Genomic DNA, 57,671 nt, shown 5'->3' on the forward strand with positions numbered 1-57,671 from the left:
GCGGTCTGTGTATGTTCGCCATCATGCTGAGTAGTGAAATGTTGTTCAACCTGGTAAAGCTGCTCATAGTTGGGTAAAAACCTGTCGTACGAATATTCATTGGCTACCCAAAGCCCAATCATCAGCGCAACCGCCATGCCTGCGGCAAGCCCCAATATATTAATTGCGCTATAAACCTTGTTGTTAAGGATATTGCGCCATGCGATTTTTAAATAATTCTTTATCATGATCAAAATCATTAAGTCATTGGATCATTAAGCCATTGCTTCCCGCGTTTAAATGATTTAATGATGCGAAGCAAATGACCTAATGGAATTTATTCCGAACGAAGGCTTTTAACCGGGTTACTCAGTGCCGCTTTAACAGCCTGGAAACTTACAGTTGCCAGTGCTATAACTATGGCAGCAATGCCGGCAGCAGCAAATACCCACCATTGTACTGTTACCCGATACTGATAATTTTGCAGCCAGTTATTAGTAGCATACCACGCTACCGGAAAGGCTATCAGGCATGACACTGCAACCAGCTTTAAAAAATCGCGGGATAACAATCCGGTTAACCCTGCTACAGATGCACCCAGCACTTTGCGGATGCCTATTTCCTTGATCCTTCTCTCAGCGGTATAGGCAGCTAATCCAAATAAGCCAAGGCATGATATCACAATAGCCAGCGATGCAAACACTCCGGCCAGCTTGCCTGTTAGCGTTTCAGTTTTAAACAGCTCATCAAAATCGGCATCAATAAACTTGTACTCGAAAGGATAGCCCGGGTTAGCCCGTTTATAAACTTCACCTGTTTTAGCCAGCGCTTCTATTAAATTAACGCCTCGTTTAAAGCGGATAGTTAAAATGTTGTTGTTTTGCGGATGGCTGAATAACATGAGCGGCGCACCGGCAACATACATATCATTATAAAGGAAATCTTTGATAATTCCGGCAATTTGGTAAGGTTTAGTGCCGCCATCCCTGACAATGCCACCAACATGCCCTGCTTTACCCATTTGTTTGGCAAAAGCTTCGTTAATGATCACATTACTACTGTCGAGCTTAGCATTGGCGTAAAAATCACGACCGGCAACCAGTTTCATGTTCATGGTTGATACAAACTGCGGGCTCACGTTTTCAATGGTGATGAGCGGATTTTTTGAAGCATCCTTGCCATCCCATGAAAAATTATCGGTATTGCTCCATATCTGTAAAACAGGGTATTCGCTCAATGAGGCATCGGCCACTACGCCCGTTTGTTTCAGATCATTATTTACGGCCGCGAAATGATCGGTTAGCTTGCCTTTGGTATCGATGTAAACAAGGTTGTCTTTTTCATAGCCCAACTCCCTGTTCTTAACGTGCTGAATTTGCTGGTATATAATTACCGTACCAATAATCAATATAATTGATACCGAAAACTGGATCACTACCAAACTTTGCCTGATAAAACCGGCGCCCGCTGCTGTAGGCAGTTTGAGATTCTTTAATACAGCTATCGGGTTAAATGACGACAGGTAGAAGGCCGGATAGCTCCCGGCCAGCAAACCTGTAATAAATCCTATCGACAGTAAATAAATTAAATGTGATGGCTGCAATATGTTAATAGCCAATTCCTTTTGAACCAGGTTATTAAACGTTGGTAAAGCCACGTAAACTAATAGCACGGCTATAATTACCGCGATGAATGCCATGATCACAGCCTCACCTATGAACTGGCCAATAAGCTTGCCTTTACCTGCCCCCATTACCTTGCGTACCCCAACTTCCTTAGCACGTTTTTCAGACCGGGCAGTTGACAGGTTCATGAAATTGATACAGGCTATGATGAGGATGATAACAGCAATAGCGGCAAACAAACGAACGTATTCAATCCTCCCTCCATCCATTTTCCCATCGGTAAATTTATCGCGCAGGTTCCAATCATTCATGCCGAAAAGGAATGATACTGTTTTATTACCATTTTTCTTGGTGCCGATGTAGTTAGCCAACTTTTTATCAACAGCTTTAACATCTGCAGTTGGCTCAAGCTCCACATATGTGCGGGCCCAGTTGGCGCTCCAATCCTGCATCCAGAGTTGCATATGATCGATATTTTTTAAGGGAGCGAACCATTGCATCTGAAAGGTTGAGTTTTTGGGCAGATCGGTAAATACGCCGGTAACCGTAAAATCCTGTTCGTTATTCATCTTTAAGGTTTTGCCCATCGGATTGGCATCGCCAAAAAACTTTTTAGCCATGGTAGTGCTAATCACCACCGAATGCAATTCATGAAAAACATTAGCTTCATCACCTTGTACAAAAGGCAGTTTCAACATCGGGAAGATCTCCGCATCTGTATAGGAACCATCTTCGTTAATTACCTTATCGCCCAGCGCAAATACGATATTATCGGAGCCTGCCATGCGCGCAGCATTTTTAACACCTGGAATATCGGCCTTCAAAGCTGCTGCCATAGGCCCCGGAGTAGCGCGGAACGTAGAGGTTTTGCCATCATAGGTTTGATTTTCGCGAACCGTGTACAGGTTGTCCCGCTTTACAAAATTGTTATTAAACGTAAGCTCATCCTGCACCCACAAAAATATCATAGATGCGCAAGCCACGCCAATAGCAAGACCGGCAATGTTCAAAAAACTGTAAGCCCGGTTGTTCATCAGGCCGCGTACGGTGGTTTTAATGTAATTTCCTATCATGGTTAGGTGTTCATTGGTTCACTTGTTCATTCGTTCATTGATACTTGTATAGTCCGTTAACTGCAAACTGCCACTGCCAACTACTACTCACTCCTCAGGCTTTTTACCGGGTTGGCAAGCGCTGCTTTAACAGCCTTGTACCCTACTGTTACCCACGCTATTATCAGCGATGATACGATCGCCAGTAAAAAGATCCAGACACCCATCGATATACGGTATACAAAGTTTTGCAGCCATCCGTTCATGATATACCATGCAGCCGGCATAGCTATCAGGAATGAGATACCTATAAGTACCATAAATTCTTTCGAAAACAGGAATACTATGCTGCTTACCGATGCGCCTAATACTTTGCGGATGCCTACTTCTTTAGTGCGCTGAACTGCCATAAACGATACCAGGCCATATAAACCAAGGCATGAGATAAAAATGGCTATCCCGGCAAACACCTTGTAAACCAATGCCATTTTATTTTCCTGTTCATAAAATTTAGCTATATTTTCATCAAGGAAATAACCGTTGTAGGCATACTCAGGATAGGTGTCTTCCCAGATCTTTTGCAGTTGAGACACGGTTTTGTTCAGATCGGATGCCTGGATTTTGATGCCTATCTGTCCTTCAAATTTCTTTGCCGGTGATATTACTATTGGCTTTATAGCTTCACGAAGCGAATTGGTTTTAAAATCTTTAACAACACCAACTATTTGCAGCCATTTGCCGCCGCCTAAACGTATAGTTTTCCCTATTGCTTCATCGGCTTTTTGAATCCCCAGTTTATGTATAAAGGTTTCGTTAACCACATACTGTTTTGCAGTATCGCTTACGTCATAGGCTTTGCCCGCGGCAAATGTTAGCCCATATGTTTTAAAATAATCAGCATCTCCAAATTTGAGGTAGGTATTAAAACCAACGTCTTTGGTTGAGTTGTTGAAATCAAAATTAGTACCCCAGTTATTTTCTGACGATGGAACATCTGAAGAAAAGCTAACTGACGTTACCCTCGGATTTTGTAACACCCGTTGCTTAAACGATTCCATTTTTCGGAGGCTTAAACTATCGGTATAGCCGGGAATGATAAGCAAAGCGTTTTTGTTAAAACCAAGGTCCGCTTTGTTTACAAAGTCCATTTGATTTACCGCTACGATGGTACCAATAATGAGCAATTGTGATATGGCAAACTGGGCAATCACCAATCCGCGACGGAGTGGAATCCCACCGATAGAAGCCGCCGTTATTTTATTTTTAAGTGCAAGTACCGGTTTAAAACCAGACACCACCAACGCCGGATAAATGCCCGACAATAACACTATAGTTACCGTACTTGCGGCCAAAAACAATAAACTGCCCGTAGTGAACAAGCTGATACTATCAGGCACATTAGCTATATTTTTCAATTGGGGCATAGCCAGCCTGGCAACGGCCAACGCAATTAAGGCCGAAGCAATAACGATGATAGTAGTTTCGCCAATTACCTGGACGATCAATTGCGGGCGTGTACTACCCAATACCTTACGGATCCCTACTTCTTTTGACCGGCCAACAGATTGCGCCGTCGACAAGTTGATGAAGTTGATAGAGGCCATGACAATGATTAGTAGCGCAATGAACGACAAGGTACGCAAGGTAGCCTTGCTGGTGCTATGATCGCCAAGCGGGTTGCCTATCCGGGTATCAAAATGCATATCAGCAAGCGGCTGAGGCAATAACGTAGTTTGTGTCGATCCTTTTTTAAAGTGTTTGGCCGAAAATGCTTTTAACTGGGCATCGATGGTGCTTTTTGACATGCTGGCCGGGAACAACATAAACACCTCGTGACTGCTACTGGTTGAGCCCCATTCGGCACTGTAATTGTAATCTTTCGGGTGCTGTTTCCAGGTATCAAAGGATACCATTATTTTAAACGGAAAATCACTATTTACCGGAGCATCTTCAACAATGCCCGATACTTTTAGCGTTAACACATTATCCATTTTAAGGGTTTTGCCTACAGCATCTTTCCAATCGCCAAAATATTTAACGGCCGAGCTTTTATCCAAAACAACCATATCGGGATTGGCTAATACCGAGGGGTTGCCCGCCAACCATTTATGGCTAAAAATATCAAAGAACTGGGGCTGAATAAATAACACGCCAATATTTTCAGTAAATTTCTTATCACTGCTACTACTTCCGGTGGCTTGCGGCACTGTGATCTGGCTACCATAGCTGCTGTTCAAAGCTGCCACTTTAGCCTGAGGTATATCCAAACGAAGGGCATCTGTAGCAGGAACTGCAACACCAGGGTTGGTTGTAGTTTCCGACTCATGTTTCTCCTGTGTAACTACGCGATAGATATTTTTATAATTAGGATTAAAAGTATCAAAACTGAGTTCAAACTGGATGATAACGAAAATGAGTAAGCAGGCTGCCAAGCCAACTGTTAAACCTGCAACATTTATAGTAGAATAACCTTTATGACGAACGATATTTCGCCAGGCTATTTTGAAGTAATTTTTTAGCATATCGTACAGTAATTTTTGATTACAATGTAAAACATATACCAAAACGAAAACAAACTGAATATCAATTACTTATATTAACCACCAATAATATACTGTTCGTAAGTGTAACACCTTGTGTACGGTATTGATACAGTGTTTTGATTTCGGATTTGGGATGTTCGATTTCGGATTTAGAAGTTTATTTTCCTGGCATCGTTACCTCTTTGCCGGCGCAAGGTACTGTACGGGCTATTGTCAGGCTCACTTGTGCTGTCTACGTCATCGATGATTCGACCAAAAAAAGGAAAGGTCAGCATGTTTTAAAGCCAACCTCTATAGTTTATTACTAAAAATTAAAAGTTTCAGGTCATTCTCCCGATCTCAAACTCTCAACCGGATTTGCCATAGCTGCTTTGATGGATTGAAAACTTACTGTGATAAACGCGATCAGCAGAGCTACAAAAGCAGCCAGCACAAATACCCACCATTGAATATCTATCCGGTAAGCAAAGTTTTGAAGGTATTTGCTCATTATGAGCCAGGCTATGGGTGATGCCACAATAACCGCGATCAGCACCAATTTCAGAAAATCAACAGAAAGCAAACCAGTTATATTCGTTACAGAAGCGCCGAGCACTTTGCGGATACCGATCTCTTTGGTACGCTGAAGCGTTAACAGCGATATCAGGCCGAGTAAACCCAGGCAGCTGATAAAAATAGCGATTATCGCACTTGAGGTAATCAACTTGTTTAGCAGATCTTCCTTTTGATAAAAATCGGCTATCTGTTGGTCAAGAAAGCGATATTCAAATACGTTATCCGGGTAAACCGCCTGCCATTCTTTTTTTATATGGTCAATAACTGCTGAAGGGTTACCTGAACGTATCTTTATACCTACATACTGGTAGCCTTTTCTAAACGTGGAAATGTATTCGGGGGCAATAGCTGTATACAGTGATTTGGCATGAAAGTCTTTTACCACCCCTACTATAATACCCGGATTATTCGACAAATCACCTGCTGTAAAATGCCTGCCAATAGCTTGTTGCGGGTCTTTAAGGCCTAACTTCTGTACCAGCAGTTCGTTAACCAGGTATTCGCGGGCGGTATCAGCTTCTACAATATTGCGACCTGCAATTAACTGCATCCCGAAAGTTTTAACATAATCGGCGTCGCCTATCTGTGTGTAGCCAACAAATTTCTCCCAGTCGCGGGTGTCAAATTTAATTGAGCCCCCTTTATCAGCGGTAGAAGACGGCGCACGATAACAAAAAGAAACACTTTTTATTGCAGGATCGGCCAGCAACTGATTGCGTAAATAATCGGTTTTACTTTTGTTGTTATCAGGCACAGGAAGCATTAAAACTGCATTTTTATTGAAACCGAGGTCGGTAGTTTTAAGATATTTAACCTGCATCGTTATCAATATCGTGCTGATGATAAGTACCTGGGCTATTATATTTTGAGCCACAATTAAACCTTTACGGGTAAAACCGGCAGTCTGTGTTTTACCGCCAACCTGGTTTTTCAAAGCATTTACAGGCTTGAACCTGCTTAATATAAGCGCAGGATATGAACCGGCAGCTAATATGATAATGACTAAAACAACAATAATAAGACCAGCAAATCTGTAATTGTTAAAAAGGTTAAAACTTAACTGCGTTTGCAGCCAGTTATTCAAAATAGGCGTAGCTACTATCATCATTAAAAACGATAGCAATGCCGCAAAAACAACGATGTATGATGTTTCGGAAATAAACTGAATGAATATTGCTCCCGGTGAGCTGCCTAAAACCTTGCGGGTACCTATCTCCCTGGCCCGTTTAAAGCTTTGGGCCGTAGCCATATTGATAAAATTAACACAAGCTATAATAATGAGCAGCAAGCCAATTATACCAAGGGTTACCAACAAAGAGCGCTGGATCACACCCGCAAAGCGACCATCAAAATGCACCTCGCTTAACGGAAGCATCATAAAATGGTATGGCTTTGCTGCTTCTGCGCCATGTAGTTTCACATTTAACCGATTGATATCTTTTTCTATCAAATGCGGATTTGCTCCATCTTTGAGTTCTAAATAAATGGAGTTAGTTGAATTAATGAAACCCCAATCGTTTTGTAAGCTATTGGCTACATCTGGATAGAGACTTTTTAATGTAGATAGCGAGAGGAATAGTTCAGCCTTAATATCTGTATTAGCTGGGTGGTCTTTAACAACACCCGTTATCCTGAAAGTATTTTTATTATTAACCCTGATAGTTTTCCCAATAACATCCTGACTGCCGAAATATTTTTGAGCCAGACCATGAGTTAAAACTACGGTATTAGGCTCGGTAAGAGCGGTATTTTGGTTGCCTTGCTCCCACTCGTAATCAAATAAATTAAAAAAATGGCCATCAGTTATGCCGATATTTTCATGCTCGGCAAACATTTTTTTTCCGATACCGTCGTTTTGTGGGATGCTGACAATGATATCATGCATTCGCAATAACACGCCTACATCTTTCACCCGCGAATCACTCGCTTTCACGTCTCTCGCCAGGGCCAGGGGCGCTCCCTGATCATATATTGGAGCACCCTCAAAAGCCGTTAACCGATGAACGACCCTGTATACCTGTTTTGCATCATGGTGGTAGGTGTCAAAACTTAAATGGTATATAATAAACTGAAATAGTATAATATTGCAACCAATGCTCAGCGCCAGGCCGAACATATTAATAAAGGTGTAAAATTTATGCTTCCAAAGGTTGCGCCAGGCTATTTTAAAGTAGCTTTTAATCATACCTAATCACTTTATACGATAATACGCAAAACCCTTTAAATGAGTAGTTAAAAAGTGTTAAAGTCAAGCGGAAAGCCGAAGGCTGAAAGCAAAAAGCTTATAAAAAGTCCCACCCGATATTTACACTTTAGTCAGTTGCTTTTTGCTTTCAGCCTTCGGCTTTTAGCTCCTTATTCGCTCCTTAAGCTATTTACCGGGTTGGCCAGTGCAGCTTTAATAGATTGGATGCTTACGGTTATCAACGCTATTAAAAGTGCAACGCACGCTGCAACAGCAAATATCCACCAGGCAATATTTGTGCGGTATGCAAAATCTTGTAACCATTTGTTCATCATATACCAAGCTACGGGGAAAGCAACGACATTGGCTATCACAACCGTTTTCAAAAACTCTGCAGATAATAGCCCGATGATATTTTGAACGCTGGCGCCAAGCACTTTACGGATGCCTATTTCTTTTACCCGCTGTTCGGCGGCAAAGGCTGCCAGACCAAGTAAGCCCATGGCTGATATTGCAATAGCTATAATTGCAAAAGCCGCTATCAATGTTGACGAACGCTGTTCGGCGTGGTAAAGTTTATTATAGCCATTATCAATAAAACTGTAATCAAACGGTTGGTCGGGAACAAATTCATTCCACACATTTTGGGCAATCTTTATAGCTGCAACTGTATTACCGGGAGTTGTTTTGATATAAAAGCTACGCGCCCAATCAGTATGGTTGTTTATAACCATAGGGCCTATTTTTTCATGAAGGCTCCTGAAGTTAAAATCTTTCACCACACCTGCAACTATCCCCGAATCGCCGTTAATCTTAAACCGTTGCCCAATTACCGGTTTATGGATCCCAAGCTGTTTTACCGCTGTTTCATTTAAAATTACGTTATGCTGATCGGAGCCATTTTTATCAAACCAATGTCCGTCGGCCATTTTAAGCCTTAGTATGTGTTGAAACTTTTCATCGGCCGATATGGTGGAAACCGAGGGGTTGTAATCCTGTGGCCGGCCTTCCCAATCCATCGATCCCGAAACTTTGTTGCTATTGTTAAAGAAGGCATCGTTAGCCGAGCGGGAAACCTCACCGATCACGCTTTGCTGTTTTAATTCGTTAGCTATACTTATTAATTTCGATTCCCTTATCTTATCGTCTAACCCAAGCACCTGCCATGGTATGGTCATTACAAAAACATGCTCACGCTTATACCCCAGATCGGCTTTTTGCATAAAATTAAGCTGACGATAAATGATCATTGTGCTGATGATAAGCATCACCGAGATGCCAAATTGCAAAACAACCAGGGCTTTACGAATGCCGCCGTCCTTAAAACTCAATAACGTCCTGCCCTTAAACACAGTTAATGGCTTAAATGATGATAATAATACCGCAGGATATATGCCATTAAAAACAAAACAAACAACCAGTGTGCCCAACAATATCAGCCATGTTGTGCCGGATGTTAGTGGCTGTACAAAGTGCTTTTCGGTAATCTGGTTAAACCACGGCAGACAGATCTGGATAAATAAAATGGCAAATAATAATGACAGGAAACTAACAACCAATGATTCGGACATAAACTGGGCAAAAAGCTGCCTCCTACCCGCTCCCACAATTTTACGCACGCTCACCTCTTTTGAACGTACGCTTGCCCTGGCGGTAGTTAGGTTTACGTAATTTATGCACGCCGTAGTCAAAAGTAAAAAAGCCAGGATCAGGAAGACATTGACCAGTTTCAGGTTGCCGTTTTCAAACGATGTGCTTAACAAACCGCTTTCAAAATGGATACCCTTAAGCCCAATCACACTCATGGTTGTATTTTCACTACCCTTGTTATTTTTCCTTAGAATTTGGGTCAACTTATTGCCTACATCTTTAATATTTACGCCAGGTTGCAATTTCAAAAATGTAAGTCCGCTGAAATTGCCCCAGTTGTTTGCCTGTTCTTTTTCATGTGCATTGCTTAGTTTAGCTTCCACCGGCATCAGCATATCGTACTGAAAGCTTGAGTTTGCAGGGTTATCCTTCACTACTGCCTGTACCTGGTAGTTCATGGAGTCAACCTTCAGCATTTTGCCAACAGCTTCATCGTTACCAAAATATTTTTTTGCTGTTGATTGCGTCAGGATTAAACTGAATGGATTTTTTGAAAAGCTGTCGGCGCTTCCGTCAATAAAATCGTAATGGAATACTTTAAACCAATTAGCATCTATATACGCATACTTTTTTTCCGATATCAGCTGGTTATTATGATGCACCGTTATCATATAACCCGGCCACAAAAAAGTATAATTTTTTAAACCGGGTATTTCCTGCTTAGCAACGGGGCCTAACATATAAGGAGACGACTCCCAGTCCCAGACTTCGTTTTTAGTAAGACTTAGTTTCGTTTTTACCCGGTAGATATTATCAACGTCCGGGTGGTAATTATCAAAACTGAACTCGTTTTGTACCCAAAGCATGATAAATACCGCCGCAGTAATGCCGATGGTGAGCCCCGCGATATTAATCATACTAATAGTGCGGTGTTTAGCTAAATTACGGAATGCTACTTTAAAATAATTTTTAAACATATATCCTGGTCATTTTATCATTGGGTCATTAAGTCATTTATCGCTTCCTGCCGTTGTCAAAAAAATGACTTAATGAGCGAAGCCAATGACTAAATGACCTATTATTCAGAACGTAAACTTTTGGTTGGATTAGCCAACGCTGCCTTGATGGTTTGAAAACTTGAGGTGATCAATGCCGTCAATAACATTCCGCCGCCGCTTACTACAAATATCCACCAGCTTATTGTTGTACGGTCGGCAAAGCTTTCCATCCATTTGTTCATGGCATACCAGGCCAGCGGAGTTACCAGTACAAAGGCCAGTACAATGAGCAGCACCAGCTCGGTTGAAAGCAGGGTTACTATTTGTGTTACGGTTGCCCCGAGTACTTTGCGCACACCTATCTCCTTCGTCCTCTGGTTGGTATTATAAATAGCCAAACCTAACAAACCAAGGCAGCTTATAAATATCGATAAACCTGTTGCCCAGGTTAACAAGGTTGATGTATGCTGTTCGGCATCGTAAAATTTGGCGATACTCTCGTCAAAAAAATTATATTCAAAATCGTCTTCAGGATAGATCTCTTTCCATATTTTTTCCATCGAAGCGATGGCTTTTTTCCATTCATTACCACCGGTCGTTTGCGGCTTAAGTGCTATATGAAAAGTACCGTTGTTATAAAAACTATTACTAATATGAATGCAGGTAGGTTTAATAGGCGAATGCAATGATTCAGAATAAAAATCACCTACTACACCTATGATCTGCATTCTTTTATCTCCATTAAACTTATCAATATACTTCCCCACTGCATCAGCCGGGTTTTTAAACCCAATAAGTTTTGCATAAGTATTATTGATCAAAAATGCACTGGTACTGTCGCCGTACTGTATATTACGCCCAGCCAAAAGTTTAAGCTTGTATACATTGATATAATTTGGGTCGCCATACTTTTCATACAATTCAATTTTTATTTCCTTTTTACCGTCTATGTAGGTAGCCTCGGTTGAATTGGTACTGTTTGACGATGGAGCGGCTTTACCTGCGCTCACCATCTCAACCTGGGGTATCGCCTTCAGCTTGTTCATAAATACCTGGTTCTTGCTAAGCGTACGGTTTTTCCATGGTGAGTTAATGATCAGGATGGCGTCCTTTTTAAAACCCAGGTCTTTAGTAAGTGCGTAATGAATCTGTTTACTTACCAGCACCGTTGCCATTATAAAAAACTGGGCAATAATAAATTGGGTTACCGTTAACGACTTACGCAGCCAGGCATTACGTGTTTTGCTGCTATTTGATGATGCCTGGTTTTTAAGCACCAATACGGGTTTATAGCCCGATAATAACGCGGCCGGGTAAAAACCTGATAACAGGGCCACCACTATTGTCAACAAAAACAGGAATACAAAAAGATTGGGTTGATGAAGCAGGTCAAGCTTGATACCCTCTGCAATAAAATCTTTAAATAGTTTTAATATAGCTGGTGCCAACGCCACCGAAATGATAACAGCCAAAAGGGTTATAATGAACGTTTCACTCAGAAACTGGGTAATAAGCTGGGCGCGGCTGCTCCCCATTGTTTTACGCACACCAATTTCTTTGGCCCTTTGTGTGGCCTGGGCAGTAGTTAAGTTGACAAAATTAATACAACCTAATAATAACAGGAATGCAGCAATAACCAGTAAACCGTAAAGTGTTGTTTTATTAGCCGGATTGCCTGAATCAAACGTACCGTATGTACTATTAAAATGCAGATCACTCAAAGGTTGTAAGGTAAAATTACGTGTATTGCCTTTGTTTTCAGGCTTTGGAGGATCGCTTTTTTTGAGAATAGCGTTTAGTTGCCTTTCAAAATTGGCTACAGTGGTATTTGGCGCCAACTTTACAAAAAGAATAGATGACGAAGTGGTACCCCCCCAATTAGTAAGGTTCAGTTCATTGGCGAGTGTTTTGTTATTTTTTGCCGTTGAATAAGAAAGGAAATCGTGAAAAGTAAAATCGTTGTTGCCCTTCAGTGGTTCAACAATGCCTGTAATTGCTGCGCTAAGCGTGTCATAAGTGATCACCCGGCCTATCATCTGGCTGTATGAAAGCTTAGGAAAATACTTTTTTGCCTGATCAGCAGTAAGTACCGTTTGATTAGGGGCATTCAAAGCTGTCTTCGCCGAACCGGCAAGCCAGTTATATTTAAACATGCTGAAATAGCGTCCATCGGCAAGGATCACGTTATCCTGTAACTTAAACTTAACAGGAATACCGCCTTTTCCCGGAACAAGTACGTTGGGCTGACTTAAAGTGAAGAATGGAGCAGCAAGCTCAACGCCGCTTACATTGTTCTGTACAACTTCGGGCACAGGGCCTGATACGCCGCGGTTATGCGCTTCTTCGCCGGAAAAGGTATAGTTTGATACCACCCGGTAAATGCGGTCGCCGTTATCAAAGTTTTGATTAAAAGTAAAATCAAAATGAACTATCAGGTAAATAACCAGCGCCGAACTGATCCCTATAGATAAACCGATTACATTGATGAATGTAAAAAATTTATGCCGCCAAAAATTACGCAGCGCGATTTTGAAATAGTTTTTAAACATGATATTGTTCATTAGTTCAATTGTTCATTAGTTCATTGGTGTTGTCTACGCCGTATAAGCTATCCTTAAACTTGTCCGCGTTCACCAATGAACTAATGAACAAGTAAACCAATGATTATTCAGAACGCAAACTCTTCACCGGGTTAGCCATTGCAGCCTTTATCGATTGATAGCTTATGGTTGCAAAAGCGATGATCAGCGCTATTACGCCGGCCATTACAAAAACCCACCATTGTATGTTAATTCTGAAAGCAAAATCAAGCAGCCATTTACTCATCGCGTACCACGCGATTGGCAAAGCAATCACCGCGGCAATGATCACCAGCTTCAAAAAGTCTTTTGAAAGTTCGGTAACAATTTGCGGGATGCTTGCGCCAAGTACTTTACGTACGCCAATTTCTTTTACTCTTTGTGATATGGTAAAGGCTGAAAGTCCAAACAGACCAAGGCAAGCTATGAATATGGCAAGGCACGAAAATATAGTAAACAGGTTGCCCTGCTCCTGCTCACTATTATATAGCTTTTGAAACCGCTCATCTAAAAAGCTGTATTCAAAAGGCGTTTCGGGTTGATATTTTTTCCAGGTTTGCCCAAGGGTTGCCAATGCCGAATTGATACGATTACCATCGATCTTAACCGTTATTCTTCTATAACTATTGTTGGCGAATGAGGGCATCTCCATTAAAAGCGGGATGATATTTTGATGTAATGACTCGAAATGAAAGTCATTAACCACTCCTATCACTTTTCCTTTAACGCCTCCATAGCTCATATCCTTGCCTATGGCGCTTTCAGGCGATTTCCATCCTAATGCACTTACTGCCGATGCATTGATCACAAAATTATTACTGTCGGTGGCGAACTCGCGACTGAAGTTTCTGCCGGCGGCAATCTTTATGCCGTAAGTTGGGATAAAGCCGTAATCGGCATTAATGCATTTAATATCAGCTTTAACGGGCAGTGGTTTATCGCCATCAAAAACAGAAACACCCTGATCATCCAACAGCCGTCCTGATGGAATGCGCGATGAACGTCCAATATCTTTTACCGCTGGATCTCGCAATAAATCGGCCCTGAAAGCTTCAAACTGGTTAGCCGGGATACCGCCCAACGTTACTAAATGATCTTTATTAAAGCCAAGTGATTTGGTTTGGATATACTTTAACTGCTGGAAAACTATGGTTGTAGCTACAATCAGAATTATCGAGATGGAGAACTGCACAACCACCAATACCTTGCGGAACGAGATATTTCCTGATCCAACTTTAAGGATCCCCTTTAAAACTTTTATCGGCTTAAATGAAGACATAAAAATGGCGGGATAAATACCGCTGATAAGCCCTATAACCAGGGGCAGCAATAATACCGATACTAAAATTGATGGTTTAAATAAGCTTATGATTGATAAGCCAAGTTCAGAAAATCCGTTGATAAGCGGCAATAAAAGCCAGGTTAAGATCAGGGCCAATACGAGCGAGAAATAAGTGATCAGCACAGATTCGCTTAAAAATTGGGTGATGATCTCTTTTTGCTGTGCACCGATTACCTTGCGAATGCCGATCTCTTTAGCCCTAAGCGTTGAGCGGGCAGTAGATAGGTTCATATAATTGATACATGCTATCAGCAAAATAAACAATGCGATGGCAGAGAATATGTAAACTCTTTTGATATCACCGTTTTGTTCAACCTCATCATCCAGGTGTGAATGCAGGTGGATATCCAGGAACCTTTGAATATGCAGCTGGGTAAATTTTGACTGCCGGGGTTGCCCGGGAGAATTCATGTATTTATCTATAAAAGCCGGAAACTGCGAGCTGATACGATCAATATTATAATGATCAGGCAATAACAGGTAGGTAAAAAATGAGTTGTTCCCCCAATTGGTTGCCAATTGATTACGTCCATAAACCTTGTCATCGTTCAGTGTATTGAATGACAGCAACATTTGAGGGTGCATCTGCGAGTTAGCCGGAAATGGCTTAAAAATACCGGTAACTTTAAAATTGGCCGTATTATCAAGCCTGATTTCTTTGTTTATGGGGTCTTCGTTACCGAAGTATTTGCGCGCCATATCCTCGGTCATCATCACTGTATACGGCTCACTAAGGGCAGTTTTAGGATCACCTGCTACTGTTTTAAGATCAAAGAAACTAAGGAAATTTTCATCAGCAAAATAAGAGCCCTTTTCAACGAGCAATTTTTCCTTATAGCGCAAAACCACATCACCGTTAGGAAACAACCGGGTCACTTTTTTGATATCCGGAAATTCGTTTTTTAGCAGCGGACCAAAAGGCGGTGCCACGGCCCCCAAATGCAGGTTGACGATACCATCGGCCGTATTAAAACTCCGGCTCACCCTGTAAATATTGGGCGCATTATGGTTAAACTTATCATAACTGAGTTCTTTAACTATGTAAGTTAAGATAAGCAGGCAACAGGTTAACCCTATGGTTAAGCCAAAAATATTGATGAACGAAATAAATTTGTGCCGGGCAATATTGCGCAGGGCACTCCGTAAATAATTCTTTATCATGATTTAGTTCATTAGTTCACTTGTTCATTAGTTATTAGTCCCTGGCGATGGTCTGCCACTGTCGACTGCTACTCACTTCTAAGGCTTTTCACCGGATTAGCCAAAGCCGCTTTAACCGATTGAAAGCTTATCGTGATGCCCGCCACCAGCAAGGCTATGCCGCCCGCCAAGATGAATACCCACCATTGGATACTGATACGGTATGCAAAATCCTGCAGCCATTTGTTCATGGCAAACCATGTTACCGGAAACGATATAATGGATGCAATGACGATCAACCTCAAAAATTCTTTTGATAACATCACCGTAATGCTGCCTGTTGATGCGCCTAATACCTTGCGGATGCCAATTTCTTTAACCCTTAGCCTGATCATAAACGCGGCTAAACCGAACAAGCCCAGACTTGCTATAATGAGGGCGATGCACGAAAACACGGTGAATATTTTACCTGTTTGCTGTTCGGATGCATAAAGCGACGCATATTGTTCATCGAGGAATGAGTAGCTGAAAGGTGTTTCCGGCCTGAAATTATCCCATTCTGTTTTAATGTTGGCTATCAACGATTTTACATCACCGGTTTTTATCTTTAAAATAACAGAACCGGTATTGTGACCAGATAACAGCATTAATGGAGCAATCTTTTGCCTGGCCGAAGCGTAATGAAAATCTTTTACCACTCCAACAACAGTATATTGCGTACGTGCCGAGCGCACAATGGTTTTACCGATCGGGTTAGCGTTGCCCCATCCCAAGCCTTTTACCAGGGCCTCATTTACCACAACCGACATTGAATCGCCGGGGAAAGACTGATAAAAGTTACGCCCCTTGATAACCTGCAGCCCCAAAGTGGGCACATAACTTTCATCAACATGATAAATATTGGTATGGATTTCGGCATGCCCCCCTTTATCGTCAAATTCTTTAGCATCAATCTGCGTACCGTCAACACCGGTTAACTTGCCTGGTACGCTGCTCGATATAGTAGCATTTAACACCTGCGGATTGCGTAAAAGCTGATTTTTAAAAGCGTCTACATTACGGCCAAGGGTATAAGCGTCATTTATTACAAGCACCTGATCTTTATTATACCCAAGCTTTTTGTTTTGCATATAATGCAATTGCTGATATACTACAAATGTTGATATGATGAGCGCCGTTGACACCGCGAACTGGAAAATGATCAACCCGCTGCGTAAAACACGTTTCCCTTCGGCTTTAGTAGCGCCGTTGCCTTTCAATACGGCTATGATCTTGAACGATGAAAGGAAGAAAGCGGGATAAATGCCCGCTAAAATACCAACCGCAAAAGCGGTGAATAATTCGATAAGCAAAGCCTTAGGGCTAAGGAAAAATCCGAGATCGATGTGTTTGCCGGCTAAGTTGTTAAACAAAGGCAACAACAGGTACACCATACCTAAAGCCAGTAGCAAAGCCCAAAATGTGAGCATAACCGATTCGGTAAGAAATTGCGAAACCAGTCCGCCTTTTTCAGAGCCAAGCACTTTACGGATACCCACTTCTTTCGACCGCCGCGCTGAACTTGCTGTTGAAAGATTAGTAAAATTGATGCAGGCCAAAATCAATATAAAAGCAGCTAAAGCGCCGAATATATACACATAGTGGATGTCGCCATTGGGTTCAAGTTCATATTTGGTTGCCGAGCGCAGGTGGATGTCGCTTAACGGTTGCAAGAAAAACAGGAAGGAGTTAACAGATTTGCTTGCTTCGGCCGTGCTTGTACCCATATCATGTGCAATTTCGGGCACTACAAATTTCCTTACCATTTCGGGAAAAGAAGCTTCCAGTTTTTTAGGACTGGCATTTCTATCCAATACAACATAGGTAAAAAAGCCGATGTTGCTCCAGGTTTGCTTTGCATTTTTAACAAAGGGTGCCAGGTTCAAAAAGGCATCACCATGAAAATGTGAATCATCAGGTACTTTGTCAATTACACCAGTTACCTTGTACGGTTTGCCATCGATGGTAACCGATTTGCCAACGGCTTCCTGATCGCCAAAATATTTATTAGCCATGGCCCTGGTAACCACCATACTGTTAGGCTCGGTAAAACAGGCTTTATCATCACCGTCAATCAGAGGTATCGAAAACAGGCGCAGGAAATTGGCATCTATCATTTGTACATGCTCTTCTTTAAATTGCCTGTCGTTATATTTTATAAATACGGGTCCGCGGCCGGTAAGCCTTGTGGTTTCAAGCACCTCGGGAAACATATTTTTAATACCCTGCCCCACCGCTATGTCCACCATCGGATATTCACTAACGCCATTATTTTCAACGGAGCGCAAACCAACACGGTACATCTGTTTTGCCTGTGCCGGATATTGGTCATAGTTTAACTCGCTATACACATAAGCACAGATCAGCATACAACAAGCCAACCCTACAGAAAGGCCAAACACATTAATAAAGGAAAATATCTTGTTACGTTTTAAGCTTCGCCAGGCGGTTTTGATGTAATTTTTGAACATGAGTGTACGATTAACCACAATACAGGTTTAAAAGCCATACCAATAAAACAAACACCTAAATATCAATTGGTTATAATTTATTTTTAATCAAAACTGTACGAAGACGTAACACCATGTGTTCGGTTATGATACACTCCGTTCAACAAAAAAAGACCTGTCACTATTTGAGTAACAGGCCTTCGTAATATCCCTTATTATTGTTATTAGTTTACAGTAAGGTTTATCCTGTTGCTGCCTCTAACTTCAACAAGCGAGCCACCTCCGTTAAGTTTACCTTCTACCCTTTCTTTATCCTTGCTACCTGAAAAATTGTCGGCAAGGTTTGTTTCTATCTTATCAGCCCGCAAATCAAGATTAAGACCTTGTTTTGATGGCAACTGCAGATCAACACGACCCGAGCTTACATCAATTTTAATAAATTTACCTACGCTGACAAATTGTGCGTGAAAACTGCCGGCACTTGTTGAAGCATCGAGGCTACACGACAAATCAGTGAGGTTAATGCTGCCACCTGATGTGCCTGTAATGAAATCGCCATCAATTTTACTGCCGCTGATACTGCCGCCGCTGGTCGTAGCTTTGATATCTCCCTTTAAACCATCGAGATGCAAAGAACCGCCAGATGTTTCAAGTTTGATACGCCCCATGCAATTACGGGCCTCAATACTGCCGCCCGATGTTTGAAGATCAATATTTTCTTTTGAATCGCTCACGTGGATACTGCCGCCTGAAGTACGACCTTTGATAGTGCCGGTAATTTTATCCAGGTGTAAGCTGCCACCACTGGTTTCAAACTGTTGTGCACCTGTTAGATTATCCAAATGGATACTGCCTCCGCTGGTATTCAGATTGGTTGCCACATTGCCGGGTACATACACACGGAACGAGATACTTAATGATTTTTTCCAGTCCCAGTTGCCATCGTGCTTGCTTTTGGCTTTGGCGTGCAGCTCTCCGCCGTTAACATCAACACTCAGATCATAATTTTCATCAAGGCGCTTTTTGATCTCTTCTTTAGAAAGATCGCCATTGCCATTATTACCTTGTATAAAAACCTCAACTCTTGGTTCCTGGCCCGATGCGCCGCTAACAGTAATACTGCCGCCCGATGTATTAACAAATACATTTTTCACAGCCTGTCCTGATAATGATTTGGTGAGATATGGTGTTTTCTGATTATTTTGTGCAAAAACGCTGCTGCCTGCACAGGCAACAAATAACACAAGTAAATACTTTTTCATAATAATGATCTTTGGTTTATATATACAAGACCAGGCGTTTAGCAAATACGTTGCATGGTGCTGAAAATAAATTCAGACTACCTAATAATGACAGCACATCATAAAAAAGCCCGTGGGGACACGGGCTCGGGGTATATTCTATTTCTTCAACTGCTACTGCAAACTGCCACTGCTATCTGCAAACTGATCTCATTCGCTTCTCAAACTCCTGATAGGATTTGCAAGCGCTGCCTTTAACGATTGAAAACTAATGGTAACCACGGCAATAACAAATGTAAGCAAAGCCGCCAAAGCAAAGATCCACCAATGCAAAGGTGTTTTGTAAGCGAAACTTTGCAGCCATTTATCCATGCTGTAATAACCTAAGGGGATAGCTATCACAGTAGCTAATAACACCGGTTTCAGCAGATCTTTTGATATCAGGATAAGGATATTTTGTACCGATGAACCCAATACTTTACGGACTCCGATTTCCTTGGTACGTTTCGCTGCGGTAAACGAGGCTAAACCAAATAAACCCAAACAGGCAATAAAGATGGCCAAGCCAGAAAATATGCTTAACATGGTTTGCTGCCTGATATCGTTGCGATAGGTGGTATCAAATTGCTGGTCAAGAAAGCTGTACTCAAACGGATAAACAGGAGCGACTTCGGCATAAATGTTTTTGATAGCAGCCAAACCGGCCTGGACATTTCCGGGTTTTAGTTTGATCACGGCTACGCGCCTGTCGTCGCTTGGCGATATCACCAGGGCATCCATGTTTTCTTTAAGTGAAAGGAAGTTAAAATCTTCCACTACACCGATGATGGTGCGGCGACTACTATCACGCACTGTATTTTTAATCCATTTACCGATAGCCTGCTGCGGCGTAAAGCCCAGTTCTTTAGCCGCTGTACGGTTGATCAATACCGAATTCGTAGTATCGGTAGCAAACTGCGGTGAAAAATCCCTGCCGGCGATAATTTTCAGGCCAAAGGTTTTAACATATTCAAAGTCGGCAAATTCCGACCTCGATTTGAATGTTTCATGCTGACCTTCAACCTCAAAGCCCTGCATATCAAAAAAGCCGCCCGGTTCGCCCGACATCAGGGATACCGACTTCACATAGTCCGAATTTTGCAGCTGGTGTTTAAATGTTTGCATGTGATCATAGATATCGTTATTATCAATCTTCACAATAACGGTTTGCTCCTTGTCATAACCCAATGATTTGTTTTTCACATATCGCATCTGGTTAACGATCACGATAGTGCCAATAATAAGCAACACCGAAATACTGAACTGGAACACCACCAGCGATTGCCTGAAAAATGAGCCGCCTTTACCTAATTTAAGCTTACCTTTTAAAGCCTCAATGGGCGAAAATGCCGACATGAATATAGCCGGATAGCTTCCGGCAAGGAAACCCACAAATAAAATAACGCCTAAAAGAAACAGGTAAATCGGCGCACTGTTCCAAGATACAGTGAGCGCATACCCAAGCAAGCTATTGTATGATGGCATCAGCAAGAGTAACAAACCAATAGAAAGGGCGCATGAAATTAGCGCCAGCAAAATAGATTCGCCGATGAACTGCCACACCAGATGATTTCTTAATGCGCCTAAAACCTTGCGCATCCCTACTTCTTTTGAACGTTCGACAGCGCGGATAGTGGCCAGGTTCATAAAATTGATACAGGCAATGATCATGATGAGCACCGCTATCGAAATAAAGATGAATACCACAGTTTTATCCCCATGTTTTACATTATCAAACGACGAGGCATTTTCAAAATAGATATCCTTAAACGGTCTTAAGCTCAGGTTAAATTTAGTACCAAAACGCTGCATATCCTTGCCCATGTACTTATCCATAAACTGCGGAAAGCGGCTTTCCAAGGCAGCCGGGCTGCTATGCTCATTCAATAACAGGTAAACAAAAAGGCTATTGTTAATCCATACATTAAAACCCTGATCGCGGGTGTAATTGGATATTGGCATCACCAGGTCAAAATCAAGGTGCGAGTTGGAAGGCACATCTTTGGCAATACCTGTTACCTTTAATTGCAGTTGTTTATCCATCTGTACCACCTTGCCCATGGCATTATCAATATTGCCGAAATATTTTTTGGCTGTGGTTTCAGTTAGCACCACGCTACCCGGGTGGTTTAATGCTGAAGTAGCATCTCCCCTCAGCAACGGGAAAGTAAAGAGGCTAAAAAAGTTGGAATCAACCGCGTAAACCTTTTTTTCGTTGAACGATTTTTCGCCAAAAGAAACCAGGTTATTTCGTGGAGAAACGCGCACTGCCATCTTGATATCCTGCGGATAATCATTCAGCATGGCGGGGGCGTAAGGTCCCGAGAGGTAAGATGTGGGGGCTTTCGACTTATCAAAGCCGCGCATCACTCTGTAAATATTTTTGCCCTGCTTATGAAAATTATCCACGCTAAACTCATTCATAATATACAGGAATATCATGAGGCAAACGGTTATACCCATAGTTAATCCCAAAATGTGGATCAGCGAAAATGCCTTATTCCTATAAAGGTTTCGCCATGCTGTTTTTATGTAGTTACGTATCATTAGTTCACTTGTTCATTAGTTCATTGGTACTTATCGCTTACTTTTATCTGCCTGCTGGCCTGTATCTGCTACTTCAAACTGCTGCTGCTATCTGTCAACTAATTTTATTCATTTTTCAAACTCCTCACCGGGTTGGCCAGTGCCGCCTTGATGGATTGAAAGCTGATGGTTACAAAAGCGATCAACACGGCCAAAACCGCAGCCAATACTACCACCCACCATTGTATGTTTTGCCTGTACGCAAAGCCCTGCAACCATTGCTGCATGGCGACCCAGGCAACCGGAATGGCTATTACTATTGCTATCATTACCAGTTTGATAAAATCTTTTGACAGCATACCTACTATAGCGCCTACATTAGCGCCAAGTACTTTACGGATGCCTATCTCCTTAGTGCGCTGTTCGGCCGCATATGCAGCAAGGCCAAACAAACCTAAACAGGCTATCACAATTGTTAAACTTGTAAATATGATGAATATGGTACCCATCCGCTGTTCCGCACGGTACGATGAATCAAAATCGTCATCCATAAACGAATATTCAAACTCCTTACCCGGTTTTATAGATTTCCATTTGTCGCTGATCATGGCCATAAGTGCGGTGATATTAGCGGTATTTACTTTTACACTTAAGGCGCCGGTATCCTGCCCGTACATTAATATCACCGGGCTTACATTATTACGCAGCGAAGCGAAATTAAAATCCTTAATAACACCTACTATATGATATTCTTTAAACGTTTTGGCCATATTGTCCATAGGCAAAAACATGGATTTGTTAAGCGGGTCACGTACGCCCATCAGTTTCGCCGCTGTTTCATTAATGATCATGGCCGCCGAATCGGTAGGCATCTGGTTTGAGAAATTACGGCCTTTGGTTAGTTTTATGCCGAGGGTTGGCAGATAGTTATCGTCAACTACCCAGGTTTGTGCAAGCACTGCTTTTTTAGGGTCGAGCCCGCGTTCCTGGAAAACGCTGCTGCTGTTCCTGTAATCAGAAGTTGGCAAAAAGCCTGTCATGGTTACGCCCATTACGCCTGGCAATTGCTTTACTTCATCTCTTAACACCTTGCTCTTGTCGCCGAGGTCATACACACCATGAATCACCAATACCTGGCTGCGGTTATAACCAAGATCTTTATTCTGAATATATTTAAGCTGATTATAGATCACCAGTGTACCAATGATGAGCACTATCGATATAAAAAACTGGAACACCACCAATGAGCTCCTTAACATTCCGCCCTTAAAGCCAGAGGAAAGCTTGCCTTTTAAAACATCAATTGGCTGAAATGCCGAAAGAAAAAACGCGGGATATGAGCCAGCCAGGAAGCCAATCACCAAAACTATTACCAGCAAAGCAGGAATCAGCCAAACCAATGAGCCCATATTAAGCTCCATGGTTTTACCCGCTATATTATTGAATACCGGCAGCAGAAAATAAGCCATCAGCATGGCTATTACTGTAGCAATAAACGTTACCATGATAGACTCAGACAGGAACTGGGCAATAAGCGACTGACGCCTTGAACCAAGTACCTTACGAACCCCTACCTCCCGGGCCCGGTTTGCAGAACGGGCGGTTGAAAGGTTCATGAAGTTTACACAGGCTATCAGTAAGATAAAAATAGCAACCGCTCCAAAAATGTACACGTACTGAATGTTCCCGTTATGATCAAGCTCCGACACAAGATTTGATTTGAGGTGGATATCCTTCAATGGCATAAGACTCAGCTGGTATTTGTTGCCGGCTCCTTCAAACGAATCAAAAGTAAGATGTAAGATACTCTGCAATTGCGGACCCGCATATTTGTGCATTAATGCAGGAAACTTGGCTTCAAACTTTTTGGCATCCACACCAGGTTTTAGTAATACATAGGTATTGAAATTATTGCTGAACCATGCCCCATCTTTGCTTTCCGCGTTTGACGCCATCGACAGGAAAAAATCGTAATGAAAATGCGATTGCCTGGGCAGGTCTTTAATTACACCGGTAACCTTATAAAGCAGCTTTTCATCAAACGTAAAAGTTTTACCTACAACCTGCGTAGTATTAAAATAACGTTTAGCTGTACTTTCAGTAATGACAACGGTATTAGGTTCAACAAGCGCCTTCTTAGGATCGCCTGCTACCATTGGCAGGGTGAATACATCAAACAAGGTGGAATCGGCCAGCACCATTCGGTTTTCATGAATAGTTTGATTGCCTTTTTTTACATTATAACCTCCGCGCATCAAAAAACGGCAGGCACGCTCAACCTCAGGGTAGTCATTTTGAAAGGCGGCACTTAACGGAGCAGGCGCACAGGCATAACTTTGATCGATACCGCCAAATTTAATCTGCATATTGGCGCGATAGATCCTGTCGGCCTTAACATTGAACTTGTCATAGCTCAGCTCATCTACCACATAAAATACGATGAGCAAACACGTAGCCAGCCCAAGGGCCAAACCAAACACATTAATTGTGGTGAAACCCCCATTTTTTTTCAATGTGCGAAAAGCAGTTTTAAGATAATTTCTGATCATTATATTAAGTTCATTGGTTCAATTGTTCATTAGTTCATTGGTATCAAGCTGTATAGCTGCTTACTGCCACTGCAAACTGCCTACTCGTTTTTAAGGCTATTAACCGGGTTTGCCAATGCTGCTTTTATAGATTGGAAACTTACTGTAGCCACAGCTATTATTATAGCTACTACGCCTGCCAGCGCCAGCACCCACCATTGTATACTGATGCGGTAAGCGAAATCCTGCAGCCATTTGTTCATTAAATACCAGGCTAAAGGGGTTGTAATGGCTATGGAGATCAATACCAGCTTTATAAAATCTTTGGATAAGGTATTCACTATGGCAGATACACTTGCACCGAGTACTTTACGGATCCCGATTTCTTTGGTGCGTTGTTCTGCAGCATAAGCGGCTAAGCCAAACAAGCCAAGGCAGGCAATGGAAATAGCCAGCACCGTAAATATGATGGATATGGTGCCGGTACGCTGCTCAGCACGATAATTAGCATCAAAATCCTGATCCATAAAAGAATAGCTAAACTGGCTTTGGGTCATGCCCTGCCATTTGCTTTTTATCTGATCGACGAGAGCAGGTAAATTAGTTGTATTTACCCTGATACTCAGGTTTCCACTGTCTTCGTCCATTAAAAAAATCATTGGGCTGATATTTTCCCTCAGCGAGTTGAAATTAAAATCTTTAACCACACCTATGATGTGATAAGCTTTTACATGATCACGGTTGCCATCCATATTACGGTACAGGATTTTATTGACCGGATTGGTAAAGCCTAAAAATTTAGCTGCTGTTTCATTGATCACTAATCCGGTGGAATCCGTTGACATACTTGCCGAAAAATCGCGCCCGGCAGAGATCTTCATACCCAGGGTGCTGATATAGTCCGCGTCTACCCGCCAGCTTTGCGGAAACAAAGCAGTTTTTTGATCGGCTGCCGCTTCTTTATAAAAAATGGACGTTCCCCTGTTTTTACCGGTTGGCAAATAACCCGTCAAAGTAGCATTAACTACACCTTGGATTTGCTTTACCTCATTTTTAAAGGTTTTGGCATGGCTGCCCAATTCAAATGCATTATTGATAACAAGTACCTGATTGCGGTTATAACCCAGGTTTTTGGTTTGAATATAATTGAGCTGGTTATAAATAACGATGGTACCAATAATGAGGAATATTGAAATAGAAAACTGGAATACAACCAGTACACTCCTAAGCCAGCTGCCTTTGAAACCGCCGGCAAGTTTACCGCTAAGCACATTAATTGGCTGAAATGCCGAAAGAAAAAAAGCAGGATATGATCCGGCAGCAAAACCTACCACCAGTACAATCAATAGTAAAGCAGGCAGCAACCAGGTTAAGGTTTGCGCGCCAACAACCAACTCCTTGCCCGATACCTGATTAAACAGCGGCAATAAAAGTAATACAGTAAAAAACGCTATAACTGCCGCTGCCAAAGTCACCAATACCGATTCGGTTAAAAACTGGGCTATTAAATATTTACGCGGGGAACCTAAAACCTTGCGTACACCAACCTCCCTGGCCCTGCTGGCCGAACGAGCTGTTGAAAGGTTCATAAAGTTGATGCCTGCTATAAGTAATATGAATATGGCAATGGCCGAAAATATATAAACATACTGCGCTGAGCTATTGCTGCCCAACTCACCGGTACGGTTTGAGTGCAAATGGATATCGGTTAAAGGAGTGAGGTTAAGCCTGAAATAACTGCCGCTTTTTTCAAAATCGGCAATATTGACGTGCAAGGCCGTTTGCATTTGCCCTTCGCTGTATTTTTTCAGCAAAGCAGCCAGTTTTTTCTCAAATAACTTATAATCTGTACCTGGTTTCAAAACCACATAGGTATTGTAGTCGCTTCTTAACCATTCGGGAGATTTGCTATCAGGCCAGCTTATCATCGACATAAAAAAATCGAAATGAAAGTGCGATTGCTTCGGTAAATCCTTTATCACTCCTGTAATCTTTAACAATTGATTGTTATCGATGGAGAGTGTTTTGCCTACAACGTTGGTACTGTTAAAGTACTTTTGGGCTGTAGTTTCGGTAATCACCACGGTGTTAGGCTCTTTCAAAGCCGTAGCCGGATTACCATTAATCATGGGTAGGGTAAACACGTTAAAAACCGATGGGTCGGCAAAAACGGTACCGTACTCAAGAATACTTTCGTTACCTTTTTTTACGTGGAAACCTCCTGCTGCCTTAAGCCGGGTTACTTCCTCCACCTCAGGGAGATCCGTTTTTAATGCCTGAGCCAACGGCGGCATCGCAACGGCATAAAGTACATTATTGTTGCCAAATTTAAGATCTTCATTAACCCGGTACGTGCGATCAGCTTTCTCATTAAACCGATCATAACTCAACTCATCGGCTACGTATAGCACAATCATAAGGCAGGTGGCCAAGCCAAGGGCCAGTCCCAATATATTTATAACCGTAAACCCCACGTTTTTGCGCAGGGTACGGAAAGCTGTTTTTAAGTAATTTTTAAACATGGTTCATTGGTTCAATTGTTCATTAGTTCATTGGTTTTATCAAGCTGTATAACCGCTTACAGCCACTGCAAACTGCCTACTCGTTTTTAAGGCTTTTAGCCGGATTAGCATTTGCTGCCCTTACTGATTGCACACTTACTGTTACAAAAGCGATAATCACGGAGAGGATACCTGCTACCGCGAAGATCCACCAGTTAATATCAACCCGGTAAGCAAAACTTTGTAACCATTTGCTCATGCCATACCAGGCCAGCGGCGAGGCAATTAATGTGGATATCACCACCAGTTTCATCAAATCTTTTGACAACAGGGTAACTATGGAGGTTACACTTGCACCCAAAACTTTCCTGATGCCGATTTCTTTTACCCTTTGTTCGGCAGTAAAGGTTACCAGGCCGAAAAGCCCAAGACAAGCAATACTAATTGCCAACACGGTGAATATGAACAGGATGCTGCCTTGCTTTTGCTCTGACCGATATTGTTTGGCAAAATTCTGATCAAGAAAATGAAACTCTGCCTTGTTTTCAATATCAAACCTGCCGTAAACATTACTGATATAATTGAGCGTGGACGGGATATTATTTTTGCCTATGCGCACGTACATATTATCCTCATCATTAACAGTAGCAGGCAGGTGTAGTACCATAGATGATACTTTATGCTGCAGCGAATAGGTATTGAAGTCCTTAACTACGCCGATGATCTTTTGTGTAATTACATTTCCATTTTCATCCACCCCGGTACGTACCGATTTCCCGACAGCATCTTTCCATCCCATTTCATTCACAAGCGTTTGATTAACGATGATGGATTCTTTCTGATCAGTCGCCATCGAGGTTGAAAAATTCCGTCCTTTAGCCAGCCTGATTTGTAAGGTTGGTATAAAATCTTCATCAACAACCAGGCTCTCCACCACCTTTGAATCAGCGTTGCTTTTACCATCAGCACCGATATTGAATTTCACGGTGCCAATATCGTTATTGCCTATCGGGTTACCCGCTATACCCACAGCCTCAACGGCAGGGTTTTGCAACAGCTGACTTTTAATAGCTGCTATTTTAGTACGGGCTGATTTATCATGAATATGAAAAGTAAGGGTTTGCGCCTTGTTAAAGCCGAGGTCTTTGTTCATTACATAATGTAGCTGCCGGTAAATAATGCACGAACCGGCTATCATCACAATGGTAATCACAAACTGAAACACCACTAATACCTTTCTGAAAATTAAAGTAGCAGCCTGGCTGCCCATTTGCCCTTTCATAGCAGTAATGGTTTGAAAACCCGAAAGGAACAAGGCCGGGTATAAGCCACTCAAAATACCCGTAAGCAAAGCAAACAGCGTAAATACGATAACCGTTTTACCAATACCGAATTGAAACAGAATCAAATTCTTGCCTGATAGCTGGTTAAAATAAGGTAGTAAAAACTGTACCATCACCGCTGCCACCAGGGTAGCAACGCCGGTAAGCAATACCGATTCGGCAAAGAACATGGTTATTAGCTGTTTTTTGCTTGATCCGATCACCTTGCGTACGCCAATCTCTTTGATTCTTACCGATGAACGTGCGGTAGTTAGATTTACGTAATTGATAACCGCGATTGCCAGGATTAGCAGGGCTACTACACCAAACACATAGATATAGGTAATGTTACCAACACTCCCAAGCTCATAATCAAGGTTTGAATGCAGGTGGATGGAAGTAAGCGGCTGCAGTTCCATTGTAAATTGCATTGGGCCAAGCGTACCTTTTATATATTTATTGAAGAAAGCATCCGAGCTTGCCTCTATCTTTTTATAATCGTCCGGATTTTTGAGCAGTAAATAGGTGTAAATACCCGCATTGCCCCATTTATCAATATAACCATCAGGAAAAGAGCGCAGAGCTTCAAAACTGAACTGGGAATTTATCGGTACATCATTTATTATGGCGGTGACTGTATTAGGATTATTTTCGATAAGTACCGTTTTATCCAAAGCGTCGGCGGTGTTGCCAAACAATTTTTCGGCCAGTGTTTTGGTAAGTACAATGCTGTTAGGTTTACTTAAGGCAGAGGCAGCATCGCCGGATAAAAAGTGATGAGTAAAGATATTAAAAAAGCCCTTATCGGTAAAAAGCATGGCGCCTTCATTAATTTGCTTTTCACCATAGCTTATTTTACCACCGCCTTCAGCATCAATGCGGATAGCATCTTCCACTTCGGGATAGTCGTTTTTTAAAGCGGGGGCGTATGGGGCCGATGTAACTGCAAGGTTAAACCTGCCGCCGTTCCATGCCCCATGTTGTACAACCCGGAAAACCCTGTCGGCCTTTTCATTGTATCGGTCATAGCTCCATTCGTCGATAATATACAAGGCGATGAGCCAAAAGGCAGCAACGCCAATAGCCAACCCTAAAATATTGATAAATGAAAATACTTTATGTTTGAGGAGGTTTCTCCAGGCTATTTTAATATAGTTGCGCAACATCGGTAAATGGTTTATACCACTAAAATATTAAAACCCGTACCAAATATTCAATTAATTAAAAATCAGATATTTATATAAAAAACACCAATTAAAACCGTACGATAATGAAACACATGTAGTACGGATGTGAACGATTGTTAAGGTTAAAGGCAAAAGGGAAAGGCTTTGAAATTGGGATTTTAATCAATTTTGTTCTTCATTTCGCCTTTAACCTTTCGCCTCTTAAATCATACTTTTCTGGCGCAAGTATTGAGCGGTTGCCGGAGCGTAGACCAATCTATTCGTTTTTCAAACTCTTAACCGGATTACTCAACGCCGCTTTGATAGCCTGCCAGCTTACCGTAAGCAGGCAAACTACCATACTAATCCCTATAGTGACAATAAATACCCAGGCACTTATATCTGTACGGTAGGTATAATGCTGCAACCATTTGCTCATGTTGTACCAGCTCAGGGCCGAGCCAATAATAAATGAAATAACCACGAGTATTAAAAACTCTCTCGACAGGTTGAACCACAAACTACTGATGCTTGCGCCTAATACTTTACGGATACTGATCTCCTTTTTACGCTGTTCGGCCGAGAACGAAGCTAAACCAAACAAGCCGAGACAGGATATAATAATGGCCAGCACAGTAAACGAACTCGACAACGTACCCAACAGCTTTTCATTTTCAAATTTGCCGCTGAAGTTTTCGTCAACAAACTTGTATTCAAATGGATATTCGGGGTTATATTTTTTATAAATGTCGCCAATTGTAGCAAGGCTCTTTGATATCGGAGCATTCGGATTTAAACGAATACCAAGCTGACCTGCCCAACCTTTATCAAAACCAATAATAGCAGGCTTCACGGGTTCATATGGCGATCCCCAAACAAAATCTTTAACAATACCAACCACGGTACAATTACGGCCCTGCCATTTCACTATCTGCCCAAGCGGATCTTTTAAGCGCATTAGTTTAACAGCCGATTCGTTCATAATGAGCGACAGTGAGTCAGCCATCCGACCTGGTATATAATCACGCCCTTTTATCAATTCAAGCTTATAAGTTGAAATAAAATGAAATGAAGTAACAATCTGGTCAATAGGTATTTTGTCCTCGCCAGGTAGCTGCCCGGGCCAGTTAATGCCCCAACTGCTGCTGCCGTTACTGGCTATACTGCCCGATGTTTCTGCAGCATCAACAGCGGCTCCCGCGTTAATTATATCCGTTCTGAAGTTTTCATATTCTTTATATAAATTGCCATCTAATGAGATCTCTATAAGTCCATTTTGTGAATAACCTACCGGGCGGTCTTTAATGTAGTTGATCTGTTTATAAATCAGGATACTTGAAAGTATAAGACATGTAGCAAATACAAATTGTACAATAACCAATACCTGTCTTGAGTGCAGCGTTTTTCTACCCGTTTTGTTAGCGCCCTTTAAAACTTTTACCGGTTTAAACGACGACAAGAATAAAGCCGGGTAACTACCTGCCAATAAACCTGTTATCAGGGTTACTAATATAGCGGCTCCCCATGTCCACGCATTGCTATAAGGAATTGTTAGTTGCTTGTGTATGATTTCGTTAAAATAGCCAAGCGTTGATGCTATTATTACCAGTGCAACAACAAGCGAAATTATAGCGGTTAGGATTGATTCGCCTAAAAACTGCTGGACAATGGCTATTCTCCGCGCACCCACAACTTTACGGATCCCAACCTCGCGGGAACGACGTTCAGACCGCGCAGTAGAAAGGTTCATAAAGTTGATACAGGCAATAAGCAAAATGCCTATTGCAAGAAACAGGAATAAACGCACATATTCAATTGCGCCGCCTGTATTTACTCCATTTTTGAACTCGCTGTGCAGGTGCCATTTGGCAAATGGAAACAAAAACAGTTGATTTTCTTTATTATGGTCGTCATAACGACCAATTAACTTTTTGATTTCCAGATTAAGCTTATCTATATTAACACCAGGCTTAAGCATAACATAAGTTTTGAACGAATAATTACCCCAGCCCGATGTTTTCACCCAGCCATTGTCAGCTTCATAAAGTTTCCATGAAATGAGCGCGTTAAACCTGAACGTAGAATTCCGGGGCAGATCTTTGTAAACAGCACTCACTTTTACCAGCCGCGAACCATTTAACTTAACAGTCTTACCTATAGGATCAACATCGCCAAAAACGGCCTTTACTGCCGATTCGGACATGATAACTGACGACATATCCCTGAAAGCATCTTTTTTGTTACCCTTTACAAAATCAAGTGTAAACATATTCAGAAATGACTCGTCGGCCGCAATGGTATTTACTTTTAACGGTTTATTGTTGTAATTAAACAGTTGATCGTATGACCAGTTTGCACGGGCAGCATACTCAACCTCCGGATAGTCTTTTTGCAGCGCGGCAGCAATCTGCACGGGTGTGGCATCTCCCGTGTTTATTTCGCCATTTGAAGGCTGATTGCGCATTACCTTATACAGCCTGTCTTTATTTTCATGAAACCCATCATAAGTAAATTCATTATAAACATATAACAGCAACATAAAGCTCACGGCCATGCCAACACCCAAACCTCCAATGTTGATGGCCGAATAAAGTTTGTTTTTAATCAAACTCCGCCACGCGATTTTTAAATAGTTCTTAAACATATGTTTTATTTCATTAGTCATTGGTCATTAAGTCATTACCTGTCGCCTGCGCAATTAGTCATTCAAAATGACTTAATGGAGAGCAACCGATGACTTATATGATAATTATTCAGATCGTAAACTCTTCACCGGGTTAGTCAACGCCGCTTTAATAGCCTGGAAACTTACCGTAGCGAAGGCTATAATAACGGTAAGGCCGATGATATTTAAGGCGCTAAAACTTGGTGTTAACTAAGTTTCGCTATGCGGTTTTCGGGTAGTTTTTAAACATAGGAATAGCTCTTAAATAACAAAAACGCTCTAACACGCCCTTCTCCACAAATGCGGAGAAGGGCGCAGAGGCACTTATTAACTTATCTATAAACTGATTTCGGGGGGCGCGCTGGTCTAAGTCAAAAGTAGTTAGTTTTAAGTCGGAAGTTATTTTCTTACCATGAACTATAAACCATTAACCATGAACTCAATAAAACTAAACCATGATATTTTCCATCACGGTTTGTCCGTCAAGCAGGCGTATAATGCGGTGACTGTAACGGGCATCATGCTCAGAGTGCGTAACCATGATAATGGTAGTTCCCTGTTCGTTCAAATCGGTAAGCAGCTCCATTACATCGTTACCGTTACTGCTATCCAGGTTACCGGTAGGCTCATCCGCAAGGATCAGCTTTGGCTTATTAACAACTGCACGGGCAATAGCCACACGCTGTTGCTGACCACCTGATAACTGCTGCGGATAGTGGTTGCGACGGTGCATGATCTGCATTTTGTCTAACACCTCTTCCACCCTTTTAACACGCTCTGACGCAGCTACCCCTGTGTAAATCAATGGCAATTCAACGTTTTCAAATACGGTAAGCTCATCAATAAGGTTAAAGCTCTGGAACACGAAACCGATGTTGTGTTTACGCAAATCGGCGCGTTTGCGCTCATTAAAATGCGCTACTTCAATTTCATTAAAAACATAGCTGCCGGCATCCGGATCATCAAGCATTCCTAAAATATTAAGCAGGGTTGATTTACCGCAGCCCGACGGGCCCATAATGGCTACAAACTCGCCTGTAGCCACTTCCATCGACAGCTTGTTTAACGCGATGGTCTCTACCTCTTCGGTACGGTAGAATTTCTCAAGATTAGAAATTTTTATCATTGGTGCCTCCGTTGTTCATCCCGCCTTTATGGCGATATGATTTGATTTTTTGTTTATTTAAATTTATTAATTATCTCTGTTATATATTATAATGACGCTTAAACAGCGCCGGGCGTTGCAGCCGGGTTACGTTATTTTTTCAGCACAAGCTCCTGAATATCACCATAGGTTTCATAACTTGAGGTAATAACCTTATCGCCCGGATTTAAGCCTTCTGTTACCACAAAATAATCGGGGCTCTGGCGTCCAAGCTGGATGTTTACTCTGTATGCTTTTGAACCATCTTCACTTACCTTAAAGATCCAGTTGCCGCCTGTTTGTTGGAAGAAACCGCCTTTAGGCACCAATACCGCCTGCATCTGATCGCTCAATGCCAGCCTTACCTGCAGCGTTTGGCCTTTACGGATGCCGGTTGGCACCTTGCCTACGAACTGCATATCAACCTGGAAACTACCTGTTGTTTTAACCTGGGTATATACCTTTTTTATAACCAGGTTATAGGTTTGATCGGCAAACTGAAAATCGCCTTTCAGGCCTGTGTAAATACGCGACAGATAGTGCTCATCAATATCAACCCTAACTTTAAAGCCCGATTGTACGTCTATCTGCCCCAAATGCTCGCCCTTATTTTTGCTCTGACCTACTTCGGCATCCATTGAGGTTAACTGACCATCGGTAGGCGCCACCAATACTAAACCGGCCACTTTTTTTCGCATCAGTTCAAGCGTAGTTTTCATGTGGGCATATTGTTCCTGTGATTGCGAAGCCTGTTGCTTAACCAGTGCTGTATCCTGCCTAAGAATCTGTTTAGCCAATTTGTAGCGATTTACCTGGTAATCGTAGGTGTTTTTGGCTGATTGATATTCCTGCAGGCCGATGGCTTTCTGATCATATAAATGTTTGTCCAACTTGTAAATCCTTTCAGCCTCTTTATATGCATTCTCCACATCGGCCATAGTATTTAGCTTGCTGATGGTATTTTGCTGTGCATTGTTATGGGAGATCTGCATTTGGGTTTGCTCGGCATAAACCGCGGTTTCCTGGTTAGCTAAAGTAAGCTCAAGATCGGTATTAGACATTCTCAGGATCCGGTCACCTTTTTTAAGGTTAGCTCCGTCTTCAACGTATTTTTCTTCAACAACACCGCCTTCAGATGCATCAAGAAATATGGTAGTTAGCGGCATAACCACGCCGTTAACCGGTATAAATTCCTGGAAAGGACCTTTGGTAATAGTACTTATAGTTAAGCGTTCGGTATCAACATCAAGCTTGCTTTTACCCGATGTAAGATAAATACTGCCGCCTATTAGTAAAATAATGCCTGTAATACCTGCAATGGTAAGTATCTTTTTGCTGTTCCAGGTCTTTTTCTCAATTTTTCTGTCCACTGTATTTCTATAATATTTTGAAAGTTATAACAAAAAGATATGCCACAAATTAAAATACTGTTTTTCAATCATTTAAACACAAAACACAGTATTTAAGCGTACGCTTCTGTTACATCAGGTGTACGGTATTGATACAGTGTTTTTTCACCTATTAATAGCCTGTTATATGCAAATACAGATTAGCACTTCACTGTGAAGCATTTATATCATATACTGCATAAAATGCGGGTATTTAGCACAAAAATTGTAACAGATAGTGTCATTAGCGAGTCTTTAATTTATTGTTCATAGTTAAATGGTTTTAGCGTATAGTTCATATAGTTGATGGCAACAATGCTAAAAGTTTATTTAGGTAGCTTCGATAAAGAGATACAATTTAATATAAAATTTATAACTTTTATTAAATTGACGTCCTCAATAAATAAGATGCTATTTTTATTTTGAACTAAATAATCATGTGCCCTCGTTTTGAAGACCATGAACAATTATCTATGAACTATTAACTAAAAATAAATGATACTTAAAAAAGCCACCGTTTTAATTGTTGATGACGATCCGGACGTACTTACCGCGGTTAAACTTTTGCTAAAACCAGAAGCCCGGGAAATCATCACCGAAAAGAACCCTGAAAACCTGAACTGGCTGCTGCAACGTAACGAGGTTGATCTGATTTTGCTTGACATGAACTTTAACAGCGCCATAAATACCGGCAACGAAGGATTGTACTGGCTGCGTAAAGTAAAAGAATGGAAACCTGACGTTTGCGTGATCATGATAACCGCTTATGGTGATATTGACCTTGCCGTCCGTTCGCTTAAAGAAGGCGCCAATGATTTTGTAGTAAAGCCATGGCATAACGAAAAGCTGATAAACACTATAAAAGATCTTTTGGATAAAAAAGAAGGTGGAACAAAAATCACCAAAACCCCTGTAAAAAGCACTGCGGGAGACACTTCTATCCTTGGTGAATCGGACGTGATGCAGGATATTTTTTATAAGGTGAACAAGATAGCCCCTACCGATGCCAATATCCTGATTCTTGGGGAGAACGGTACTGGTAAAGATCTTATGGCAAAAGCAATTCATGAACGTTCGCTCCGTGCCGATAAACCATTTGTTAAGGTAGATGTGGGCGCTTTGACTGATACCCTATTTGAAAGCGAATTATTCGGTCATAAGAAAGGTGCTTTTACAGATGCACGGGAAGACCGCATGGGCCGTTTTGAAGAAGCCCAGGGCGGTACGTTGTTTTTAGATGAGATTGGCAATATCAGTTTGCAGCAGCAGGCCAAATTGCTAACCATTTTACAAAACCGCCAGGTAACCCGATTGGGCACCAACAAACCTGTTGACGTGGATATCAGGCTCATTTGCGCTACAAACGTACCTTTGAGTGAACTGGCGAATGAAAACAAGTTCCGTAAGGATTTGATCTATCGTATCAATACTGTCGAGATCAATATGCCGCCGCTGCGCCGCCGTAATGAGGATATTGTAATATTGGCCCGCCATTTTGCGAAATTATACGCAAGTAAATACCTTAAGCCATCAATGGACTTTGATACGGCAGCTATTAACAAGCTTAAATCGTACAATTTTCCGGGGAATGTGCGTGAATTACAATATACTATTGAGCGTGCCGTAATCATGGCCGATGATAGCACATTGAGGCCCGACGATCTGATTTTTTCGATACTGGAAACCTCAACAGAAAGCGTAGTTGATGCCGATAATATTCCGTTGAGTGCCCTTGAGAAGAACGCGATATTACGGGTTATTGAAAAACACAACGGCAACATTACCCGTGCAGCCAAAGAGCTTGGCCTTACCCGCACCGCTTTATACCGAAGATTAAGCAAATATGATATTTAACCGTTATGAGTGGCGGCTTTTGCTGCGTGTATTTTTATTGCTGATTGTACTTATCGTTACGGCTTTTGTTATAGTAAGCCTTAATCAGCTGTTGTACCTCGTGATCCTGTTGCCCCTGGTTGCTTACTCGGTGGTGGATATGATCCGTTTTCAGAAAAAGGCACAGGACGAAGTAAATCAGTTTGTAGAGTCGATCCATTACCGTGATTTTTCCCGCCATTTTGATGTACGCAAGGCACCCAATGAGCTTAAGCCCCTGCGTAAAGGTTTTAACGATATCAATACCACATTCAAACTAATAAGCCGCGAACGCGAAACACAATATCATTACTTGCAAAAGATCCTTGAACTGGTAGATACCGGTATTTTATCCTACGAAGAAGAAACCGGCGAAACCGGCTGGATCAATGAAGCTTTTAAAACCATAATCGGGGTGCCCTATCTAAAAACGGTGCATTCGCTCGAAAAACGCGAACCATCATTGTATGCCGAACTGATTAAACTTAAGCCGGGCGATAGTAAGATCATCACGGTAACCCGTAACCAACAACAGGTTAAAATACTGGTGAACGCCAGCCTGATGCGCAGCGATGATAAACTATACAAACTCATCGCTTTTCAAAACGTAAACGAAGCTTTGGATGAAACGGAGTCGAAAGCGTGGTCGAAATTGCTTAATGTAATGACGCATGAGATCATGAACTCCGTAGCTCCTATTTCTTCCCTCGCGGATACGCTCAAGAACCGCCTGCAAAGCCCTGATATTGCCGAAAGTCTGCCTCACAGCGATTTGGAAGATATTGAGCTTGGTATCGATACCATCAAGCGCCGCAGCGAAGGCCTGCTTAAGTTTACCGAAAGCTACCGCAGCCTCAATAAGATCACCAAACTTGATCTGAACAAGATCATGGTGCGCAATATATTCGAGAACCTCAACAGCTTGATGACGCCTACCCTTGAGAAAAAGAAGATAGAACTTGAGATTATCCTGCGCGATCCGACACTTGCCATTGAAGCCGATATTAACCTCATTGAACAGGTGATGATCAATTTGCTGGTTAACGCTATTGAAGCTGTAAAAGACCGCGAAACACCGCGCATCACGCTTACGGCTGAGATTCAGGGTGGAAAAACCTTTGTAAAAGTTATCGATAATGGATTAGGCATGCCACCCGAACTGCTCGACAAAATCTTTATCCCTTTCTTCAGTACCCGTAAAACAGGCAGCGGTATTGGCTTAAGCCTGTGTAAACAGATCATGCTGTTACACAAGGGAAATATTCAAGTTCAATCAACCGAGGGGAAAGGTTCGGCGTTTATATTATCTTTCGTATAACCCCCAGCCCCCTGAAGGGGGAGCTTTTGATTAGCATCCTTTATATGACATTAGGAAAACTTACGAAGTTTTGGAAACTTCGTAAGTTTGGTTCTACAACGTCTGCTTTCATGAATTATAAAGGCAATATTTTCGCTATTTCCGGTAGCTTAAGAACCGGTTCATCCAATCATAATATTTTGAAGTTTTTAGGTAGATTAATTCCGGCTGATATCAACTATTCTATATATGATAGACTGGCAGATATACCTCCGTTTGATCCAGGGCTTGACCACGAATATCCACCAGAATCAGCTTCAGAGTTGCGAAGCTTGATGAAAGATACATCAGGCATTATTATCTGCACCCCGGAGTATGCATTTGGAGTTCCCGGTCAGCTTAAAAACATGTTGGATTGGATGGTCTCGAGCGGTTCGTTGGTTGATAAACCTGTAGCTTTAGTTACCGCGTCATCAGTTGGCAGTCATGCGCATGAGGCACTGCTCCTGACACTTCGGGCGCTTTCGGCAAAAGTAACAGCAGGAGCAACTTTGCTTATTCCTTTTATCAGGAGTAAAATAGATGTGAATGGGAATATTACAGATGAGCAAACTGAGGGGGCTTTGCGGGATGTAATGGAAGTATTTTTAAAAGAAATATAGCCATGAAAAGCCTGCACGTCATGCTGAATTTATTTCAGCACCCCACAGGACAGGTAGACGCCCAGATTAGCAGGCGGCTTAGCAAATGAGGTGTTGAAACAAGTTCAACATGACCATAATTTTTACTCCACTCCCAATTCCCTCAGCAACCTGCCCACAATTTCTTTCAACTCAGCAATTTCCTGTTCTGCTTTAGCCAAACGGGCTTCCATTGCTGATGAAGACGGACGACCGCTTGGTTCATCGGCAAAGTCATCGTCATTAAATTCAGGCACTCCGGCTAATAAATGCGCATACCGCACTTCCTTTTGGCCCGGGCGTTTTGGCAACTGTACTATATAAGGCATTTCTCCCCCGGCCAATTTATCCAGGATTTCCTGTACCTCCTCTATCGATTCAAATTCGTACATGCGGCCGCTGTTAGTATTCAATTCACCGGGCGTTTGAGGACCGCGAAGAATCAGCAGGCAAATCAGCGCTACTTCTGATGGTATCACCGGAAACACAATAGCAAAATTGTGTTTGTATTTAATATTACGGATAGAACCGCCGGTAGCGGTGGATGTCAACCCGCGTCGTTTTAATGAGTTTAGCGCATTGATAACAGTATCATCATCATAATTGGTAACGGGCCTACGGGATGTTTTCTGGTTGCAGGCGGCCACCAGTCCGTTAAGGGTCATGGGATAATAATCGGGCGTGGTTTTGGCTTTTTCCATTAAAGTACCAAGTACGCGTAGTTCTTCGGCATCAAGTACGGGTAAAGTTTGCGGTGAATCCATGGGGCTAAATATAAGCAGGTTTTTATAGCGTCAAAAAAAATTGCTAATTTTCTGAATGCTAAAATCATTAGGATTAAAATAATAACATCAAAATAGTTTACTTTGCATTTCAATGTCTTTATTCATTACATCATTAAATTCGGGAAGTAACGGCAATTGCTATTACGTGGGGAACGATCAGGAGGCTATATTGGTTGATGTAGGCATTTCATGCCGCGAAACTGAAAAACGCATGACCCGGCTCGGGCTATCTATGCAAAAGGTAAAAGCCATTTTTGTATCGCATGAACATTCTGATCATATTCGCGGTATTCCGGTATTAGCAAAAAAATACCAACTGCCGGTTTACATTACCCCCGGAACATTGATGCACCTTAGCGGTGTAGATCATTTTAAAGTTCACCATCTGAGCGCATTCCAAACCGTACCTATAGGCGACCTGGAGGTAACTTCCTTCCCTAAAATACATGATGCATCTGAGCCGCACAGTTTTATGGTGACCTGCCGCGATGTTAAGGTTGGCGTATTTACCGACCTGGGAATAGTGTGCGACCAACTGATCCGCTATTTTAGCCAATGCCACGCTGCTTTTTTGGAAGCCAATTACGATGATAATATGCTGGATAAAGGCGGTTACCCTTATTACTTAAAACAACGCATCCGCGGCGGTAAGGGACATTTATCAAACAAACAGGCACTGAGTTTATTCATGACGCATCGTCCCCCGCACATGACCCACCTGCTGCTTTCGCATCTTTCCAAAAATAACAACGACCCTAAACTGGTAGAGGATTTGTTTACCAATTGTGCCGATGGTATTAATATCATCGTGGCTTCAAGGCACGAGGAAACACCGGTTTATTATATTAGCAGCACGGTTGTTCAGCATGAACCTTTGGGGCAGCTTGGTCTTGGCTTTTAGTCATACAATATCGCTATCAGCCAAATCCTGCGAGAACATCGAACTCAGCATATCGTAAAGCTCCGGGTGTTTATGTTTCAACTCGTTTGGCTTTTGAAAAAAGTATTCGGAAACAACGGCTAAAAATTCGGCTTCGTTAGTGATAGCATAAGGATTGATATCAGAACGCCCGGCTTCAATCTTGTGAATCTCCTCGTGGATCATCTTTAGCCATGGTAATATATATTCGTGTGCCAGCAGATTTTCAGGTACACCATCTGTAGCGCCGTCTGATTTATCAAGCAGGTGCACAAACTCATGAATAGCGGTATTCTCTTTCCCTGCCGAATTGCTGAAGCCTTTGGTTAAAGCCGCTCTTGAAAGGATCATCTGCCCGTTCATGTAACCTGAACCTACCATTCCTAAAATGCTCCTGTTTTCTCCTTCAAACTGAAACTCGCTGTCGAAAGTATCCGGGTAAAGGATCACATTGGTGAGGTTACGGTATCTCCAGTCGCCGAAGCCAAATATCGGGATTACAGCACTTGCGGCAATCATGATCTTATCCTCATCATTCACAGTAGTGCCAACGCCCTCGATAGTTATACCAGCTAAAAATCCGGCAACCTTTTGTTCAAAAAGAAGTTTTTGAGCAACGTTGAGATGCTGATAATAAGGGATGTACCGATCTAAAAGCGATTTATAATTCAATGTGGCAGCAGGCGTTTCATTTACCACTTTCTTTTTATTGAGTAAAAAGAATACGGCAAGTGCAATTACGATCAGAATGAGGATAGGAACCATTTATTAGAAATAAAATTACAAAACAAAGTACAACAACATAAACAAAGCGGCTATCAGGGTATTTAAAAAATTTACGGTATTGTTGTTGATTAGATTTTTTCTTTCCAACACAGCTCCTAAAACGGAATCTGTTAGATTACCGAGTGTACCTGCAACAATAATCCAGATGAGATTTGTTGTCCAACCCATTCCTATGGCATAAACAACAGCAATGATAACCGAGCCAATTACGCCAATTAAAGTACCCTCTAAGCTGATCACCCCATCAAGCCCGCGTAAATCCGGCTTTAGGGTTATAATATTGAAGAAACGTTTTCCGTAAACCGTCCCTAACTCTGATGACAGTGTATCGGCTGTTGCCGAAGCGAAGCTCGCGGCAATCATCAATTGTAAAACTTGAGTTTGGGCCGGAAAAACGAGGATCAAAATTCCGCATAAGGCAGCCGTACCGGCATTCGCTAAAACCTGCCCGGCTGTTCTCCCTCCTTTTTGATCTGCGTTTAAATCCTTCTTTGTTTTGCTTTGTACCGAAGTAGCTGCCGAACCTAAAATAAAAAAGATGGTCATCATGGCTAAACCTGTAAAGCCGGCACCGGCAAATACCAGGATGGCAACTGCAGCACCGGTTAATGCTGCTATAATAGTTAGCTTACGGGCCGATATACTGTATGTTACACCAGCTACTAAAATAAGTGCCAGCAAACCATAACTTAACCACATAGTCGATCAAAGGGATTAATGTAGCGCTAAATTAAACTTTCAATTCATACTTTTGGGCACATGAAAGATATACTGGGCCAGGCCATACATGATCATTATCATAAATCAGCTAACCATAAGCTCTGGATCAATAATCAATATGGCCCAAAAGAAGAAATGCCAATTGACGTTTATTTCAGGGATGAGGATGATATGCCAGATATTGAATGGCTGGCAATGAATGAATGCCGCGGAACAATATTAGACATCGGTGCCGGTGCGGGCAGCCACGCATTAGTACTGCAGGAACGCGGCTTTGACTGCGTTGCGCTGGATATATCACCTTTGGCATGTGAAGTAATGAAAGAGCGCGGCGTAAACAACGTGGTTAAAGGAGATATTTTTGCTTACGATGAGCAAAAATACGATACCCTGCTCCTGCTCATGAACGGGATTGGCCTTACCGGAACGCTTGCAAACCTGAAGGTATTTTTGCAACACATTAAACTGTTGCTTAATCCCGGCGGGCAGATCCTGTTTGACTCATCGGATATTGCTTATTTATATGAAGATGGCCTGCCGGAAAAAGGTTATTACGGTGAGCTACTTTATCAATATGAATACAATCGCCAAAAAACTGACTGGTTCCATTGGCTATATGTTGATGAAAAAACACTTGAGCCCATCGTTGCAGAAGCAGAATTTGATATGGAAGTGTTATTGGAGGATGAATTTAAACAGTATCTGGTGCGATTAACATTGAGCAAATAAAACCATAGTAATTTCTTGCCGGACAGGCTATATTAGTACGGAATAAGCTATTTTTATTCTTACAACATCATCCCATGAAAAAAGCTATCATCCATATTCTTGCCGGTCGCGAAAAGAAAATTACCGCCGAAGAAACCGTTCGCCAGCCTTTGCCGCACAAGGATTTTCGCTTTGCAAATCCCTTTATTGTATTGCACCACATGGGTCCCGAAGTAATAGAAGCCGGCCAAACCTTACGGATCCATCCGCATCCGCATCGTGGTTTTAGCCCATATACCATTATGCTGCAGGGCGAAGGTTATCATAAAGATAATGCAGGTAACGATGAGATTATTAAAGCCGGCGATGTACAATGGATGTTTGCCGGCAAAGGCATTATGCACAGCGAAGGCCCAACCGCCGAATTACTGCAAAAAGGCGGCGTTCAGGAACTTATTCAACTTTGGATCAATGCGCCCAAAACTAAAAAGTGGGATGAGCCTTTTTACCAGTCGGCCAGTGCCAACCAGTTACCCAAAGTACTCATTGGCGAAGGCCTCGATTTTAACCTTGCCAGCGGAGATTATGAAGGCAAAACCGGACCTATTAAAAACTTCACCCCGGTTATTTCTATCGTTGGTAAAATAGCTGAAGGCAAAGAGGTAAATTTCAAAGTCATACCCGGTTACTGGACATTACTTTATATTATAAAAGGCAGCGTTAATATAAATGAACAAGACATCCGTCAATACAGTCTAATTGTATTTGAAAAAGATAACGAAGAGATTTCAGTGATGGCTACCGAAGATTCGCAGGTACTATTCCTCTCGGCCGAACCTATTGACGAACCCGTATCAGCTAAGGATAATTTTGTAATGAATACGCCCGAAGAAATTGAGCAGGCATTATCCGATTATCAAAACGGTGTGTTCGGCACATTAAACTATTAAGAGTTCACAATAACTTTTGGTTATCACAGATTGCGTTTTATGATGAAAAACCGGCGGTAATTCGCCACACCTTTGTATCAATAGAACAAAGGAAAATGAATACCCCACATCAATTAAACAACACTGGCGGCCTTTTATTAAACATCAATGAAAACGCCCGCAAGGTTATATTCGCAGTTTGTATAGTGCTATGTTTAATGCCCTTTATAAGCCCGGCAGTTGCCTTATTATTAGGCTTAATAGTAGCGCAATGTTCCGGTCATCCCTATCTGCACCTTAATCATAGGGCAACCCATATTTTATTACAGGTATCAGTGGTAGGCTTAGGCTTTGGCATGAATGTGCACAGCGCATTGCAAGCTGGCAAAGAAGGTGCCCTGTTTACGATTGCTTCCATCACCGGAACACTACTATTTGGCACGCTGATGGGCAGATGGTTGAGCATCGAAAAAAAGACTTCTTTTTTGATCTCATCAGGAACTGCTATTTGTGGAGGAAGCGCAATTGCAGCCATATCACCGGTTATTAAAGCCGAAGAAAAGCAGATCTCCGTAGCGTTAGGTTGCGTATTCATTCTCAATTCAATAGCCCTATTCGTTTTCCCAGTGATTGGTCGTTATTTTAATTTATCGCAAACGCAGTTTGGTTTATGGTGCGCGATTGCCATACATGATACCAGCTCAGTAATGGGTGCAGCAAGTAAATATGGTGCTCATGCGTTGGAAGTAGCAACTACTGTCAAGCTGGCCCGGGCCCTGTGGATAATCCCGGTAGCATTTCTATCTACCATTCTGTTCAGGAACCGGTCGAAAAAAGTAAGCATCCCTTATTTTATCGGTTTGTTTATATTGGCAATGATTGCTAATACTTACGTGCCTGTTATAAAGTTGGTAAGCCCGTTTATAATCAACATAGCAAAGGCTGGTTTAACACTTACCTTATTTTTAATAGGTGCGGGCCTTTCACACAGGGTATTAACGTCGGTTGGATTGAAGCCGCTTCTGCAGGGAGCAGCGCTTTGGGTTGCGATATCAGGCGCAGCATTGTATGCGGTTATGCATTTAGCTTAGGTCATGCAATTCAACGCCCCTACAGATGTTTGATAGCTACACAATGGTGCATTGCTATTTTGGTTTTATAGATAGTCTCTGCCCCTACAATACCACTACGCAATCTATTGCAGGTTTACCACATGTGCGTTTTTTTCGCGTAGCAATATTAGCGAACTACATACTATATGTAAAATGTTGATTAATTTACGGCTCTTAATTAGGCCCGCATTTGCAGGGTTAATACTAATTATCAATGGGTTTAAACCCTTGCCAGGAAACCGTTAATGAAAAAAAGCATTCTATTTATTATTGTTCTGCGCATATTGATCTGCACATCTTCTGCTCAAACTACCCTTGGGACACCCGCTATCAAAAGCTACACGCATAATGAATATAATGCAGGGAGCGAGATTTGGAATATTAAACAAGACAAGAATGGGATTCTTTATTTTGCCAATGATGAAGGCCTGCTGACATTCGACGGGAGTTATTGGAAAACATATCCGCTTCCTAACAAAAGCGCCATAAAGTCTGTAGCTATTGATGCCTGGGGACGTATTTATGTTGGCGGTCAGGATGAAGTAGGCTATTTTTTTCCTGACAATGCAGGCATTCTCAAATTTCATTCGCTTAAACAACTCCTGCCCAAAAAAGCAAGGCAGTTTGCCGATATCTGGGATATTGTTATCCATAATAATGAGGTATTCTTCAGGACCATAGAGTGTATCTTTGAGCTGAAGAACAATACCATGCACACCTTTGATGCACCGGGGGGCTGGACGCTGCTAAGCCGGGCCGGAGGTAAGCTGCTTGCTTATGACAAAGCCATTGGACTGGTTATTTTTAAAGATTCGCGCTGGCAAGCCTCCGTTCAACAACCAACAAAAGCGTTGAGCATTACCGGTATCACCGAGTTTAATAAAGACACCTTGCTGGTAAGCACCCGCAAAAATGGCCTCTTTATCATTACAGGGTCGTCACTGGTTAAAAAAAACACGGTTATTGATGGAATCCTGCTTACTGATCTTATAAACTTCATTCAAAAAATTGGCGCCGACAGGTACGCCGTTGGCACATCAGCAAAAGGGCTGATTATTATTGATGGCAAAGGCAAGTCAATAGACCAGTTCTCCAATAACCAGGGGTTACAAAACAATAATGTTCATGGTATACTGTTAGACAAAGATCATAATTTATGGCTTGGACTGGAAAATGGGCTCGATTTTATCAATTATAACACCTCCGTTAAAAATATTTATCCTAATCGCGAAAACCGGGTAAAAAGTAATTCGGTAAGCATTTTTAACAACAAGTTGTATATCGGAACATCAAACGGCTTGTATACAGTATCGATAGGCGCGCAGCAAAAAGATATCAGCACGGCCACAGGTGCTTTTACAGAAGTGCCAAACACTAAAGGACAGGTTTTAAGCCTTACGCAAATTAACGGGCATTTATTGGCCGGTCACCAGGATGGTGTTTTACAGGTAGATGATAACCAGGCTAATCTGATAACCCCTGGTCCGGGTGCCTGGATGATGAAAGCTTTCCCTGCTTCGCAGGATGTGATAGCGGGGACTTACACCGGCTTTCAGCTCTTAAAATACAATGGTGCCGGATTTAGCTTTGAAGGAAAAATAAATGGTATTTATGAATCATTAGGAAACCTCGCGGTAGATAAGAGCAATTTTGTGTGGGCAACGCACCCCTACAGGGGTATTTTTAAAGTGCAACTATCCACTGATAGAAAAAAGATAGTTAGTTATACGCAATATGCCGAAAAAAGTGGTTTGCCATCGGCGCTAAATAATCATATATATTTTATTAAAAACAAAGTAATAGCTGCAACCGAAAAAGGTGTTTATGAGTATAATGCCACCGAAGGCGACTTTGCCCGGTCTGTTTTTTACCAACCTATATTTGGCAAAGCAAAAATCGAGTTCCTTACAGAAGACGGCGAAGGCAATATCTGGTTTATCAGCAACCAGCGGGTTGGCGTAATTGATTTTGGGAAAAGATCATCTAACGCATCTTATAAGGTGATCTATTTCCCTGAACTGGCCGGGCAAACAGTAAAGGGGGCAGAGTATATTTATCCACACGATATGGAGAACATCTTTATCGGCTCAAACAATGGCGTATTTCATTTAAATTACCGACGATATGTATCTTCCAATAACAAACTCAAGGTATTGCTTACTGCAGTAAAAGCTATGGCTGAAAAAGACAGCCTTATTTTTGGAGGATATTTTGTTAAAAACAACCGGATCGCATCAGCACAAAACACGCAACTTATTGCCTCGCTGTCCAACCACTGGAATTCTTTTCATTTTGAATACACCTCTACCCTGTTTGCACAAAAAAGCAACGAGGAGTTTAGCTATAAATTAATAGGTTTTGATAAAGATTGGTCGCAATGGTCGGTTAAAACAGAGAAGGATTACACCAACCTTCCCTATGGCCAATACACGTTTTCGGTAAAGGCCCGTAATAATTTGGGTACAGCATCTTCTCCTGTCAATTATAGTTTTATTGTTGAGCCGGCGTGGTATCAAACTGTTTGGGCCTACCTGGCTTATTTCCTTATCATAGCTTACGCTGTTTATATCGGCATAAAGGCACAGCAAAAACGTTTCAAGCTGTATCAGCAGCGCCATGCAGATGAGCAAAAAAGACTAAGCTACCTCCATAGCCTTGAACTTGACAGAAATGATAAAGAGATCATTGCCTTAAAAAACGAAAAGCTTGAAGCAGAGCTAAATTACAAGAACAAAGAACTGGCCACGCTAACAATGCAAATGGTTAACCGCGGTAAACTATTGCTCAATATTAAGGACGAACTGATGGTATTAATCAAAAAACTTAACATTCCTGATGCATCATACCAATTCAGGAGTGTGTTTAAATTATTGAGCGATACCGGGAAAAGTGATGATGACTGGGATAACTTTTCCATGTATTTTGACCAGGTGCATAATAACTTTTTAACCACCATGAAAGCCAAGTTCCCCGGTTTAAGCTCAACCGATTTGAAGCTGTGTGCTTACCTGCGGTTAAACCTTTCATCAAAGGAGATAGCGCAGTTACTTAATATTTCGCTGAAAGGCGTTGAGATCAGTCGTTACCGGGTACGCAAAAAACTGCAATTAGCTACCGAAACCAATCTATATGATTTTTTGATGGATGTTACTAAACAATCCGCGTAAAACTGCTTCCAAATTTTACTACTTTCCAGCTACTATCAAACAAAGCGCTGCTTTCCATAGGTATGTCTTGTTTTAAAAATGCTTTTACTCAATCCCGGTTAACTACGTATTTATTTTCCGGCGGCCCAGAATATCGCATTGCTGAAAAGCCTGGTATAATCCTTACTATCAAAAAGCACAGGCGAGTGTCCCATAAAGATGTAAACGTTACGGGCTTTTTTTTCGGGGTTAATCCATACTACAGGATGGTCACCCATGGTAATGCCGTCTTTAGGTTCATAGGTTGATTCATCTACCGAGGCCAGCACATGTACATTAGGCCTTGGATCTTTGTCATAAGTGTACCATTCTTCCTTCTGAACCAGGAAAGCTGGTGATACACCTTTCATTACCGGATGGCTTTGATCTTCAATATTGACAGTGCCTTTGGCAAAGGTGGATATGTAGTTTTTATAACGGATCTCCCCCATAAAATTCCAGAACCAGTTCCACATCGGGTAGCCATCAAACTCGCCCAGCAGGGTTGCATGGTGAAAACCTATCCAGCCTCCCTTACCCTCATCAATATATTTTTCAAAGGCTTTTACGGCTTTTTCCTTCCAGGCATACGGCGGGTAGTCCAACTGGATAAACAATTGATAATTAGATAAAAAATCGTCATCAATTCTATCAGTACTTTGAATATAATCGACAGAAAAATTACTGTCAGCAGCCAGCTTGTCCAGCCATACCTTTGCCACTTTTGAATATTCAATGTGATGGCCCCCGTTTTCATACAGGGCTATTACTTTAAAACGCGGGGCCTTTTGTTGTGCCGATGCACTGATAACGATTAACAGGCAAAAATTGAAGACCAGGGCTGTTTTTTTCATATCGATGATTCTGGGTTGATGCTTTATTTATAGATTCTGCCCATCATCGGGTTATTCCAGATCACTTTCTTAACTTCCACCAGGTCAATTGTGCCCTGGTGGCTGTATACAACCTTCCCGTCCGGGTCAATCAGTATGGTATAAGGTAAAGCTCCATCCCATTTAGGGTCTACCGCCTCTATCATTTTATATTTATCATCACCTGTGTAGATATAGTTAGTACCTGATGACTGCTTGCGCTGTAAAAACTTCAGGGCTTTATTTTTATTAGCCGGATCATCAGCGCTGATGCTTACAAATTCCAGGCCCCTGTCGCGGTAAAGCCTGTTCAGGGTGACCAAATCATCAAACTCCGCAACGCAGGGGCCGCACCAGGTAGCCCACAGGTTGATAAGCCTTAACCTGTCCGAATGATTTTTTACTACTATTGCAATTCCGCTGGCGCTGATGGTATCAAGTTTTACCGGCTCCTTTGCCCATTGAATTTGCGCCTTATCTATCCAATCCTTTTTCTCGGCCCATTTAACCGAGCAGCCAAAGGTCTTGGTAACCGGCACTGCTATTTCTTTGCCTCCAAGTACCGCATCAATAGCGTTACGAGCATCCAATGATTTGGGTGTTTTGGCAGGGTTTTCCATATCATCTATCCGGCCATTGTAACGCAGCTTCCTGTCTTTATCAAAAACAAAAATATGAGGGGTAGCAACCGGGCCATATTTATTGGAAGCTACTTCGGTTTCGCCATCATACAGGTATGGGAAGTTAAAGCCTTTATCTTTCGCCCGTATTTTCATCTCTTCAAATGAATCACCTAAATCACTATAGCCCAATTCATCATAGCGTAATGAGGCAGGATTATTGGGATTAATTGCTACTACACCAACTCCCTTTGGCGCATAGTCGCTGGTTAGTTTGATTACCTTGTCTTCATAAGCCTGCGAGGTAGGGCAATGGTTGCACATAAAAACCACAATCAATACTTTAGCATCTCTGAACGATTGCAAAGTGTATGTTTTGCCATCAATACCGGGCAGACTAAAATCTGGCGCCGGTGCTCCTATCGCCAGTGTTTTATGTTCATCAAAGGCAAAAGAAAACATCGGCAAAACCAACAGCAGCCCGAAGACGAAACACAAACCGGTCTTAAACTTCTTCATAGAGATATAGTTTACAATTAATCACTCGTTGATACTGCCAGCAGGTACCAGGCCGTATGCGGAAGCCATTGCTCGGCCCACCGCCAGTCAGAATCTTTACCTGATACTGCATAAGGGATATTGAAATCAATATCATCCTCATTATCAAAACCTGAAGTAATACCATTTACAATACCGCCTGGCGCGTTAGTATATTCAAACGTACCAAAGAAGCCATAAGCTGGATTATTATGCCCTGTGCCCTGCAGCATACTGGCATCAAAGGGGTTCAGGCCCAGGATCCAGTTCAGCTGATCTATCGCAAAGCCGGAGAGCTGGTCATGAAAAGTCTTATCATCTTTAAACAGGCTGGCAGCCATTCGTGCAGCAGTGGCTACTGAACCTAATCTCGCGTTTTCGCCCTGCCACCAGGGCGAAGCGTCGCTGCCATGCGGAAAAAAGAAAGCGCTGTACCGGTTGCCCAATGTATCCTGCACCAGTTCGCGGCTGTAACCAAAGGGATTGTTTACTTCGTGAGTAATGGTCAATTCAAATTCCATTGACTTTCTTGCTGCTGTTTTGATCTTTGCCTGCAGATCCGCAGAAGCGTAGGGATAATAATACAGCAGGCTTACTACAGGCAAGCCAGCATCTGATGGATGAAAAAAAGGCCTGTCGCTATCGTCAGCGCGCCAAAAATTCTGGTATTTATTCCAAGTGGTCAGCCGGTTAAGCAAGTTGTTAGCACGCTTTTCGGCAGCAGTTTTATATATTCCCCTGCGAGTTGCTTTGTATAATTCCGTAGCAGCACTCAGGGCACAATAGACATCAAGGATATTTTCCGTTTTATCATAGTCCATTTGCAGGTTTTCCTTTTCCAAAAAGGCAAAAGCATTTTCGGCAGCTTTCAGGTAATCCGCATTACTAAACTCACCCGATGTTTGATAAGACGAAGCCATAGCCAATGCCGCAATAGCAATCCCCCCACCCGATCGGTAACTGACCTGGTAGGTACGCCAGTTTTTGCCTGCGGTAGTTTTGGTAAACGACTGGTCTTTGGTTTGTTTAATCCGGTAATTGCCTTCATCTGCCTGGATCACCCTGTCCTTAGGCAATTTTCCGGGGCCAGGCGATGACACAGAGCGATAAAATGAACCGTTTTTTGCCTGCATCCGCACTAAATAATCAGCGCCATACATGGCCTCGTCTAAAATTCTCCGGTTAAACTGGCGGAAATCAGTTCCCGGGCGGGCGTTTAGCAGCTCATATGTTTTAAACAGACTAAAGGCTGTTAAAGAGATTTGCTGTGGATTAAAATAATTAGAAAATGATAAATGCGACAAATGTTTGCCATAATCGCCGGTGGCATCATACCAGCCACCGTGCGCGTCAATAGTATCCGTTGTGCCCGGTAATACCAGATGATGATCGGCCTTATCCAGCAGGCCCGAACTGCGCTGCCCTTTAAAATAATATACTACATCGGATATAGTGGCTTTTTCGAGTACATTTTTGCCAATGGTAAATGGGTATGATGAAATTATTCCTTTGGGTGAAGTGAATTGAATTTTATAAGTCCCAGGCACGGTAAAACTGCTGAAATCAATCGTCCAAAAATCAAAATTTTTCCATTTGCCAACCGGGCCGCTGTAAGAGATCTTTCCGGTAAATACAGCTTTACCCTTATCTGCATCAACGAGGTTAAATGATGTAAATGTAAGACGGCTGTCGGCAACTATAACGGCATGTTTTGCCTTGTTATCCTCATAACCAACGTGATTGGTTACCACTTTAATATTTTGTGCCTGTACAAAAAAAGGCAGACCGAACCAAAATAAGGCAGTGGCCTTAAACAGGATATTGATGTGTTTTTTCAGACTCATATATAAAGTTAAGGAATTGCCTTGCGGTTTAAGCATGAATGGTTATGCAACCCACGTCAAAACTAAAAGATTAAGCTTCGCCCGGATATTTTTATGCCACTACATTAGCACTACCATAACTAAATACTTCAATTTGTTACAAAGCCACCTTCGCTGACTACCCCGGCAACAGTACTAAGCCGGAAGTCAAAAGTCGTTTTTTTATATTTCTGTGCTTAAAACCTACAGCTTTGGGCTAATGACTACATAGCACTTTATCGATAACACAATAGTAGTGGTATTGTAGTGGCTTCAAAATAGCAATTGAGTAAAGTTTGGCTGATAATTGCAGAATATAAAGTTTCATCCCTTATATAAACGCATCAGTAGTATAGCTGCATCCTAATTGCGAAATTTTGCTTGACGCCGATGCAAGTGCATTGATTGCCGATATACCAGATAACGCAATTATAATTAGTAGCTTTTATTATAATCAACCTAAACCTAAAAGAGGCCGCTTGAATTTACAGGGGGCCTCTTTTGAAGATGCTTTCAAGGTTCTTTAATCCAAGTGTCTGATAGCCGTATCAAGTAAGTACTCATTTTGTCACCAACATCTCCCAGAATATTTCACCGACCAGGGTTACATTAATAATGGAACTGTTGTCATGAGGTTTTAGGTATGTATAATAATTAAATTTTTAAGCGTAATCTTTTCTTCTCGAGTAATCCGACAAATAAAACGATGATCACAGCCGTTATAAAAGAGCGCAATAGCCCCGGAAACCCATTATTAATAACGCCGGGATAGTTAATATGGAACAACTCTAATATAAACACCTGGAAATACGGAATCAGGTAGCAGGTTAAAGTACTGGTGCCTGCCGGTTTGATCCAGTTAAAGGCATTTATTTTTCCTTTAACGTCTACCATATATATCAGCATCAAAAAGGCTAATGTGGTAATTCCGGAACAAATGAATACCCATGCAGGTGTTGAGCGGATCTTGGAAATACCTTCGGTATAAAGCCTTAAAGCAAAACCTGCTACCAGGAATAAAATACCGATGACAGCCAGTGTAGCCCAAATACGTTGTGTTTTACACTGTTCAACCAATTTAGCGTAGATTCCTGATATTATCACACCACCCATGGTTAAGGTCATGGTTGATGCATCGTTGATTATCCAAAGCGGCTTTAAAAAGATAATTGCATTGCCGAGGGAACTGCCGGTAACATCTTTTCCTGCAATGGTTACCATCGTTTCGTCGTGCAACACCTTTATCTTTAATATGGAGTGCGCCAAAATGTTAATGGCAGCAAGCACTATCCATGCTACGATAAGGCTACTCAATTTGCCTTTAACTGCGAAAAATATCAAAGCACAAACCAAATATGCCCATCCTATCAAACCCAATATTCCCCACCATGAAGGCTCCATACCCCGAACCTCGCCATCTTCGCCGCCTTTATAAATCACCGCCATGACTATCAGCATAGCAATTCCTAATATCTGCAAGGCATATCTTTTAGTCTTTGCCATAGTTTCCGGATAGTCGAGCCAGATCAGGAAGAATGCCATGGTAATAACCAGTGCCCATGCAGCCTTCGAAATTAATGCCGCCGATGAATTATACTCTTCAAGGTTTACATGGTAAAAACCCATAATGAGCAGCGCCGCACTGCGTACCAGGATATAAAATAACACCTGTCTGGTGCTATCTCCTTTCTTGATCCGGTTATTAATAGCAAACGGTAACGACAAGCCCACAATGAACAAAAACGCCGGAAAAATAGTATCAGCAAACCCCATCCTGTCTTCAAAACCTTTGGCGTGGTCTATCCATTCGGGAATATGCTTTACACCGCCGGCATCGTTAACAAATATCATCAGGAGCATAGTAATCGCGCGCAATACATCTATTGATAAAAGGCGTTTGGGTAATTGCTGCATACTTTATTTAGGGATTTTCATTTAATTTTTACGGAAAATAGTAAATTATGGCTTGCGATATATAAAATATTATCGCCGTACCTACCAAATGCCACCCTGGTTTATAAGGCACTGGTATAAATCCAATAGATCATTAATGCACAAATCTACCCGATAGCACGATCTGATGCTATAATCGCGGCACTATATCACCACTACAATAGGCAGCATTCAAATAAATAATTCAGCGATTAATAACGCGGGAATTAAGAAAATTCGGGTGCAACAGAAAAGACCCGGGGGATTGTTCAACAACAGATACAGACCGGTCACAAATGGTATAAAAACGAAAATGGGCAACCAAAGGCCGCCCATTCATTAACTGGTTTTAGTGTCCAATTATTTTGCAGTTTTTCTTGCAGGGATTAATGGAACGATAATAACAGCTAAGAAAAGGGCAACTTCTAATACGGTTAACATAACTTTAATTTTTTAATGTTTAATTACTGAACTAACAATGTTTTCAGGAAATACAACCGTTCCTACAGGCACGCCGTGGCAGGGATGTAAGAACAATTGTAGCATTCCTGCCACGGGTTCGGCTAAAAACATGCCATTAAAAAATCAAGCCTATAAATCAATACTTTAAGCCAAAAACGTCATTTTTTAAAATTAGGCTTTCTTAAAAACCGTGCTCAAAAACGGAAGTTTTCTAAATTTTATTTCGTTTTTTACCCTTATCGATAAAAAAAGAAGGCCGAATTGATATATAAAAAATCATTTAACCATTTTTCGGTAGATTATTTTCCTAAAAACAGCTAAACCAGCAGAAATTTATGTAAAGAGAAATTTATTTCGTACGCTATTTTCACATAAGACTTTAGGACGTAAAAAATCCTTTCACAAACATTTTTCCGTAAAAAAAATCACCCTGAATGTTGAATAATTTACTGCTTAGCAATTTTGAAAAAAATAACCGACAATTTGTCACCCACATGACAAACGCAAATTTTGGCAGAAAATCATTAGCTTAAAAACCTGACACTCACTGACAAAGCATGACACTAACATCATTAAAACTATGCAAATCAAAGCATTTAACCCTATGCCAAACTTTTAAACTTTTGGAAGACTTTTAAGAATGGCCTTTTTCCAGATATTTACTGCTTCATGCATTTCCTTTTCGTTTAATGAGGCAAACCCTATCCGTACAAAGCTGTGTTTAAATGTTTTATCATAATAATAATCATGCCCCGCACCTATAGACAGCCCCAGTTCATTAGCTTTTTCTGAAACAACGGCAGTGTCCAGATCATGGAGGTATTTAACCCATATGGCAAAACCGCCACATGGTATTTTAAAGGAAATATAATCGCCCAATTGCTCCTGCAGTAATTTGCAAAGAATATCCCGCCGTTCGTGATACAGTTTATTGGCTTTTTTAAGGTGCCTGCCAATGTCTCCGTTCTTTAATAAACTTGCCATAGCTTCTTCTAACAGGTGCTCCCCCTGGCGGTCAATCAGCCTGCGTAAGCGGGTGGCCTGGAGTAAAAAATTAGCCGGCGCTACCATAAAGCCAATACGAATGCCCGGCGCGATGGTTTTGCAAAATGAACCCACATATATTACATTGCCATAATAATCTGCACTGGCCAGCGGTAAAATAGGGCCGCTTGTATAATGAAAGTCAAAATCGTAATCATCTTCAATAATGGCAAACTGGTATTTTGCTGCCAGTTCGAGTAAACGCATACGCCTCTCCGAGCTCAGCGTTACCGTAGTAGGCTGATGATGATGCGGCACCACATAAAGCATACGCACCTTTTGTGCTTTACAAATAGTTTCAACAGCATTAATATCAATACCGTAGTCATCCACAGGAACAAATTCCAACCTGGCGCCCGCTTGCTCAAACACCTCATTTGCACCACTGTAGCCTGGGTTACCTACAATTACAATATCATTTTTATTAATCAGTACCTGTGCGCACAGGTAAAGTGCCATTTGAACGCCTTTGGTTATTAAAATATCATTAGGTGTTACATGCAGGCCACGGGTTTCACCCAAAAAACGGGCAAGTTCGTTCCTTAAATTTTCGGAACCCTGCTCCAGCCCGTACATCAGGTATTTATGCGTAAAATGATAACCTGCCATCCGTCTGTATTCGCGCACCATCAGGTCGACAGGCGCAATGCGGGTATCTGGAAACCCTTCGGTAAACGTAATATTGCCATCAGGCATATCCACAAACATGCGCTGAGGGTTGATCCTGTTATCATCAACATTGAACGAAGTTTCATTTGCCAGGCTATGTTTCAGAACAGCTTTTTCAATAGGCCGGGGTGTAACATCGGGCAGGTTTTTAGCGACGTAAATCCCCTTACGCGATATAACATCAACCCAGCTTTGCGCATAAAGTTCGTCATAAGCTGCTACTACTGTTTTACGATGTACGTTTAACGACGCCGACAACGCACGACTGGCAGGAAGCGCAGAGCCTGGTTTTAAGGTCCCCTGCCTGATATAATTGATAATACCGTTGCTAATTTGCAAATAGACGGGCACCTGGCTGCTTTTATTTACACTTAGTAAACTTTCGATGAGCATCATACTGGACTATCTTTAATCTATTTTCTGGACTACAAGTATAGTCCAAAAGCATGGTATTTTTGATCATCAAAAAAAAACTTATGCAACTCAATCAAAAAATATCATCCATATACCTAAGGTTAGCCATTGGAGTAAGCTACCTGTGGGAAGTAGCCGACCGCCTCGGCTTATTTGGCCCAAACGGTCACGCACACGTTGGCTGGGGCGACTGGAAACATTTTATTGCCTATGCCAAACAGGTAATGAGTTTCCTACCCAATGGCATCATAAATCCGCTGGCAACTATTGCAACCATTGGCGAAGGCGGTTTTGGCTTATTACTCATCCTTGGCTTATTTACCCGCATGGCAGCTATCGGCAGCGGCGTACTTAGTTTATGTTTTGCTATCTCGATGGCAATTTCCTTCGGCATCGAATCGCCCCTGGGTTATTCAGTTTTTACTTTGAGCGCCGCAAGTTTTCTGCTGGCCGGGACAGCCCAATATTCGTGGAGCTTAGATAAATGGTTTGCCGCACATATTGTGAACAAAAAGCTTACGGCTTACCAATCATTGCAAGCCAACTAATCAGCAAACATCTTTAACCAATAAAATAATCATGGCAATTACAGCAAATACAAAAGCATCACCCCTTTTAGTGATCATAGCCTTTGCTACTGTTTATATAGTATGGGGGTCAACCTATTTCTTTATACAAATGGCAATTCAGGGCTTCCCTCCCATGCTGATGGGTGCATTGCGTTTTTTTACCGCGGGTATTTTATTACTTGGCTGGTGCTACATTAAGGGCGACAACATATTTGTTAAGCGCGATATCATCACCTCCGGTATCTGCGGACTGCTTACCCTATTCATAGCTACAGGTATAGTGATCTGGGTCGAGCGCAATATCCCCAGTGCCATGGTTGCCATTATGATTTCCGTAAACCCGATATGGTTCATCATATTAGATAAAGCTAACTGGCGGGTAAACCTCAAAAATAAATCAACCATATTCGGCCTCATTATCGGCTTTGCGGGGATCCTGCTCCTTTTTGGTGAAGCCTTCCTAAAATCGGTTACCGGTACCATGGACCATGCTAAATTAACAGGATTACTATTGTTACTGGCAGGTCCTGTTGCGTGGTCGGCAGGATCATTATATTCAAAAAAGCGGGGCGGTACAGCTCCGGCAAGGGTAAATACATCCTGGCAAATGATCATTGCCGGTTTGGCTTTTGTACCGGCTGCCATTATTCACCGGGAGTTTAACGGATTTGATCTCGCTACCGTTCCGGCTCAGTCATGGATAGCTATCGTTTACCTTATCATATTCGGATCAATTGGGGCATTCAGCGCTTACGTATGGCTACTGCAGGTAAGGCCTGCAACGCAAGTGAGCACCCATTCGTATGTAAATCCGGTTATCGCCGTACTACTTGGGGTTTGCTTTGCACATGAAAGCATTTCGTTAATGCAGTTTTTGGGGTTAATTGTGATCTTACTTAGTGTACTGCTTGTTAATCTTTCAAAATACGGGAAGCTTAAGTTTAAAAAGCCTGTGACCAAAATAGTTGAACAAGCAGGTAACTGCAATCGCCTCAATCCGGCTTCCGATTTAGAGCAGATCAAAGCATTGGCTAAAATAGCTTACCGGATCTAAAATCATCTCCCTAAATAAAACTTTATAAAACTATGAACAAAACCAT

At 41.9% G+C, this 57,671-nt stretch carries 35 protein-coding genes (2 of these 35 only partly in view); 11 read left to right on the forward strand and 24 right to left on the reverse strand.

Annotated elements, in window-relative coordinates; genetic code table 11:
* From MusilaSJ_RS04790 to MusilaSJ_RS04865, 16 genes are all read right to left on the reverse strand, one after another.
* On the reverse strand, positions 1-227 hold the start of the coding sequence (locus tag MusilaSJ_RS04790; protein WP_274988916.1) for an ABC transporter permease. The gene continues 2,161 nt to the left of window position 1, outside the view; 227 of the gene's 2,388 nt are visible here — the first part of the coding sequence; the start codon lies at positions 225-227; the stop codon falls past the left edge of the window.
* An 89-nt stretch (positions 228-316) separates the two neighbouring features.
* Positions 317-2,677 carry an ABC transporter permease gene (locus MusilaSJ_RS04795; protein WP_274988917.1) on the reverse strand — a complete coding sequence of 787 codons (2,361 nt, stop codon included), beginning with the start codon at positions 2,675-2,677 and terminating at the stop codon, positions 317-319.
* A gap of 83 nt (positions 2,678-2,760) precedes the next feature.
* Positions 2,761-5,178 (reverse strand): ABC transporter permease, encoded by a 2,418-nt coding sequence (locus MusilaSJ_RS04800; RefSeq protein ID WP_274988918.1) that lies wholly within the window; start codon positions 5,176-5,178, stop codon positions 2,761-2,763.
* Positions 5,179-5,524: 346 nt separating this feature from the next.
* The gene (locus MusilaSJ_RS04805; RefSeq protein ID WP_274988919.1) at positions 5,525-7,939 is read right to left on the reverse strand and encodes an ABC transporter permease; all 2,415 of its coding nucleotides are present in this window, start codon (positions 7,937-7,939) and stop codon (positions 5,525-5,527) included.
* A 170-nt stretch (positions 7,940-8,109) separates the two neighbouring features.
* Complete coding sequence (locus MusilaSJ_RS04810; protein WP_274988920.1) at positions 8,110-10,506, reverse strand: ABC transporter permease; 2,397 nt, start codon at positions 10,504-10,506, stop codon at positions 8,110-8,112.
* A 101-nt stretch (positions 10,507-10,607) separates the two neighbouring features.
* Positions 10,608-13,088, reverse strand: a complete 2,481-nt coding sequence (locus tag MusilaSJ_RS04815) for an ABC transporter permease (RefSeq protein ID WP_274988921.1) — start codon at positions 13,086-13,088, stop codon at positions 10,608-10,610.
* A gap of 103 nt (positions 13,089-13,191) precedes the next feature.
* Positions 13,192-15,609, reverse strand: a complete 2,418-nt coding sequence (locus MusilaSJ_RS04820; RefSeq protein ID WP_274988922.1) for an ABC transporter permease — start codon at positions 15,607-15,609, stop codon at positions 13,192-13,194.
* A gap of 68 nt (positions 15,610-15,677) precedes the next feature.
* Positions 15,678-18,098 carry an ABC transporter permease gene (locus tag MusilaSJ_RS04825; protein WP_274988923.1) on the reverse strand — a complete coding sequence of 807 codons (2,421 nt, stop codon included), beginning with the start codon at positions 18,096-18,098 and terminating at the stop codon, positions 15,678-15,680.
* A 203-nt stretch (positions 18,099-18,301) separates the two neighbouring features.
* Complete coding sequence (locus MusilaSJ_RS04830; protein ID WP_274988924.1) at positions 18,302-19,339, reverse strand: DUF4097 family beta strand repeat-containing protein; 1,038 nt, start codon at positions 19,337-19,339, stop codon at positions 18,302-18,304.
* 189 nt (positions 19,340-19,528) lie between these two features.
* A complete protein-coding gene (locus tag MusilaSJ_RS04835; protein WP_274988925.1) occupies positions 19,529-21,904 on the reverse strand; it encodes an ABC transporter permease in 2,376 nt (791 codons plus the stop codon).
* A 104-nt stretch (positions 21,905-22,008) separates the two neighbouring features.
* Complete coding sequence (locus MusilaSJ_RS04840; RefSeq protein ID WP_274988926.1) at positions 22,009-24,432, reverse strand: ABC transporter permease; 2,424 nt, start codon at positions 24,430-24,432, stop codon at positions 22,009-22,011.
* An 80-nt stretch (positions 24,433-24,512) separates the two neighbouring features.
* Entirely contained in the window at positions 24,513-26,933 is a 2,421-nt protein-coding gene (locus MusilaSJ_RS04845; RefSeq protein WP_274988927.1) for an ABC transporter permease, read from the reverse strand.
* A gap of 76 nt (positions 26,934-27,009) precedes the next feature.
* Positions 27,010-29,400 (reverse strand): ABC transporter permease, encoded by a 2,391-nt coding sequence (locus tag MusilaSJ_RS04850; RefSeq protein WP_274988928.1) that lies wholly within the window; start codon positions 29,398-29,400, stop codon positions 27,010-27,012.
* 277 nt (positions 29,401-29,677) lie between these two features.
* Positions 29,678-32,008, reverse strand: coding sequence for an ABC transporter permease (locus MusilaSJ_RS04855; RefSeq protein ID WP_274988929.1), 2,331 nt, complete (start codon positions 32,006-32,008; stop codon positions 29,678-29,680).
* Positions 32,009-32,513: 505 nt separating this feature from the next.
* Complete coding sequence (locus MusilaSJ_RS04860) at positions 32,514-33,191, reverse strand: ABC transporter ATP-binding protein (RefSeq protein WP_090525339.1); 678 nt, start codon at positions 33,189-33,191, stop codon at positions 32,514-32,516.
* A gap of 131 nt (positions 33,192-33,322) precedes the next feature.
* Positions 33,323-34,579: an efflux RND transporter periplasmic adaptor subunit gene (locus MusilaSJ_RS04865; protein ID WP_091163814.1), complete on the reverse strand. Its 1,257-nt coding sequence runs from the start codon at positions 34,577-34,579 to the stop codon at positions 33,323-33,325.
* A 513-nt stretch (positions 34,580-35,092) separates the two neighbouring features.
* Between MusilaSJ_RS04865 and MusilaSJ_RS04870 the strand changes: the two genes are divergently transcribed.
* Genes MusilaSJ_RS04870 through MusilaSJ_RS04880 form a run of 3 tightly spaced genes read left to right on the forward strand, consistent with a single transcriptional unit; the run spans position 35,093 to position 38,428 of the window.
* Positions 35,093-36,451, forward strand: coding sequence for a sigma-54-dependent transcriptional regulator (locus MusilaSJ_RS04870; protein ID WP_274988930.1), 1,359 nt, complete (start codon positions 35,093-35,095; stop codon positions 36,449-36,451).
* Positions 36,441-37,787 (forward strand): sensor histidine kinase, encoded by a 1,347-nt coding sequence (locus MusilaSJ_RS04875; protein WP_274988931.1) that lies wholly within the window; start codon positions 36,441-36,443, stop codon positions 37,785-37,787. The genes MusilaSJ_RS04870 and MusilaSJ_RS04875 overlap by 11 nt, the downstream gene beginning before the upstream one ends.
* Before the next feature lie 44 nt (positions 37,788-37,831).
* The gene (locus MusilaSJ_RS04880; RefSeq protein ID WP_274988932.1) at positions 37,832-38,428 is read left to right on the forward strand and encodes an NADPH-dependent FMN reductase; all 597 of its coding nucleotides are present in this window, start codon (positions 37,832-37,834) and stop codon (positions 38,426-38,428) included.
* A gap of 122 nt (positions 38,429-38,550) precedes the next feature.
* Here the strand turns inward: MusilaSJ_RS04880 and MusilaSJ_RS04885 are convergent, their stop codons facing one another.
* Entirely contained in the window at positions 38,551-39,210 is a 660-nt protein-coding gene (locus MusilaSJ_RS04885; RefSeq protein ID WP_274988933.1) for a YceH family protein, read from the reverse strand.
* Positions 39,211-39,322: 112 nt separating this feature from the next.
* On the opposite strand from MusilaSJ_RS04885, the gene MusilaSJ_RS04890 reads away from it, so the two are divergent.
* Complete coding sequence (locus tag MusilaSJ_RS04890) at positions 39,323-40,132, forward strand: MBL fold metallo-hydrolase (RefSeq protein ID WP_274988934.1); 810 nt, start codon at positions 39,323-39,325, stop codon at positions 40,130-40,132.
* Here MusilaSJ_RS04890 and MusilaSJ_RS04895 read toward each other — a convergent pair whose 3' ends face one another.
* Together MusilaSJ_RS04895 and MusilaSJ_RS04900 are read right to left on the reverse strand one after the other, a co-directional pair.
* On the reverse strand, positions 40,133-40,915 hold the full coding sequence (locus MusilaSJ_RS04895; RefSeq protein WP_274988935.1) for a M90 family metallopeptidase: 783 nt from the start codon (positions 40,913-40,915) through the stop codon (positions 40,133-40,135).
* A gap of 15 nt (positions 40,916-40,930) precedes the next feature.
* Entirely contained in the window at positions 40,931-41,635 is a 705-nt protein-coding gene (locus MusilaSJ_RS04900; RefSeq protein WP_274988936.1) for a DUF92 domain-containing protein, read from the reverse strand.
* Positions 41,636-41,695: 60 nt separating this feature from the next.
* Between MusilaSJ_RS04900 and MusilaSJ_RS04905 the strand changes: the two genes are divergently transcribed.
* From MusilaSJ_RS04905 to MusilaSJ_RS04920, 4 genes are all read left to right on the forward strand, one after another.
* Positions 41,696-42,385: a class I SAM-dependent methyltransferase gene (locus MusilaSJ_RS04905; RefSeq protein ID WP_274988937.1), complete on the forward strand. Its 690-nt coding sequence runs from the start codon at positions 41,696-41,698 to the stop codon at positions 42,383-42,385.
* Between the two features lie 74 nt (positions 42,386-42,459).
* Positions 42,460-43,314, forward strand: coding sequence for a pirin family protein (locus MusilaSJ_RS04910; RefSeq protein ID WP_274988938.1), 855 nt, complete (start codon positions 42,460-42,462; stop codon positions 43,312-43,314).
* A 95-nt stretch (positions 43,315-43,409) separates the two neighbouring features.
* Positions 43,410-44,384: a YeiH family protein gene (locus tag MusilaSJ_RS04915; RefSeq protein ID WP_274988939.1), complete on the forward strand. Its 975-nt coding sequence runs from the start codon at positions 43,410-43,412 to the stop codon at positions 44,382-44,384.
* Positions 44,385-44,650: 266 nt separating this feature from the next.
* Positions 44,651-47,572, forward strand: a complete 2,922-nt coding sequence (locus tag MusilaSJ_RS04920) for a ligand-binding sensor domain-containing protein (protein ID WP_274988940.1) — start codon at positions 44,651-44,653, stop codon at positions 47,570-47,572.
* 110 nt (positions 47,573-47,682) lie between these two features.
* On the opposite strand, the gene MusilaSJ_RS04925 is transcribed toward MusilaSJ_RS04920, so the two are convergent.
* From MusilaSJ_RS04925 to pdxR, 5 genes are all read right to left on the reverse strand, one after another.
* Entirely contained in the window at positions 47,683-48,444 is a 762-nt protein-coding gene (locus tag MusilaSJ_RS04925; RefSeq protein ID WP_274988941.1) for a ThuA domain-containing protein, read from the reverse strand.
* A 23-nt stretch (positions 48,445-48,467) separates the two neighbouring features.
* Positions 48,468-49,601, reverse strand: coding sequence for a redoxin family protein (locus MusilaSJ_RS04930; protein ID WP_274988942.1), 1,134 nt, complete (start codon positions 49,599-49,601; stop codon positions 48,468-48,470).
* 17 nt (positions 49,602-49,618) lie between these two features.
* A complete protein-coding gene (locus tag MusilaSJ_RS04935; protein ID WP_274988943.1) occupies positions 49,619-51,463 on the reverse strand; it encodes a glycoside hydrolase family 9 protein in 1,845 nt (614 codons plus the stop codon).
* A gap of 672 nt (positions 51,464-52,135) precedes the next feature.
* Positions 52,136-53,395: a DUF5009 domain-containing protein gene (locus MusilaSJ_RS04940; protein WP_274988944.1), complete on the reverse strand. Its 1,260-nt coding sequence runs from the start codon at positions 53,393-53,395 to the stop codon at positions 52,136-52,138.
* A gap of 1,095 nt (positions 53,396-54,490) precedes the next feature.
* Positions 54,491-55,984: a MocR-like pyridoxine biosynthesis transcription factor PdxR gene (gene pdxR / locus MusilaSJ_RS04945; protein ID WP_274988945.1), complete on the reverse strand. Its 1,494-nt coding sequence runs from the start codon at positions 55,982-55,984 to the stop codon at positions 54,491-54,493.
* Between the two features lie 80 nt (positions 55,985-56,064).
* On the opposite strand from pdxR, the gene MusilaSJ_RS04950 reads away from it, so the two are divergent.
* The 3 genes in view from MusilaSJ_RS04950 to MusilaSJ_RS04960 are tightly spaced (at most 32 nt apart) and all read left to right on the forward strand, a layout consistent with a single transcriptional unit that may run on beyond the window.
* Positions 56,065-56,550, forward strand: a complete 486-nt coding sequence (locus tag MusilaSJ_RS04950; protein ID WP_274988946.1) for a TQO small subunit DoxD — start codon at positions 56,065-56,067, stop codon at positions 56,548-56,550.
* Between the two features lie 31 nt (positions 56,551-56,581).
* Complete coding sequence (locus MusilaSJ_RS04955) at positions 56,582-57,625, forward strand: EamA family transporter (protein ID WP_274988947.1); 1,044 nt, start codon at positions 56,582-56,584, stop codon at positions 57,623-57,625.
* A 32-nt stretch (positions 57,626-57,657) separates the two neighbouring features.
* On the forward strand, positions 57,658-57,671 hold the beginning of the coding sequence (locus MusilaSJ_RS04960) for an MBL fold metallo-hydrolase (RefSeq protein ID WP_274988948.1). 790 nt of this gene lie beyond the right edge of the window; only the first 14 of its 804 coding nucleotides appear in the window; the start codon lies at positions 57,658-57,660; the stop codon falls past the right edge of the window.

The sequence above is a fragment of the Mucilaginibacter sp. SJ genome, assembly GCF_028993635.1.
GTDB lineage: Bacteria > Bacteroidota > Bacteroidia > Sphingobacteriales > Sphingobacteriaceae > Mucilaginibacter.

Excerpts from the sequence above, each read along its gene's own strand:
- MusilaSJ_RS04830 (WP_274988924.1), bottom strand. The coding sequence starts at position 19,339 with ATGAAAAAGTATTTACTTGTGTTATTTGTTGCCTGTGCAGGCAGCAGC.
- MusilaSJ_RS04820 (WP_274988922.1), bottom strand. The coding sequence starts at position 15,609 with ATGATAAAGAATTATTTACGGAGTGCCCTGCGCAATATTGCCCGGCAC.
- MusilaSJ_RS04880 (WP_274988932.1), top strand. The coding sequence starts at position 37,832 with ATGACATTAGGAAAACTTACGAAGTTTTGGAAACTTCGTAAGTTTGGT.
- MusilaSJ_RS04860 (WP_090525339.1), bottom strand. The coding sequence starts at position 33,191 with ATGATAAAAATTTCTAATCTTGAGAAATTCTACCGTACCGAAGAGGTA.
- MusilaSJ_RS04875 (WP_274988931.1), top strand. The coding sequence starts at position 36,441 with ATGATATTTAACCGTTATGAGTGGCGGCTTTTGCTGCGTGTATTTTTA.
- MusilaSJ_RS04955 (WP_274988947.1), top strand. The coding sequence starts at position 56,582 with ATGGCAATTACAGCAAATACAAAAGCATCACCCCTTTTAGTGATCATA.
- MusilaSJ_RS04915 (WP_274988939.1), top strand. The coding sequence starts at position 43,410 with ATGAATACCCCACATCAATTAAACAACACTGGCGGCCTTTTATTAAAC.
- MusilaSJ_RS04795 (WP_274988917.1), bottom strand. The coding sequence starts at position 2,677 with ATGATAGGAAATTACATTAAAACCACCGTACGCGGCCTGATGAACAAC.
- pdxR (WP_274988945.1), bottom strand. The coding sequence starts at position 55,984 with ATGATGCTCATCGAAAGTTTACTAAGTGTAAATAAAAGCAGCCAGGTG.
- MusilaSJ_RS04835 (WP_274988925.1), bottom strand. The coding sequence starts at position 21,904 with ATGATACGTAACTACATAAAAACAGCATGGCGAAACCTTTATAGGAAT.
- MusilaSJ_RS04870 (WP_274988930.1), top strand. The coding sequence starts at position 35,093 with ATGATACTTAAAAAAGCCACCGTTTTAATTGTTGATGACGATCCGGAC.
- MusilaSJ_RS04935 (WP_274988943.1), bottom strand. The coding sequence starts at position 51,463 with ATGAGTCTGAAAAAACACATCAATATCCTGTTTAAGGCCACTGCCTTA.
- MusilaSJ_RS04925 (WP_274988941.1), bottom strand. The coding sequence starts at position 48,444 with ATGAAAAAAACAGCCCTGGTCTTCAATTTTTGCCTGTTAATCGTTATC.
- MusilaSJ_RS04930 (WP_274988942.1), bottom strand. The coding sequence starts at position 49,601 with ATGAAGAAGTTTAAGACCGGTTTGTGTTTCGTCTTCGGGCTGCTGTTG.
- MusilaSJ_RS04910 (WP_274988938.1), top strand. The coding sequence starts at position 42,460 with ATGAAAAAAGCTATCATCCATATTCTTGCCGGTCGCGAAAAGAAAATT.
- MusilaSJ_RS04825 (WP_274988923.1), bottom strand. The coding sequence starts at position 18,098 with ATGTTCAAAAATTACATCAAAACCGCCTGGCGAAGCTTAAAACGTAAC.
- MusilaSJ_RS04840 (WP_274988926.1), bottom strand. The coding sequence starts at position 24,432 with ATGATCAGAAATTATCTTAAAACTGCTTTTCGCACATTGAAAAAAAAT.
- MusilaSJ_RS04805 (WP_274988919.1), bottom strand. The coding sequence starts at position 7,939 with ATGATTAAAAGCTACTTTAAAATAGCCTGGCGCAACCTTTGGAAGCAT.
- MusilaSJ_RS04920 (WP_274988940.1), top strand. The coding sequence starts at position 44,651 with ATGAAAAAAAGCATTCTATTTATTATTGTTCTGCGCATATTGATCTGC.
- MusilaSJ_RS04845 (WP_274988927.1), bottom strand. The coding sequence starts at position 26,933 with ATGTTTAAAAATTACTTAAAAACAGCTTTCCGTACCCTGCGCAAAAAC.
- MusilaSJ_RS04905 (WP_274988937.1), top strand. The coding sequence starts at position 41,696 with ATGAAAGATATACTGGGCCAGGCCATACATGATCATTATCATAAATCA.
- MusilaSJ_RS04940 (WP_274988944.1), bottom strand. The coding sequence starts at position 53,395 with ATGCAGCAATTACCCAAACGCCTTTTATCAATAGATGTATTGCGCGCG.
- MusilaSJ_RS04850 (WP_274988928.1), bottom strand. The coding sequence starts at position 29,400 with ATGTTGCGCAACTATATTAAAATAGCCTGGAGAAACCTCCTCAAACAT.
- MusilaSJ_RS04950 (WP_274988946.1), top strand. The coding sequence starts at position 56,065 with ATGCAACTCAATCAAAAAATATCATCCATATACCTAAGGTTAGCCATT.
- MusilaSJ_RS04885 (WP_274988933.1), bottom strand. The coding sequence starts at position 39,210 with ATGGATTCACCGCAAACTTTACCCGTACTTGATGCCGAAGAACTACGC.
- MusilaSJ_RS04890 (WP_274988934.1), top strand. The coding sequence starts at position 39,323 with ATGTCTTTATTCATTACATCATTAAATTCGGGAAGTAACGGCAATTGC.
- MusilaSJ_RS04810 (WP_274988920.1), bottom strand. The coding sequence starts at position 10,506 with ATGTTTAAAAATTATTTTAAAGTAGCATTCCGTAATTTAGCTAAACAC.
- MusilaSJ_RS04815 (WP_274988921.1), bottom strand. The coding sequence starts at position 13,088 with ATGAACAATATCATGTTTAAAAACTATTTCAAAATCGCGCTGCGTAAT.
- MusilaSJ_RS04900 (WP_274988936.1), bottom strand. The coding sequence starts at position 41,635 with ATGTGGTTAAGTTATGGTTTGCTGGCACTTATTTTAGTAGCTGGTGTA.
- MusilaSJ_RS04800 (WP_274988918.1), bottom strand. The coding sequence starts at position 5,178 with ATGCTAAAAAATTACTTCAAAATAGCCTGGCGAAATATCGTTCGTCAT.
- MusilaSJ_RS04895 (WP_274988935.1), bottom strand. The coding sequence starts at position 40,915 with ATGGTTCCTATCCTCATTCTGATCGTAATTGCACTTGCCGTATTCTTT.